Raw genomic sequence first — 56,709 nt, 5'->3', positions numbered from 1 at the left:
TTCATGTCTATTCCCTCCAATATACTGAAGTACCTTTTCTTATTATACCCATACAACATCTGGGGGAAACATGAGTTGTCGTGAACGTTCGTTCACAAAAACAGAGGATGGCCCGGTTCGGACCACCCTCTGTTTGCCACATTACTCCGTGAACGGCTTATCTCGATGGCGACGTTTCGCCAAAATCAAGTAGTAAGCTGGAACGAGCACGAGCGTCAATACGGTCGAGAAGAGAATTCCTGACACGATTCCGATAGCAAGCGGTCGGAACAGTGGGTCTTCTCCAAGCGCCACCGGCAAGAGTGCCACGACAGCGGTCAACGCCGTCAACAGAATCGGACGAATCCGGGCGCGTCCCGCCTCATAGACGGCGGTCGTGACGGCCATGCCGTCGCGAATTCCTTGCTCGATGAACTCGAACAAGACGACGGCGTTCCGAACGACGATCCCGGCTAGTGAGACGATCCCCATCGAGGCCATGAAACTAAATGGTGTCTGGGTGACGAACAGTCCGACCACAGCACCGGCGATCGCCAAGTAAATCGTGAACAAGACGAGGAGCGGAAGTGACAGTGAATTGAACTGGAACGCGATGATCAAGAAGATCAAGAACAAGACGACGACGAACAACGTAGCAAGTTCAAGGAAGAACTCGTTCTGTGTGTCGCTCGCGCCGGATTGGTCGAACGCGATTCCTTCATCGGTCAATGACGCCTCGGCGTCAGCAAGCACGCGGTCGACATCTTGTTTGAACGCCTCTTCGTCCATGCCTTCGCTCGCATAAATTTGGAGCGTCACGATCCGTTCCCCGTTCTCACGCGGAATCTGTTGAATCTGTTCTGTCGTCGTCTCAGTGACGAACGTACTGAGCGGTGCGACCGGAGGACCTGCCTCCGTCTGAACTGGGACGAGGATATCGTCTAAGGCGAGCGCCTCACGGTTCGCTTCCGCATCGACGACGATTTTCACATCGCGTTGTTCGACTCCGTCATCAAACGTGCCGATCGGGATGCCGTCCGTGACGAGGCGAATCTGGTCACTGATTGATTTCGCGGTCACACCAGCGGCCGCCATCGCGTCACGATCAAGTTCATACGTGAGCGTCTGGAACGGCTCTTTAATGTTGTCGAGCACGAGTGCACCGTCGATGGCTTCAAGGTCCGCTTTCACGGTATCCCGGGCCGTGACGAGTTGCTCAATCGTTTCACCGCGCATCGTGAACTCGACTGGTGCCGAAGTCGGCGGCCCTTGTTGCTGCGTATCCAAGAAGATTTCAGCATCCGGGTTGTTTTCCCGGATTTGTATCGTATATTCGTCGATCAATTGAATCGCATCAATCGTCTCGTTGTCGACACGAACGACGATTTGACCCGTGTTTTCACCGGTCTGATCGAGCCCTCCCGTGAAGAGGCTCGGTAGGCCGCCACCCGCAAAGACAGATGTCTCGACGACACCATCAATACTTTGGAACTCTTCCTCGATCGCTCGAAGTCTCTGTTCCGTCTCCTCAAGGTCGGTTTGGACCGGCAAGGTGACACTCGTCACGACTTCTGGGCGGTTCGCAGCCGGGAAGAATTCGAACGGCGTCAACAAGATCAAGCCGTACAATGCGGTCGTGATGACGAAACCGACGAGACCGAACGTCCATGGACGCTTCGCGACTTTGGGTAGTAACGTGTCTGCATAGAAATTACTGAGACGGTTCAGTGGCCCACCCAACCACCCCGGCTCGCGTTTCGATACTTTCACTTGCTTCCGATTCAACCAGTACTGGGCAATCGGCACGAGCGTCAAACTGATGAGCATCGAAGCGAGCACCGACAAGGCCAAGACGGTCGGCAAGGCACGGATAAAGTTCCCGTTCGCTCCCGAGAGGAGTGTCAACGGCAAGAAGGCGAAGACGACGGCGAGCGTCGATGTGACGATCGAGCCCCACACTTCTTTCGTCCCGCGTACGGCACCGCCCATCGCCGTGTCACCTTTTCGGTAACGGCGCAGGATATTGTCATTGACGACGATGGCGTCATCGACGAGAATCCCGAGCGCAATGATAGCCCCGATGATTGAGATTTGGTTCAAGTCGACTCCAGTGAAACGAAGTGGAATCAACGCGAGCAAGAACGACAATGGAATCGCTAAGCTGACAATCAGCGAGCCTGAGAACGTGAGCCCGATCGTCGTGACGACGATGACCGCAATCATGGCAATGATGAATTCACGAGTGAGGGATGAGAAAATATCATCGACCGCTTTGGCCTGCTCGTAATATGGAACAAGTTCAACACCATTCACGTCCCCGACTTCATCCGCAACGACTTCGTCGACGCGTTCTTGAAGAGTCGGAATATCTTGACCCGATTCAATCGTGACCGTCAAGGAAACGGCAGGTTGTCCGTCGAGTGAAACGAGGTCCGTGACCGCTTTCTCCGTCTCTTCGACCGTGCCGACGTCTTCAAGGAGGACAGGCGTCCCATCCACTGAGCCGACGACGACTTGGCCCATGTCATTGACGTTCGTCAAACTATCGATCGCCAATTGGTAAATCCCATCTTCAGTCGACTGGCGACCGAGCGGGGTCGTCTTATATTCTTCATTGATTGCCGTCAAGACGTCCGGAAAAGCAAGTTGACGCTCCCCGAGTTCCGCCGAGTCGAGCGAGACGACGAATTCCGTTTCCGGTAGTCCTTTGATCGTCACACCGGTAACCCCATCTGTCCGCAACAGACGTTCCTCCAACCGCTCGATATCTTCACGCACTGTCTGGAGTGTCTGGCGATCATCTGCCGTCAACAAGTAAGAAGCGACCGGCAACTGCCCGATCGAGTCATTGACGGTCGGAGCCAGCGCATTTTCTGGCAAGCGAGGCGCAGCGTCTGAGATCGCTTGGCGTACATTCGACTGTAGCTCACTTCGATCGAAGCCGTCTTCATACTCGACGGTGATATTCGAGAACTCGGATGCGGATAATGATGACACATTCTCGATACCATCGAGTCCTCTCAATTCAGTCTCCAAAATATTCGTAACGTTCCGCTCGACCGTCTCTGCGGTCGCGCCCGGATATGGCGTTTGAATCAAGATGATATTGACACTCGTCTCTGGAATTTCACGCTTCGGAAGTTGGAAGAACGTGAGCACTCCGACGACGACTGCGACGAGCAAAAACACGATGACCAGTTTTCCTCGTTCAATCATTTTTTGAAAAAACATGTTGACCCCTCACTTTCAGATAATGTGCAAATACACATATAACTATTCTTCTTTATCATAGAGGGGTTCACCATTCATTTCAATCTTTAAACACAGTTGAATGTGCTTCAGTGAAAGCGTTTTTGAAACGAATACGATAACTCGATGGACCGTTGTTTTTGCTTATAGACGGTATGATTCGAGACCGGGACCTCGACCGATTCACCCGAATGAAAGATAATCCGACTTCCTTTACCACTCTTCTTAGCATCGAGGACTTGAGAAAAATTGATCCAGGCACAGTCCGGACTCTCTTTTGCAATCGTCGGGAAAAAGATCGCATCTGCATGCCAATCCATGATGACAGGTGTCTTCCGGTGCGGGCCGAGTACGTTACGAGCCGCCTCGATCCGTCCTTGAATGCTTGAACCGTAATACAGACAGGCCGATTCGAGCAAATACAGGGGCGATCCCTTCATTCGCGATACACCGTCGGATTGATAGACGAGCGTCTCCGCCTCCCCATACTCATTGAAAACTGGAATCAAAGCTCTTGTTTCATTCGTCAACTGAGTCATCTGATTTGCCTCCATCATGGATATAGTGACTTACATGTCATTCATACCAAGAAATGAAGACTTAAACAAATCGCGTTCATATATTTCCCACTAAAAAAACCAACCGATTATCGGCTGGTTTTTTAATTTCAGTGATCTAATTTCTTATTCTGTAACGATTTCGATTGAGGAAAGTGAAAATGTACACGTACTCCGTCTTTTGTATTTCCCAAGGCGACCGTCCCCTCATGGAGTGTCACGATTCGTTGAACGATGAACAGGCCAAGACCGAACTTCCCTTGCTTCCCTCGCGAAAACTGATGGAACAAGTCGAGGTTCGCGTCGACCGGGGGACCGTCATTCTCAATGGTGATGTCGACACCCGCCCCGGAGCGTGTCAGTTCGATTCGAATCGTCGACTCGGCATAGCGCAAGGCATTATCGAGCACGTTCTCGAAGGCGACACGGATTTGTTCTCCGTCCCCGAGCATCTCGCCGGCATGTCCTGTCACCGACCAGTCCAAGTTGCCGCGCAGTTTGAATCGGCTAACGAGCAGTTCCATCAACTTATCGAGATTGATCGGTTCAAGCCGCATCTCCTGGCCTTTAAAGTATTCGAGCTTCGTGACATATAACAAATCGACGACTTTCTTCTCGAGCCGGGACGCCTCTTCATCGATGACTTCGGCCGACCCTTTCAAATCCCCGGTCGGATAAATCCCGTCCCCGATGGATTGGGCGTAACCGCGAATTACCATGATTGGCGTCTTCAAGTCGTGCGAGATGTTTTGGAGCAGCGCCTGTTGGGCCACGTCTTGCTCTTGCAACTCTTGCCGCATCGCGTCAATCGAGCGGGCCAACTGCCCTAGCTCATCTTGACGAGCGAGCGGGAGCACCGTCTCCCATTGTCGGTTCGAGATTTTCTCGACCGCCCGCTCCATCTCGACGATCGGTTTCGTCAACTCTCGCGACATCCATAAAGCCGGGATTAACGACAACAGGCTGATGACGCCGATTAAAATCGAGATGCGCCAGTAGAGCGTCGAGACAAGTTCACGCCGGTAAGCGTCCCAGGCATAGGAAGCTTGGTAAATCAGAGCCCCATCGTACTCGTTCTGGCGGATGATATAGTAGACGTCCTCTCCATCAATCGTCGTCTGGTATTTGGCGACCTCGCTCGTCTGTGTGAGCGCCTCTTGATACATCCGGTTCGTCAATTCGAGCGGGGCCGAACCATAAATGATGCGTCCGTTCGGCAAAAAGATGAGCTGGTTGACCGATCGGGATTCTTGTTGGCGACGGTCATACTCAATCGGATTTTGCGGAATGTTTTCTAGCTCATTCGTATTCCCCAGGTAATAATCCACATCTTGCAACGTCTCGTACACTTGTTCATCGATAAACTGCGTGATCGAGGAACGAATCGTCAACAAAATCATCAAGGCGAGCGTCACGATGATCAGAAGGATCAATACCCAAATCTTCCACATGAGCCGTTTCGGCTGGAGACGATCGAGCTTCATGGCTTAACGAGTCGGTAACCGACGCCATAGAGTGTTTCGAGCTCAAGGCGATGCAGTTTCTTCCGGAGACGGCGTACCAAGTCATCGACGACGCGGTCCGAGCCGAAATAGTCATGGCCCCATACCCCTTCTAAAATCTGTTCGCGTGATAAGGCAGAGCCCGGATGTTCGAGGAAGAGCAGCAGCAAGTCGAACTCTTTTGATGTCAAATCGATCTCATCTTGTTCATGCTTGATGAGACGTTTCTCAGGATAAATCGTATATTCCCCATATTCGATATGCTCATTCGATTTCGAACCGTAGACACGGTCGATCAATTTTTTGACGCGGATGACCAGTTCCCGTGGCAAGAACGGTTTCGCGATGTAATCGTCCGATCCCATCTCGAGTCCGATAATTTTATCGATATCCTCATCTCGCGCCGAAATGAAAATCGTCGGCGTGAACGCGTTTTTCGCTTTGATCTGTTTCAGTAATTGGAACCCATCGAGGTCCGGGAGCATGATATCGAGCACCCATAAGTCTGGTTCGTCTTTGATTGCGGCCTGGGCCGAGGTCCCGTCGGTGAACGAACGGACCTGATACCCTTCTTGCTCTAAATACGTGACGAGCATCTTATTTAAATTGATTTCATCATCGACTAAATAGATTGTGTACATTCCAGTCACCTCTGCAACGTTTTTTATTTATCATATCAAACAATTGTGGATGAATGATGGGAATGCAGCCGTTTCCTCCGCGCTCAATGTGTTCACGACACGCAAACAAGCCCACAAAAAAAGAAGGGTTCCCCCTTCCTTACCGCGTCGGCCGAGTGCGCATCTGTTGTGCGAGGAATACCGTGCCGCCACTAAGGAGGGCCAGTACACCGCTGATCATCATGAGTTCCATCATGTTCCACCTTCCTACTGATAGCGATTCTCATTATCACCTATAATATAGCATACTTTTCTTAGCATGAACATGACAAAAAAACTCCCGCCATGCTAGGCGGGAGCTCTCGATTATGCGTTGACGTCGTAACCCTGTTCTTCGATGGCTTCGATCATCGTTTTCACTGAAATTTTATCGTTGTGGATGACATCGACCCGATGGTCCTGTAACGAGACGATCGCTGACTCGACGCCTTCAAGTTCTGTCAAGGCGCCTTCGACCGCCGCCTTGCAGTGATTACATGTCATACCTTCTACTTTTAATGTCGTTTCATTCATTTGGATGTTCCTCCTTGTGTTTTCAATCGTAACGCGTTCAAGACGACCGAGACCGAACTGAACGCCATGGCCGCCCCGGCAATCCATGGGGCAAGCAAACCGGCCGCTGCGACCGGGATACCGAGACTGTTATAGGCAAGCGCCCAGAACAAATTTTGACGAATGTTACGCATCGTCAACGCACTCATCTCGATGGCACGGTTCACCCCATCGATATCTTGCCCCATCACGGTGACATCGGCCGCCTCAAGAGCGATATCCGTCCCGCTTCCGAAGGCGATGCCGACGTCAGCGACAGCAAGCGCCGGCGCGTCATTCATCCCGTCCCCGACCATGGCCACACGGCCCTGGCGTTTCAGCGCCTCGACATGATCCGCCTTCTCGACGGGCAATACCTCGGCGATGACGTTCGTTTCCGGAATCCCGAGTTGACGGGCGACGTCGAATGCGACTTCTTTCCGATCACCGGTCAAGACGTAGACTTGTCTCGTCTTGGCAAGTTGTTGGACGACGGCACGGCTTTGGTCTTTCAACCGATCTTGCAGACCAAACGCCGCAACGACCCCAGACTCGTCGGCCACATAGACCGGCGTCATCGCCTGCATGTCCCACTCCGGTAATGCAAATCCGGCTTCTTGCATCATACGGACCGAGCCGATAAGAAGAGGTTTCCCATCTACGACCGCTTTCAATCCTCGACCGGCCAACTCTTCAACGCGTTCGACCTGACCGTCCCCTTCGCCCCGACCGATTGCCTCGGCGAGCGGGTGCGTCGACTGACGTTCGGCCATGACGGCTTGTTTCAAGAACGACGTCTCTCCGAACGTCGCCACGACTTCCGGTGTACCTTTCGTGAGCGTCCCCGTCTTATCGAAGACGACGATATCGACCCCATTCAATGATTCGAGCTGACCGCCACCTTTGAACAAGACACCACGTTCGGCGGCACGGCCCGTCCCGACCATGATCGATGTCGGTGTCGCGAGACCGAGCGCACACGGACAAGCGATAACGAGAACGGCGATCGAGGCCCGGATCGCCATGTCCAAATCATTGAAGCCAAGCGTCCAGACGGCGAACGTCAAGGCGCTGATGGCGACGACGATTGGAACGAACACACCGGAAATCCGGTCCGCTTGCCGTTGGATCGGGGCTTTGTCCGTCTGCGCCTGTTCAACAACACGAACAATTTGAGCGAGCATCGTCTCGCTGCCAACACGTTCGGCGACCATCAAGACCCGGTGCGAGCGGTTAATCGTTCCGCCGACAACATCGGCGCCGACACTTTTCTCAGATGGGATTGATTCCCCGGTCAACATCGACTCATCGATGACCGTCTCACCTTCGACGATTTTTCCATCGACCGGCACTTTTTCGCCAGGGCGGACGACGATGACGTCACCGGCTTTGACCAAGTCGATCGCGACTGGCCGTTCCACACCGTCAACAAGTAAAATCGCTTCTTTCGCCTGTAACGATAAAAGTGACTTGAGCGCGTCCGTCGTTTTTTCTTTCGCTCGGGCCTCTAACCATTTCCCGAGCAATACGAGCGTAATCAAAACGGCACTCGTCTCAAAATAGAGCGACGGATGCATCGGATGCACGAGCATCTCGAAGACGGAATAAAAGTAAGCCGCCGATGTCCCTGTCGCCACGAGCACGTCCATGTTGGCCGCGCCGCTCTTCAGGCTCTTATACGCCCCTTTATAAAACTGGGCCCCGATCCAGAACTGGACCGGTGTGGCGAGCGCGAATTGCCACCACGGATTCATGAGCCAATCGGCATGGAACGTCACACCCGGGATGTGCGTAATCATGACGAGCAGAAGCGGTGCTGACAATAGCGCCGAGATGAGCACTTTTCGTTCGAGCGGGCGGAGGTCGTGTTTCGGGGTCAATTCCGCTTTCCGTTCTGCGCCGTAGCCGATCTTCTCGATTCGGGCGATCAACTCTTCTTCAGTGATACCTTCCTCGACGCGAATCGTCGCCGTTTCAAGCGGCAAGTTAACGGTCGCTTCGACGCCGTCCATTTTATTCAACACTTTTTCGATTCGGGCCGAACATGCGGCGCATGTCATCCCTTGAATCGACAGTTCGACGGTTTTCATCGGTCCACCTCCTTACTTTTTGATGCGGCTGACGATTGTCATCAATTCGTCAATGTATGGGTCCATGTCTTCCGTTTCGCTGGCATGGACTAGACATTTGCGCATGTGGCGTTCGAGCAGTTGCATCTCGACTTGTTTGAGCGCAGCTTGAATGGCTGACGTCTGAGTCAAAATATCGACACAATAACGGTCGCTCTCGACCATCTTTTGAATCCCTCGTACTTGTCCTTCAATCCGGCGCAGCCGTTTGCTGAGCGCTTCACGCTCCGCGTCTTCGCGCGGAACGATCGGTTCGTCATGCATGAATTCTTCCATGGTTATCACCTCACCTTCAATATACCCCTACCCCGTAATGGTGTCAAATCATTTAATCAAAAAAAGAGCGACTGATTTGTCGCTCTTCCCCCTAATCAATTGCGTTGGAACGCCTCGCTCTTCAAGACGGTCCGTAAAATTTTCCCGGTCGTGTTCCGAGGCAGTTCATCAATGATTTCAATCTGTGTCGGCTGTTTATACTTCGCCAGTTTCGTCGCCGCGAACGCTCGGATCTCGTCGAGCGTCACCTGCTCGTCACGAGTGACGATGAACGCTTTGACCGCTTCCCCTTGTTCTGCGTCTGGCACCCCGATGACGGCCGCCTCGACGATCCCCGGATGCTGATACAACACTTCTTCGACTTCGCGCGGATAGACGTTATAGCCACCGACGATGACCATATCCTTCTTCCGATCGACGATATAAAAGTAACCGTCCTTGTCACGTTTCGCCAAGTCGCCTGTATAGAGCCACCCGTCGCGAAGTGTCATCGATGTCTCTTCTGGGAGCTTGTAATACCCTTTCATCACGTTCGGCCCACGGACGATCAGTTCACCGACCTCGTCGATCCCGACTTCTTCCCCGAGCTCGTCGACGACTTTGTTCTCGACGTGGACGATCGACGGACCAATCGAACCTGCCTTCCGCTCCCCATGGAGCGGGTTGAAGCAGGTGACCGGTGACGCTTCCGAGAGGCCATACCCTTCAAGGATCTTACACTCGAACTTCTGCTCGAACGATTCGAGCAGTTGCACCGGCAGACTCGCCCCACCGGAGACGAAGACGCGGACGTGCTTGAGTGCCGAGGCGTAGGCCGGGACTTTCATCGCCGTCTGCAACAAGAAGTTGTACATCGTCGGCACCCCGGCGAAAATGCTGACGCGATGTCTCGGGATGAGGTCGAACACGTCCTGCGGCGAGAATTTCGGCAAGATGACAATCGTCGCCCCGCGAAGGAGTGGGGCATTGACGATGACAGTCAGACAGAAGACGTGGAACATCGGCAGCGCCGCGAGCGCTTTATCTTCCGGCGTGATCTCCAAATATTCGCCGATCGAATGGGCGTTCGAGAACAAGTTGAGATGCGTCAACAACGCTCCCTTCGGTTTCCCGGTCGTCCCGCTCGTATAGAGGATGACGGCGACGTCTTCCTCATCGACCGTGACGAGTTCCCCTTTCGTCGTCGCGAACGCCTCCTCGAACGGCAAGAACTCGATGTCCCCGTCCCGTTTCAACGCCGGTACGTCCGCGTACGGGACCGAGATGACGAGGCGGAGTTGCGGTAACTTCGTGAGCGCGGCTTCTGCTTGCGCGACGAGCGGTGACAAGGCGACGATTGCCTTCACATCCCCATCGACTAAAATATAGGCCATCTCATCTGGCGTGTATGTAGGGTTGATCGGAATGACGACCCCACCTCGTGCGAGCACCGCAAAATAGGAAATCAAGAATGCCGGGCTATTCCCGAGGACGAGTGCGACGTGGTCGCCTTGTCCGATCCCTTTTTGCTCAAGTGTCGCCGCCATCGCCTCGATTTGACCGAAAAACTGTCCGTAGCTGACCGTGTCTTCCCCAAACACGTAGGCCGCCTTATTCGGATGCGCGGCCACAACGCCCTGTAGTGCCGTGACTAAGTTTGCCATGGTAATCCCCCTTTGAAAATGAATGACTATTCACTTTTGAGCCGTAAAAAAGAGCACGGCATCCGCGCTCTTTTTCAGTTATCTTCATTGTACATGAAACGGCTCAATAAGAAAACGCTTTCAAGTCCATCGTCTTCAAATGATACAAACCGGTCCGGCTCTGTACGTGGACGAGCGCCTGCAGTGTCTCGTCATCCATGAGCAAATCGTCCATCAATTTGTGGAGCGCCGACTTCTTCGCTTCGGTTGTTGCCGTGATGAAGAAAATCGCCTCGGCCCGAATGGTTTCAGCAGCAATCGTCTGCATCGCAAACGGGTGATTAAGATGTAACAACGTGATTCCATCTTGTTTCGAAACGTGGAGCGGTACATCGACGACAGCGACCGGTACGGCGACATCTGTCACGCCAGACGGGATCGTCCGCTCTTGTTCGATGACGACGCGCGCGAATGACTCATCGACAATCCCTCTTCCTTCTAACTCAAGACCGATCGCGCGGACAGCGAGGTCAAACGTCGGTTGCTCCGTCACCCACATCCAATTCGCGTCCATCCACTCTGTGATAAATCGGTACATATTGTTTCCTCCTATTGGTTGAACCCAATTTACGAAAGCGCTTGCATTGATTATGATACGCCTCGTCGAAACGACGCGCAACGGTCCACACAAGATGTCACGAAAACGCCAAAAAGAAGGGACCATGTTCAGAGCCCCTTCTTCCCTCAAACCCGCTTCAGCTAATGAGATCGACGAGTTCTTCGAGCTCGACGTTGCCAAAGTAATGTTTGACGTCAAGCTGTGACAATTGTTCCCGAATCGCGCCGCGTTCGAATCGCGTCCCGACGAGTACTTGTTCGACATCATGGATATCCCCGACGCCGAAGAAGTCGCCGTAGATTTTTGCTTCCGTGATCGTCCCTTTGTTGACGTTCAAGCGGACATCAATCGTGCCGATCGGGAAACGACGTTTCGACTCGACATCAAACTTCGGCGATTTCCCAAAGTTCCAATCCCAGTTCGCGTAGCGTTCTTTCGAGATGTCCTGAACAATCTCCCAGTCCTCATCGCGAAGCACGTAACGCTCGGGTTCTTGTCCGTCATAGATTGAGTGAAGGAGTGCCTCGACGAAGTGCTCCATCGCCATCTCTTCTTCTAAAAACTCGGTGATGTTGGCGACACGGCTCCGGACCGACTTGATTCCTTTCGAGCGCATCTTCTCTTCTGAGACGTTGAGCGAGTTGACGACTTCCTCGATGTTCGAGTTGAACATGAGCGTCCCGTGGCTGAACATGCGGCCGCGCGTCGTGAACTGGGCGTTACCGCTGATTTTGCGTTCGCCGACTTGGATATCGTTACGTCCCGTCAACTCCGCCTCGACGCCGAGCTGTTTCAAGGCATCCACGATCGGTTGCGTGAACTTCTTATAGTTATTGAACGAGTTGCCGTCATCTTTTGTGATGAAGCTGAAGTTCAAGTTCCCTTCGTCGTGATAGACGGCCCCGCCGCCCGAGAGGCGACGGACGACGTCGATTCCGTTCTCTTCGATATACTTCAAGTTGACTTCTTCTGACGTGTTTTGGTTCTTACCGATGATGATCGACGGGCCGTTAATATAGAACAAGAAATAGTCCTCATGCTCGACGTTCAAATGTTTGAGGATGTACTCCTCGACCGCCAAGTTGAGTTTTGGGTCCCGGATGTCCGGGTTGAAAATAAATTTCACAGTAAGTTCCTCCTAAGGATGTTCGTTAGTTGTATTATACGAGACGTCGGCCCGGCGCTACAACTCGTTTACTTCCATTCCCCTGTCATGACGCGTTTCAATGCGTTCGCGACACCATATTCGTCGTGACGCTCGGTGACGTGATGGCTGATGGCGATCAAGTCTTCATGACTATTGCCCATCGCGATGGCTTTGCCGGCGACCTCAAACATCGGAATGTCGTTCAAGTTGTCGCCGATGACGACGACTTCTGACAAATCGACACCGAAATGCTCGGCCAGTTTTTTGATGCCGTGCCCTTTGTCGGCCCCGTTCGCCATGACCTCGATGTTATCGTTGCCTGAAGACGTAACGTAAACGCCTTCGACGCGCTCATCGATTTCCGTCCACAGCGATGACATTTTCTCAAAGTGGCTCGAGAAAGCGATGAATTTATAGACGCGTCCGGCCTCGTTCTTAATGAAGTCTTCGATATCCTCGACGAGACGGACATCTTCGTTGACATAATAACGTTTGCGGAAGAACTCATACATCTCGAGCGACCGCTCGTCCCCGTTCTGTTTCAAGTTTTCCATCGTCGCATCGATCAAGTCGAGTCGGCTCGCGACGAGTCCCGCCTCCGAATACATTTCATAGAAGACGTCCGAATATTTATGGTCTTGATGCAACACCGATACGACCTCGAGCGCTTCTTCCGTCGTCAAATCGATTTCATGTAGCACGTCGCCGGTTTCTGTCAACACTCGTCCGCCGTTTGATGAGACGATCGGGCACGTGAGGCCGACCTCATCGAGGATTTCTTTCGCGTTGAAGTAATTGCGTCCCGTCGCAATCGCAAAGCGAATCCCTTGTTCTTCTGCCGCGCGAACGATTTCTGCCGTCTCGGGCGCGATTTTCGTGTGGTTGTGCAGGATCGTGCCATCCATATCGGATACGAACAATTTGTACGTTGTCATCAACATCCACTCCTCTTTTTCTGTTTCGCTTATAACTATAACAAAAAGAGAGGCCATCGGAATAATCCGACACCTCCCTTCATGAATCTTTAACGTTCTTCCGCGAGCGCTTTGATCTGTTCATGGACGCTCTTGATGCAGTCCGGCATGCCAATCCCGTCGTAGGCGATGCCCGCGAGCAGGATGCCCGGATAGACGCGGCCCATCTCGGCGCGTAGCGCGCGGACCCGGTCGGAATGGAAGACGGCGTATGGCGGCAGCCCGTCCCGGAGCCGGCTGACGACCGTCTCGAGCGGGGCTGCTTTAATCGTCATCAAGCCGCCAAGGTCCCGAAGTGCGGTCGTCACAATCTCGTCGTCAGACGCATCGACGATGTCATCGGCGCCCGGTCGTCCGAGAAAGACGCGTAGCACGTGATACCCTTCCGGCACGGCGTGCGGCCATTTTTGGTCGATGAACGTGCACGCGGTGATCGTCACGTCCGCCTCCTGGCTCGTGACGAAACCTGTACCGACGAACGGCAGCTCGATATCGTCTTGTTTAAACACGAGCGAGCACGTCGCCGTCGCGTGCGGCTTCATGTCCGCGAGGAAATCGCTGTCGACTTTCGGCAAGAACTGACGGATGAGCCGAGGCGGGACCGTCAAGATGAGATGATCGGACTCGATATCGCCACGGTTCGTCAGCAGGCGATAGCCGCCCTCAATCTCCTCGACTTGTTCGACCGAACAGTTCAAGACGATTTCGGTGCGCTCTAGCCGTTCGGCCAGACGGTCGGTGAGCGACTTCAACCCTCGTTTGAGTGAAGCGAACTGTCCGACTTTCTTCGCCCCGACTTCAGCGACCCGCTGCTCGGGACGAAGGTGACGCATCCCTTCATACAAGTTGCCGTATTTCTTCTCGCCTTCGATGAATTGCGGGAACGTCGACAACGCACTCATCTGATCGATATCTCCCGCATAAATCCCGGAAAGAAGCGGCTCGATCAACCGGTCGACGATTGGGTCCCCGACGCGCTCGCGTAAATAAAGCCCGAGCGAGACGTCCGTCTTCGGCGCTTCGACGTCCGGGGGCGACAACAGCATCTTCCGAAGCGTGGCGTGTTCTTCGTCGGACAAGAGTGTCGTATCCTTGAACGCATCGACGTCGAGCGGAATGCCCATGACCGTCTGCTTCGGAATCGGATGTAATCCGTCATGATGGAGCACGTACGCTTGGCCGACGCCGTTCCGGACGATCTCATCGCCGAGCCCGACCTCATGAATCAAGTCGGTCATCGCCGTTTTCCGGAACACATACGAATCCGGCCCTCGTTCGACCGCAAATTCCCCGGTCTCGAACGTATCGATTTTTCCACCTAAACGGCCGCTCGCTTCGACGAGCTTGATGGTGACGTCTTCCGGCAAATAACGCTCGGCATAAAAAGCGGCGGTGAGACCTGTGATCCCACCACCGACAATCGTTACATTACGCATGATGCACAATCACGCTTTCCATTCGATCGGCGATGGCTTCAATGAAGCTACGCTCCGCGTTTGGCATGTTTGGACGTGCATAGTGGACGCCTAGGCGGTCACAAACGACTTTACATTCCACGTCGTTATCGAAGAGCACCTCGAGATGATCCGCGACGAATCCGACCGGCGTGTAGACGAACGCCTCATAACCATGCTTTTCATAAAGTTCAGCCGTCAAATCTTGGACGTCCGGTCCGATCCACGGGTCAGGCGTGTTGCCCTCTGACTGCCAACCGACCTCGTAGTTCGGTACGCCCGCCGCTTGGGCGATTTTATCCGCCGTCTCTTTCAATTGATCCGGATACGGGTCGCCGCCTGCCAAAATCTTCTCTGGGAGACTGTGTGCCGAGACGATCAAGCATGCCTTCTCGGCCGGCACCGGCAAGTTCGCAAACGTCGCCTTGATTGCTTCCGCCCACCAGTTGATGAATTTCGGCTCATCGTACCACGATTCGACCGAACGGATCTCGATGCCGTATTTCGCGGCTTCTTCATGCGCCCGCCCGTTGTACGACTTGACGCTGTATGACGAGTAGTGCGGAGCCAATACGACCGACACCGCTTCTTTGATACCGTCGTTGGCCATTTGCGCGACCGCATCTTCTACGAACGGTTCGATGTGCTTGAGCCCGATGTAGAGTTTGAAGTCGATCTCACCGGCGTGACGCTCGTTCAAGATGTCACGGAGCGTCTCCGCTTGGTCGATGGTAATCTTCGCGAGCGGTGACACGCCTCCGATGGCCTCATAGCGCTCCGTCAAGTCTTGGAGTGCTTCCGGTGATGGTTTGCGGCCATAGCGGATGTGTGTGTAGTAACGCTCGATATCTTCAGGTTTGTATGGTGTCCCATAAGCCATTACGAGTAATCCGACGGTTTTCATAATGATTTGCCTCCCATTTTTTCACGTGAGTAGTCATGGATAAATGCTGTCAATTTGACGAGAACGGACGGATCGACTTCCGGGAATACCCCATGTCCCAAGTTGAAGACGTATCCAGGTTGTTTCATCCCCTCGTCGAGGATTTCTTTCACTTTCGCTTCGATGACCGGCCACGGGGCCAGCAAGAATGACGGGTCAAGGTTACCTTGGACCGCTTTCGTGATGCCGCGGTCGCGCGCCTCTTGAATCGATAGGCGCCAGTCGAGTCCGACGACGTCGAGCGGCTGGTCTTGCCACTCTTCGACGAGATGGCTCGCTCCGACACCGTGCATGATGAGCGGGATGTCGAGCTTGCGCAACTCGGTGAAGATTCGTTCTGTCGTCGGTTTGATATAACGGACATAATCCTTACGGCTGAGCGTCCCGACCCATGAGTCGAACAATTGGAACGCCTGGATCCCGGCTTCTGCCTGCGCCGTCGCATACGTGATGACCATGTCGCCCAATTTCTCCATGAGCGCGTTCCACACGTCCGGCTCGGCGTACATGAGTGCTTTCGTTCGGTGGTAGCTCTTCGAAGGACCACCTTCAATCATGTAGCTCGCGAGCGTGAACGGTGCGCCCGAGAATCCGATGAGCGGAACTTCCAAACGTTCCCGAAGCAAACGGATCGTCTCGAACACGTACGAGATGTCTTCCGGATTGAGCGGTTTCAAACGTTCCACATCTTCCATCGTCCGGTATGGGTTATCAATGACCGGACCGATGCCGCTCTTGATTTCCACATCGACGCCCATCGACGGGAGTGGCGTCATGATGTCTTTATACAGAATGGCCGCGTCGACTCCAAGTTGTTTCACCGGGAGCTCTGTCACGTAGGCACACAGCTCGGCATCATGCGTGATCTCGAATAGTGTCCTCGTTTTTTTGATCTCACGATATTCTGGTTGGTAGCGTCCGGCTTGGCGCATGTACCAGACGGGCACATAGTCTGTCGCCTCTCCTCGAAACGCCTTCAAAATAGTATCGTTCATACGTCGCGTCATTCCCCTCTATAATTCTCCTACACTCTTCTTCTATAGGTATGTGAACTCAAAAACATTATACAGAAATTAATTAGAATAATGCTAATGTGAAGCATTTTCATTGTGTTTTCTTTGTGTCATTTCTTTGTCGGATACGTGCGGAAGGCTGAATTGAGCTGACCTCGGATCAAATCGTCACGCTGTTTCGACGACAGACGCTTCTCGCGCTCTTTGATGTCTTGAATTCGCCAGCCATCCTCAAGTTTCGACGCTACATCGACCAATCGCTCGACGTCATGGAAGGAATATTTACGTGACCCACCTTTTGTCCGATCCGGAAAGACGAGCCCTTTCGCTTCATAATAACGGACTTGTCGCTCCGAAAGTCCTGTCAGCTCAGTGATGACGCCCATCCCGATTACTTTCTTCGACTTATAGTCCATCGCTCGTCCTCCTCCTTCATAAAAAAACTATGTCAGATAATCTGACAAATTGCAATCCAAGTCGAATTTTTCGTCTTACACTGAAAACAACTTTTGAATCATCAATCGCAAAAAGGAGGAATCGCAACATGGAAGACATCTTATATTATATGGACACGCTGTTCGTACTCATCGCTGCACTGCTCGTCTTAACGATGCAACTTGGTTTTGGCTTGCTCGAGACGGGGACGCTCCGGGCTAAAAACGCCGGGCACGTCGCAGTCAAACAAATCATCAGCCTCTCTGTGGCGGCACTCGCCTTTTGGGCCGTCGGCTTCGGCCTCTCCTTCGGGGACGGGACCCGCTGGTTCGGGACGGAAGGATTCTTCATGAACGGATCGTTCACGAGCCTTGATTGGGCCAACGTCTCGATCGACATCAAATTCTTGTTCCAGTTGTCGTTCGTCGCTGTCGCACTCGCCATCGCCTGGGGCGGTTTCGCAGAGCGGGCCAAACTTTCCGCGTACATCTTGTTCGGTATTTTCTTCGTCGCCATCCTCTATCCGATCGTCGCCCGCTCCGTATGGGCCGGTGGACTCCTCGGCTCGATGGGGATGCAAGACTTCGCCGGTTCGGCCGTCGTCCACCTTCAAGGCGGAATGGCCGCCCTCATGGCCACCATCATCTTGAAACCACGTCGTAAAACCGAATCACTCGCCGGTCACAACCACGTCTTGACGGTCGTCGGTGGACTCGTGCTCTGGCTCTGCTGGTTCGGATTCAATGCCGGGTCGACGATGTCGGTCGCAGATGGATTCTTCGGTTACGTCGCTCTTACGACGATGCTCGCCACGGCTGCCGGTGCCCTCGGCGCCCTCGCTATCGTCATGATGCATAAGAAGACAGCGGACATCCCGACGATCGTCAACGGTGTGCTCGGGGCGCTCGTCGCGATCACTGCTGCCTGTGCCTTCGTCGAACCATGGGCCGCCGTCGTCATCGGTGCCGTCGCTTCGATCGCCACATACGGTACGAGCATCCTCATGGCAAAATATGTCGATGACCCGCTCTGTGCTTTCTCGGTACACGGGGTCGCCGGAATCATCGGGACGCTCGCGCTCGGATTCTTCGCCTCGCCTCGTTTGGTCGAAATCACGGGCATCGGTTCGGCCGGCCTCTTCTACGGCGGCGGCTTGGGTCAACTCGGTGTTCAAGCACTCGGCGTCTTGATTGCAATGGTCATCGCTGGTGGCGGTAGCTACGCCTTCTTGAAATTGCTCGACGTCACGATCGGTCTTCGTGTCACGGAAGAACAAGAAGATATCGGCCTCGACATCGCCGAGCACGGTGTATCCGCATACGGTGAAGTCGAGCCAGAAGCAGAGACACCGGCACGCCTCCCGAAAATTCTCGGGTCGAGTGTATCGGTCATGTCACCGAAGAAATAACGACATCAGTCAGGGACACCCAAAGCGGGTGTCCCTGTTTCATGTCAGTCGGCTCAAATAGTACCGGACGACCATATATGCGAGCACGAGACCGACGAGTGTATCCCACGTCGCCCCGAACATGAGCGAAGCCGCGCCAAGGGCGAGCATTTGCGCGAACAACAGCCGTGTCGCCCACCATTTATAGGCGACGAGCCGCTCGGCACGTGTGATCGGCAACCACGACGCCATCGACACCGTGTCGAGTCGTTTAAACAACGGGACGAGTTGCAAGGCAGTCAACCCGACGAAAAGCGGGACGACCAACCCAACGTACCACCCGCCCGAGAGCCACATGACGACGAGCGCGACGGCGGAAAGACGCAACACGAGATCGAGCGAATCGTTCGAGCGCATGACCCGGAGGCCATAGACGTACCGTGCCGCATCGGCCCGTTTCAAGACCGAGCGCTCGAGCAGGTTCACGATGAGCGATCGTTCCCGCACATCTTCCCGCATCGCCGGGACATCGACGAACCAACTGACGACCCGGTTGAACTGGGCTTTGCTCTTCTCTTCAAGCAAGAGCCAATCGAACAGCGGGATGCGTCGATTTCGTCGCACGTGGAGCAAGATGAATGGGACGAGCGCCGGCACAGGTGTCAACATCGGCACACCAAACAGGATGAGAAAGCCGCTCGCGAGCGCGCTCGGCAAGACGACATATTTGACCCCCTCCAACTTGGCGAGCCGTCCCGCCACCGAGATCAGGACACTCGTCGCGATGATGGCCCCGACTTCGACCGAGGTGAGCGCTTGCGTCCGGACGAGCAACGGCAACACGACGAGCATGATGAGGACGGCACGGACGGCAGCGAAGACGACGTTGAATAGTCGAACGCCGTTCATGAACGTTTGCATCTCACCGAGTCGCGGCAATAAGAAGACTTGGTCCGCTTCTTGAATCAATGTGCGGGGGCGATGCCCGAGCGGCAGAAGCAACCAGAGGAGCGCCACAATCCATTCACTCGGGAATGTCGGGTCCAAGTCCGTCAAGAACTGGTTGTAAACGAACGCTCCGTAAATGAGCGTGAAATAAAGTGTGAACAACAAACCGCCGTTCGCCACGTACCGGCTGTATTTCACGACGTCCTCCACCCAGACGCCAAATCGTTGTTTGAACACGTTCATTGCTTCCGCTCCTCGGCATCAATCGCCTCAACATAAATGTCATCGAGCGTGGCGTCCGGACGAAGACCATATGTCTCGCGCAACTGCGCCGCCGTACCGGTCGCGATGACCGACCCCTGGTGCAAGAAAACGAAGCGGTCGCAGTGACGTTCCGCCGTCTCCAAGATGTGGGTCGACATCAAGATGGCGCAATCTTCCTTATACTCATCAAACAATCGCAGCAGTTGGCGAATCGCGAGCGGGTCGAGCCCGACGAACGGTTCATCGACGATGAGGAGCGGCGTCTTTGTCACGAGTGCACAGAGGATCATCGCTTTTTGCCGCATTCCTTTTGAAAAAACGGACGGAAACCAGTCCAATTGCTTCTCCATCCGCATATCTCGGGACAATCTTTCGGTCCGGATTTTCAGGTCGGCCTCGTCGATGTCATACGCTTTCCCGATTAACGTCAAATGTTCACGCAACGTCAATGTGTCGTATAAAATAGGGGTCTCGGGTATATAACTTATTTTCTTACGATAGTTATTTTCCGAAGAAGCGAGTGTCTCACTATCGACTTCGACCGATCCCGAAATCGGATCAAGCAATCCTAAAATATGTTTGATCGTCGTCGATTTCCCGGCGCCGTTTAGCCCTATGAGCCCGACGAGCTCACCTTTTTTCACTTCAAACGAAACATCGTGTAACACTTGTTTACCTATATAACCGCCGTTCAACTGGTCGACGTGCAACATGAAAACTCCACCCCTCATTTTCAACTTTTTTTTGTGATATATGTTTTAAAAGCTGTCACATGGGAATAATCTGAACTGTAAGGCATTTTAAAACTTATTCATTACTTCCATTGTTCCATAAAATTGTTAGGAAGAACAATGGACAAAACAGAAAGGAGAATGTTTTTATGGGTTGGATTATCACTTTAATCGTCGGGGGTATTATCGGTTGGTTAGCAGGTCTTATTTTAGGTAAGGATGTACCAGGTGGCGTCATCGGGAACATCATTGCCGGTATCATCGGTGCTTGGCTCGGTGGCCTCATCTTCGGAGACTTCGGTCCTGCAGTTGGCGGCATCGCGATTATCCCAGCACTTCTCGGTGCGATTATCTTGATCTTGATCGTATCGTTCGTTATGAAGTCAATGAACAAAAAGCGCTAATCCAGTGCTAGAAAAACGGGACCCTCGCCGAGGGTCCCGTTTTTTGTCATGTGAGGATGAGATAGAGGGCCTCATCCCGCTCGATGAATCGTTTCTCGCTCTCCAAGCGCAAAAACGTGAAAATCGACTCGAGCAGCGTCCGGTCGTAGCGCCATTCGACACCGAGGTCCGTTTCGACTCGCTCGTTCGGTTCACCTAAAAGCGCAATGAGGTCATCCGGCCGCTTCTGTAAATCGATGTCGATGCGTTCGACGCGCCCGTCAACAAACCGGAGCTCCATCCCGTCATAGCGCCAGACGTCCCCTCGCTCCATCGGTTCACCAATCTCGTCGAGGACGGTTTGTTCACGTTTGTTCATCAGCCCTTCAATCGTCTCAATCGAGTGACCTGTCTGAGCTTCGACTTCGATTTCAATCAACTCGGCCCGATCAAGATCGAACTGCCCGGCGACGGTCTCAGCTTGTTCCGGCAACAAGGCAAACGCCAAGTCATCGTCTTCCGTCAGCGTCACGACCTCAGTCTCGGTCACCGTCGACCCATCGATGACAGCGACGGCTTTCACGTCATAACGACCGGGCATACGCTCGAGTGCCACCTCACCGCCCCCCTCATCAATTCGACCGACTTGTGCACCGTCCACCCACACGTTCGTCAACGGTACGTCCGATGTCACAACGAGCGTCTTCGGCAACAATTCAATCCGATAGTCCGAGAAACCAAACCGTCCTGCCCCCGTATCGACGAGCCGGAACAACCCATCCGTCTCCATACCTTGCTCCCGGTCGGCGCGGTCCTGCGCTACTTCCGAGATGGCCTCGCCCCGAATCGTCTTCTCTTCATTCAACCAGCCCATGAAGCGGAGCGCCTCGGCTCGTGTCAGCGGTTCTGATTCATACTCGACGTTCTCCTGGAAGAAGCTGACGTCCTCGTTCAACAGCGCCTCTTTGAACCGGACATGAATCTTGTCATTGGCTGCCGCCGGTTGATATCCCCAGCGATAGACGGCCCCGGCGATCAGCCCGAGCACGATTGTCGCAAGGAGGACATAATAGATTCGCCTCCGCCGTACCGTTTTTTTCGATCGTACATACGCCATCCGTTTACTTCCTCTCTTGATTGCTGTTGTTTCTAGTCTAAGACGATTCATCCTCCCGGACAATCATTCTTCCGCCTGAATTTCCATGTTATGATGAAGTGGAATAGTCATTTACGAATGGAGGAACCCACATGCACACTGAAGCCAACTGTATTTTTTGTAAAATCGTCCAGAACGAGATTCCTTCTTATAAGGTATACGAGGACGACGCCGTCGTCGCGTTCCTCGATATCTCGCAGGTCACGAAAGGCCATACGCTCGTCATCCCAAAACATCACGCCCGAAACATTTATGAACTGCCAGCCGATGTCGCCCGGGACGTCTTCCAAGCCGTGCCTTCTATCGCAAACGCCATCCAGCGCGAGACGGGCGCGATCGGCATGAACATCCTATCGAACGCCGAAGCAATCGCCGGACAAACGGTTTACCATTTCCATATGCATCTGTTGCCACGCTATGGCGAGACAGATGGATTTGACGCAAAATGGGAGACGCACCAAGACGATTACTCCACTGAAGACATGCAAGCCATCGCTGCCGGCATCAAAGCGAAGCTATGAAAAAATGGACCGCCGCTCCTGGAGCGACCGGTCCATTGTCTTATGTGCCCTTATGACGAATTGATCGAATCGAGATGACGTTTCCGCTCTTCCTCGATTTGGGCCCGTTCGACTTGTAATTTAATCGCTTGCTCGTACAACTGTTGCCGCGATTTGACAGATTCCGCTTGTTCGAATTCTTTTCTTAACAAATTTAGACGGGCGTCTATTTCAACGAGTCGCTTTTCAAGCAAAGTTTGTTTACGCGTCTGTTCATTCTGTTCCGACGCTTCATATCCCGCCTCGAGTGCTTCCATTATTGTCTGTGCCCAAGGGTCATCTCCCAGTCGCTTGGCCGCGTTATACAGGTCTAGCATGTCATCAACCCAACGCTTTTGCATGTTCACTGGAGGTCACCTTCCTTTACCCATAGTTTAAAATAAAATGATTTTTCGGTCAAAATTGAATGTTCTGAAAAATTTTATTTAAGATATAGGTTTTTAATCACTCTTTTTTGGTAAAATAATATGAAAAGAATGTATTGTAGCATCAGTGTGCTTGAGGAGGGGAATGTATTGTCGAGTCACAATCGTCGAGAGTGGGTTGCATTTGGCTTCGTCGTAGCGTTTTTAGGGGTTGCGACCGTGAAGAAAATCGCCCGTGGAACGGCAAATGACGCCGCGGCCAATCAACACCGGGCGTCCACAATCACTACGTTGAAAGAACAATTCCAAAAAGTTGCCAAGGACGCGTCGCAAGTGGCCGCGGCCGGTAAATTGCAAGGGAAAGAATTGACGGATCAAGTGAAAGCCGAAGTCGAACGTTATCAACAAGACATTCAGCCTTCAATCGAGCGGATCCAAGGAAACCTAGACGAGCTTTCGAACGTACAGTCAGACATGACCGAAGCGAAAGCGGAAAAGACCAACTGACCGGTCTGTTGTCATCGCCCGTCGTTTTAGTCACATTGTATCCGGAAAGGATGGATCGACATGGAACATGAAAAAGAATTCACTGGCCCTGAGGCCATGCTCTATAGTCATAAAATCATTCAACTTAGTAAGGCATTGTGGAAGACGGTCGAGAAAGACTGGCAAAATTGGATCAAGCCGTTCGATTTGAACATTAACGAACACCATATTTTATGGATCGCTCACGCCCTCGGCGGCGCCTCGATCTCAGAGATCGCCAAATATGGGGTCATGCACGTATCGACGGCGTTCAACTTCTCGAAGAAGTTAGAAGACCGCGGTTTGCTCACGTTCTCGAAAAAGGAGACGGACAAACGAAACACGTACGTCCAATTGACGCCTGAAGGTGAAGCGCTCTTGCTCGAGACGATTCATGCGTTCGATCCGGAAGAGAACGGCGTCTTCCGCGCTTCGCTCCCGCTCCAAGAATTGTACGGGAAATTCCCGGACTTGACGGACATCACCGCGATCGTTCGCCGCTTGTATGGCGACAACTTCATGGACATCTTCGCTGAAACATCGAAGATGATCACAGAAGAAGCCGGACGTCGCCCTGAGGACGACGAGATCAGTAAAGAAGCTTGACCTGCCGATACAGCGGTTCCGTGACGTCTAGCGCCATTCCTTGGCGCACGCACGCCGCGAGAATCGTCTCGGCCTCTAAATGAGGATGAAGCATGCCGACGAAATGAACGAGCAAAGGCTCTACGGACGACAGACCGTAGCGCGCTTGCTCGTTTTGTCGTTCTCGGATATCATCAAGCAGCGCGAAAAACGCGACGACTTCTTGCCGTGTCAGATTCGCCTTGAGCACCTCATGTTCAAAGGGCCGCTCCGACCAATCGACCGCCCCGAGCAACAGTTCCATTTGAAACGATAATTGATTGATTTTCTCTTCTAACGACACGTTCTCCACCCCATCATTTCACATTCTCTTTCATCATTATACGACACGTTTCTGTGCTATGATACTACACAGGCAAGAGAACAGCTGTTATCATTAACAAAATGTGGTATAGTCGGATTTAGAAACTTATAGATTTTTAGGGGTGGAATATATGTCAAACGGAATGACGAACGAACCGAACAAACAAAACAAGAAGTTTTCAACAGGCGCCCTCGTCGGCGCATCAGCGATTGCACTTCTCATCGGTGTCGGCGGCACATATGCGGCGACAAACGGCGGGTCTTCGGACAACTCAGCAGTTGTTTCCTTTGAAGGCGGCGAAGTGACACGCGGCGAGATCGCGGACATGAGCTACGACCGTATGGTCCCACAACTAGCTTTCCAAGAAACGATGAACGAGTTGCTTGAAAAAGAATACGGCGACAAAGTCGAACAAGACAAAGTTGACGAAGAGTTCAGCAAGACTGAAGAGCAGTTCAACTCGAAAGAAGAGTTCGAGCAAGCGATTCAACAAGCTGGCATGACTGACACGGACGAGTTCAAAGAAGCGCTCCGCGGACAAATGCTCGTCGATGCAGCGAAGTCAGAACTCGTCGAAGTGACGGACGAAGACATCGAGGCACAATTCGCGAAAGAGAACGTCGAAGTCAAAGCGAGCCACATCCTCGTTGAGACAGAAGAAGAAGCCCAAGCGATCATCAAAGAATTGAACGATGGCGCTGACTTCGCAGACGTCGCGAAAGAGAAATCGACAGACACAGGTTCTGGTGAAAAAGGTGGCGACCTCGGTTACTTCTCAGCCGGCGCCATGGTCCCAGAGTTTGAAGAATACGCGTTCCAAGAAGACGTGGTCGGCAAAGTATCTGAGCCGGTCCAATCACAATTCGGTTTCCACGTCATCAAAGTCATGGATCGTAAAGAAAAAGATCTTAAACTCGAAGACGAGAAAGATCGCATCCGTGAAGAATTGGCAACTGAAAAAGCAGCCTCTGTCGACGCGAACAAGATCTACGCCGAGTTGATCGAGAAATATAACGTCGACGTGAAAGATGCGAAAGCTTCAACACAGTTCGACGCTGTGAAAGACGCCATCAAAGCGTCAGAAGAAGGTACAGAAGAAGCACCGGCCGAAGAATCGACCGAGCAATAAGCAAAAGACGTCCCGCGGGACGTCTTTTTTGTATGCCTTCATAGCTTCGGTTTATAAAACGCACGGTTATCGAGTGCCATGACCCGCTCAGTGAACGCTCCGGGTTCGATCCCCTCGAACGCCTTCTCGAACATGTTCATCCGGGCATCGATGTTGTCGATGAAGAACAACATCTCAGCTTCCGGGAGCTGTGGCGCGTTCGCCGATCCCCACTCCGGTTTCCCGTGATGACTGAGGACGAGATGTTGGAGCAACGTCACGACTTCGCGTTCGGTCCCGAGTTCTCGGGCCACGACCTCGATTTCAGACGCCATGAGCGACAAGTGGCCGAGCAGTTTGCCTTCAAGCGTATACTCCGGCGTGATCGCATCCGACAACTCGATCACTTTCGCCAAGTCGTGGAGCACGACACCCGAGACGAGCAAATCACGATTCAATTGCGGGTACAGGTCACACATCGTTTCAGCGAGTTTCAGCATCGACAAGACATGGAACGCAAGGCCCGAATAGACCGCATGGTGGTGTCGCACCGCGGCCGGATACGTGAAGTAAGCCTCTTCGTTCCGGTCGACGAGCGCCGTCACGAGTTGTTTCATCCCTACGTGCTCCATCGCCTCGATATAGCCGCGGATTCCCGTCTCGAGTTCCGACTTCGGTACAGGTGCCGAACGGACGTATGGCGCGATGTCCGTCTCCCCTTCGATGATGGAGATTTGTTTGAGCTTCAGTTGGGTCCGCCCGCGGTAATCCATCACTTCTCCGGAAGCGTGGACGATTTTCTTCGTCGCATATTTATCCGTGTCGGCGCTATCCCATACTTTCGTCTCAATCTCTCCGCTCTCATCGCAAAGAATGAGCGTCAAATATGGTTTGCCATTTCCGGCGAGTCCTCGATAGGATTGTTTGATCATGACATATTGGTTTAACGTGTCGCCCACTTTGAGCTGACCGATTTTAGTAGTCGTCAAAAAAAGCACCTCTCTTCTTGTCAGTACCTTCATCTTAACGAAAGTTCACGTGAGATGCCAACTTTCTTAGGAAAGCGGGAATACTTGAGGGAGAAGGAAATTGGGGGAATGGAAGATGAGTTGGAAATGGTATACACGACCCGAAGAAATCGTACAGGTCGACAATCATTATGAAGAAGCGTACACGTATTGGCTCGAGCAGTTGACGACGGCGAAAGTCACAAAAATCATTGTCGAGCAAGACTATATGTATGGCTCGCTCACGCTCGACTATGAACAGCTCGAGCGTGAACCGCAAAAGATCGGGCACTACTTCGTGACCCGGGATTTCTTATGGACGATCGGCTTTGACGACGTCTATTGCCAGTCAGTGGCGGCCAAGCAATACGATACACCAATCGAGGCGTTCTATGATTTGCTCGCTGAAAAGATGGACTATTACTTTCATGGCATCGATGAATATGAAGAACGGTTGATGGTCGCCCAGCGCGAGATGAGCGGGCAAGTGCCGCCCCAGTTCATGAATGAGATTTTCGGGCTCCGCAGCGAGATCGAACGATGGTCCGATACCGTCGTCCCGTACCGCGAACTGCTCATGGCCGGGCGCGAGGCGTTTCTCGACATGGACTTAAACGAATTGAAAGCGTATCGTCTCGCCAAATATCGCGTCAATCGGCTCCTGACGTTGATCGAACATTACCAAGAAGACGTCATCGCGATGACCGATTTGGCCGCGACGTTGTCAAACTTCCGTGGCAACGAGATCATGAAGGCGCTCACCGTTTTCACGGCCTTGACGACGCCCGTCGTCGCGTTCGGTGCGGTCTGGGGCATGAACTTCAAACAAATGCCCGAGCTCGAGTGGCCGCTCGGTTATTTGTTCGCCTGGCTTATGATCATCGGCTTCACGGTTTTGATTTATTTCTGGTTGAAGCAAAAAAATTGGATTGGGTCGCTTCTGCAATTCCCGAATCAAATCCGCAGCCAAGAGAAGTTGGATAAACAGCGCAGCAAACGAAATAAGCAAAACTAGCAAAAAACGAACAAAAGTTCGGTATACTGAAAGGAGCAGATGATACAGAAAGGTGATGTTCATGGAACGATTGATCATCCATGTCGATATGGACGCATTTTACGCCTCGGTCGAACAACGCGACCGCCCTGACTTACGCGATAAACCGGTCATCGTCGGTGGCGCCCCTCACAGCCGTGGGGTGGTCGCCACTTGTTCGTATGAGGCGCGAAAATACGGCGTGCACAGCGCCATGTCGTCACGGCGGGCGTTCGCGCTCTGTCCTCAGGCGACGTTCGTCAAACCGCGCTTTCACGTCTATCGACACGTCAGCCAACAGGTGATGGCCATTTTCAAATCGATCACGCCGCTCGTCGAACCGCTCTCGCTCGACGAGGCGTACTTGGACGTGACAGAAAACACGCTCATGAGCACGTCGGGCCCTTATATCGCGCGCTACATCCTCGGGGAAATCAAACGGCGGACCGGGCTGACCGCTTCGGCCGGGGTCGCCCCGTCGAAGTTCGTCGCCAAGATCGCCTCAGGATTCAACAAACCGAACGGACTGACGGTCGTCGAGGCGGCTGACGTCGAGGCGTTCCTCGCCCCGCTCCCGATCACGACGATGCACGGGGTCGGCAAAGTGACCGCCCAGACGTTGTTCAAGCACGACTACCATACGATCGCCGATTTGCAGGGCACCCGCCCCGAGCAGTTGAAGGCCATCTTCGGCCACGACCGGGGAAATCAGTTATATGAGCTCGCCCACGGCCGGGACAGCCGCCCCGTCGTGCCGACCCGGGAACGAAAATCGATCGGCTCCGAGACGACGTTCGCGTTTGACCTCGATGACCCGGAAGAAGTGTACGAACGTGTCATCCCGGAAATCGAAGACGTGCTCCATCAGCTCGACCGCCGCGAGCTCAGCTGTCAGACGGTGACAATCAAAATTAAGACGAGCGAGTTCCAAGCCCGGAGCCATCAAATCAAATTGAACCATCCGACGCACGACCATGACGAGATTAAACGGCTCGCTCGCCGTCTGTTCGACGAGATGGCGATCACCGAACCGGTCCGCTTGATCGGGATGACGGTCTCGGAGTTGATTCCGCGTACTGAAACAGCACGTCAACTCACATTTGAAGAGCTGACGAAACCTTCGCTTGAAGAATGAATGACCATTCAGTACAATGGAAGCAAAGGGGGCGAACGGATGGAACAGTATACGATCACAGCGTTCGAGAACGACGGCACGGTCGTCTTGAACGATTCATTTACCGCGGCAAGCGATGACGAGGCGAAAGCGAAAGGGCTCGCGATGCTCGAGGAAGCCGGGCACCTCCATAAAGGGGCCCGCATCGCACGTCGCGGCCAACTCATCTACTTCGAGCGCTGTAAACTGCCAGGAAAACTGAAAGGCACGGCCTCATAATAGAAGCGCCTCGGGAATCCCGAGGCGCTTGCTCATTCGCTATATTTGGCTTCCCACTCGCTGCGCCACTCCATGTAATCGGGATGCAGCTCTTCCGCCGTCTTCCCATCGAGTGAATAGCTCGCTCCGGTAAGCGGCTCGGCCGAATCCGGATATGACGTCCCCCCGATGATCTCGCCGGCCACCATCATGACCGAGACGTTCGTCTGGCCGAGTTCTGCGACTTCATCGAGCGGATGGTTGCGGACGATGAAGTTCTCATGTCGAATGTCACGTCCGATATAGGCATCCGGCGGCGTCATCTGGACTTGCCACGTACTTTGCGTTGGCAACTCAAGCAGATCTGCCTTTTCAAAGCTCGACGTTCTATTCCCTTTATAAGAGACGACGTCATAGCCTTGCTCCTCTAAGTACGCCTTGGCCACTTTGGCGTCCGCCCCGAGCGTCGGTGCCGGCTGTTCGCTCTCATTCGAGCAGGCCGCAAGCAAGAACACAGCCAAAATCATCCCAACTCGTTTCCACATCGTCTCTCACCTCATCGTTTAGCATTTTTTTACACATTCGGCAGAGCAAACAACATTTCCTTCAAAACGGGAAGATGAACAAAATCGTGAAGATGGCGATGACCGCCGTCACGACCTGAAGCGGCAAGCCGACTTTGACAAAATCGAAGAAGCGATAGCCGCCGATGCCGAACACCATCGCGTTCGTCGGTGACCCGAATGGTGTCATGAACGCGAGCGAGGCCGCGATCGCGACGGCGACGACAAGCGGGACGGGACTGACTTGGAGTGCCGAGGCGAGCGACAGTGCGAGCGGAGCGAATAAGACGGCCGTCGCCGTGTTCGAGATGATTTGACTCAGCACCATCGTCGCGACGAAGAGCGCAACGAGCACCCAGACCGGACCAGCCTGCCCGAACGACTCACTGATCCATGTGACGAGCCACGCCATGATTCCAGCATTGTCGAGCGCTTGGCCGACCGGGATCATCGCTGCGATCAAAAGAAGCGAGGACCATTGAATCGATTGATACGCGACGTCCATTTGGCGGACGGCTCCGGTGAGCACCATGGCAAGCGCCGCGAGCCATACCGCTACCGTCGGGTCGACCCACTCGAACACGAGGAGCGTGACCATTCCGAGCATGATCAATCCCGCTGCTAGTTGATGACGTTCGGATACGGCCCGATTGGCCACGTCGGTCACGTGCTCATTGGCAAGCAAGAGATGCGTCTCGTTTCCGACCCGCTCTAAGTCGGCCCACTCCCCTTGGGCGACAAGCATGTCGCCTCGTTCGAGCGGCACATCTTTCAATCGGGTGATGGCGATTTCCTCGTTCGGGCGTACGACTTGAAGCACGTTCAATCGATACTCATTGCGCAACCGACTCTCGGACAAACAGCGACCGACGAGCGGGCTGTCGGTCGGAATCGTGAAAACGGCGACGCCCGACTCTTTGCCGTACACATCTTTGACGTTAACCGGCTCGACGACCAATCCTTCTTGTCGGGCGATGCGGTGGACATCCGTCTCATCGCCACTGACGAGGACACGCCCTTCCGTAAGCACCGTGTCGGCTCGGGCCGTGATAAACCGATGGACCACTCCTTTTCGGTGTTCGCCGACGACGACCAGGCCGTCTCGTGACCACTTGACGTCACTAAGCGTCTGACCGACGAGGCGGTGTCCTTTCGTGATGGACAGCGCGTAGACGGCTACTTGCGGTATCATCAACGGATGGGCCGCCGACGAACGAACATCCCCCGCCCCGAGCAGACGGTTCCCAATGACATAGAAATATAACAGTCCGACCACAGCCACGACGAGACCAATCGGCAAGAGCGCAAAAAATCCAAGCGTTTCCCCCGCCCCTCGGAGCGTCTCCGCGGCGACTAGGTTCGGCGGCGTTCCGATAAGTGTCATCGTCCCACCGATGCTTGAGAAAAAGGCGAGCGGCATGAGCAATTTCGCCGGGCTCGTCCCCATCTGCCTTGACATGGCGAGCACGACCGGAATCAACAAAGCGACCGTTCCCGTGTTCGACATCAGGCTCGACAGAAACGTCACGGTGACCATGAGGACGAGAAAGAGACGTACTTCACTCCCTTTCGCGTACGGGATGAGAGCGGCCCCTAACCGTTCGGCGAGTCCGGTGTGAAACAACCCGGCACCGACAATGAACAGTCCGGCGATCATGAGCACGACCGAATTCGAAAAACCGGCCATCGCTTCGACCGGTGTCAGTTGATTTGTCAAAACGAGCAAGAGGAGACCAATCAGCGCGACCAAGTCGGCCCGGAGCCAACCTCCGATAAAACCGATGATCATGACGGCTAAAATCACCAAGGTGACCATGACGTCCACCCTTTCTTGTGAAATGACCTACAAATAGAGTATACCACGCTTTATGTAAGCGCTATCATGAATTGGGTGACAATCTAGGCAACAAAAAAGCGGATGGCTCGATTGCCATCCGCTTCACTGTTATTGAACTTCGTTATCATTCACCATCGGAGCGTAGAGCTCTTCAAGTGGCTTCATGATAATTTTCGTCACTTCTGTGACCAGTTGATGCATGCGTTGCTCTTCTTGCATGAGCTCCATGATCAATTCGTTTTGTTGAACGCCCATCATTTTTGTCTGCGCATCCATCATCTCTTGTTCAGAGATTTCTTCGCCTTGCATTTGCTTCTGTTGAAGCGTCATTTGGATATCACGGAAGTCAGCGAATAACTGGTTCGCTTCTGCATCCGCATTGACACGGTCGTATAGTGAAGAGAGATTTGTGAACTCCTCAGAATCGCGAAGTGCTTTTTCCAATTGGTAAGCATGATCGTACAAGTTTGATTGTGACATGTGACGTCCTCCTAAAAACTATTAGGGCGTGCCGATCAAACGATGGCAATCAACCCTTGAATCAATCCAATCATACCACCTAATAAGGCGCCAAGCCATGTTATTGCCCGGAACTCTCGTTTTGAGATCGAAAGGACGATCTCTTCGAGGTACGAGGTATCGAGCGAGCTCACTTGCTCTTGAACGATTTGATCGATTTTCAGGCGATCCATGACCGTCTCCATTTGATCCGTGAAACGCGTGATGACGAGCCTCACGCCGTTCGGCACGAGTTCTTCGATGACACGGTCTTCGACGTCCCGCGTATAGGAGTGGACGGTCCGATCGAGCAGTTCCCCAACCGGGAGACGCGAGACGACTTCCGTCGTCACACCGTCAATCAACCGTTCCTCTAATCGGTCGTCGAGCAGTGTATCGACCGAGCGTTCACTGAACCGCTCGAATTCGCGCGTGATCATCGTCGCCATGCCAGACCGAGTCGAGCCACCTCGCAAGATATTGATAATCTCCGGACGAATCATTTCGACGAAATTCAAGTTTTGAACGAACCCGGCGATGAAACCGAGCCGACGTTGGACGAACGAGTCGACCATGTGCCGAAGTTGCGCCTCGCCTTCAGCCGAATAAAAGTATTCTTCTGACTTGACGAGCAGGGCGTCCACGATTTCGGGGATGATGCCGCGGACACGGTCCATCCCGTCTTCACCGAGAAGCTCATATAGTTGACGCGACTTCACATCCGCAAGGACAAGTCGGAGCTCTTGACGGAGCTTCGTATCCGCTTCTGCCAACACACGTGTCTCCGCATCGGGATAGAGCGGTTCGATGAGCGAACGAATCGTCTTGTCTGAACGAAGCATCGTCCGAACCTCACCTTGCACGAAGTGGGTAATATGACTACCGACTTGTTCATCGAGCAGGCGCTTACGCATCCCTTCAGGCGTCAACAAGTGCTTGACGACCGTCTTCCCGAGGCTCGTTGCCAATTCGTCGCGACGTTTCGGGATCAACCCCGGGGTGAACGGAACTCTCATCTTCCCGATGTATTTAGGATGATGGGGCCGAAACAACATTTTGATAGCGAGAAAGTTCGTGACTCCCCCGATTGTCGCCCCGATGGCGATCATGATGAATATTTTTAGTAGACTGTCCAAACTGCCTGCCTCCGTTCTGAAATATGATACATTGTTTGAAGAGGTGATTGTATTGACTACGTATGATCGTATTAAATCGATTTTCCCGACCGTTGTCCATCGGTCGGAAGATGCATCCGGAGACTACATCTGGTACCAAGCACACGATGGGACCGTGTTTGGACTACCCAAAATGGAATTGAGCGAGCGTGAACGACAGCTCCTTGAATGGTCGGCGACACCGTTTGTGACGACGCGTGATCCGCGTCAAGAGAAATGGCAAGACCGCTTGCTCACAGATTCGTATCGAATCGCCCAACCATTTCGGTTGTTGTCGCTGTCGCTCCATTATCAAGAGCCGGAATCGCTCGAGCAATTTTTAGAGATATTGCACGATTTCATGCCTGAAGCGGAAATCGTCGTCATGACGCGACATCACGTGGAAATCATCGAGATGAATCAACTCATCGATTTGTCCGAGTTCGAGGACGTGTTACGGGCCGTGGCGAGCGATTGCTACGTTGAGGCCCATGTCATCTATAGCGAGCGACCGCTCGGTGTGTTAGGGACACTGTACCAACAACATCAAACGCTGCGCCCGTTCGCGAGACTCTCTACTAAAGCTTACCCTGCTAGTCAACTATTATACCATTACTTGCTAGAAGACCATGAGACTTTTGCCGAACGTCTCCAATTGACTGAGGCCGTATATACGACGCTCGACAAGACGAACATCGAGCTGTTAGAGGCATTATTCGCCTACTCTTTAAATGTATCCCATACGGCTAAAGCATTGTTCATGCATCGAAATACGCTCAATTATCGGCTCGATCGGCTGTATGAACTGACGGGATACGATGCCCGCCAATTCTATGATGCGAGTTTGCTTCAACTCATTGTCACGTTGCACAAATCTGAGTAAGCGTTTTTGTGCAACGTGTACATATCCAATGCAAGCGGTTTCACCGTATAATCAATCTTGTAAGCGCTATTATACAAGAACAGATTCCCAGGAGGCTAACGACATGGCAGAAATTCAATTGAACCACATTGATAAAATATACGAAGGTGGCGACTCAAAGGCAGTCAGCGATTTTAACTTGCACATCAAGGACCGCGAGTTCATCGTCTTCGTCGGACCTTCAGGTTGCGGTAAATCGACGACACTCCGTATGATCGCCGGACTCGAAGAAATCTCGAGCGGGGACTTCATCATCGATGGCAAGCGCATGAACGACGTCGCACCGAAAGACCGCGACATCGCGATGGTCTTCCAAAACTATGCCCTTTACCCGCACATGAGTGTGTATGACAACATGGCGTTCGGTTTGAAACTTCGCAAGTTCCCGAAAGATGAAATCGATCGTCGCGTCCAAGATGCGGCCCGTATCCTCGGACTTGAAGAATACCTTCAACGTAAGCCGAAAGCACTCTCAGGTGGTCAGCGTCAACGTGTCGCCATCGGCCGTGCCATCGTTCGTGATGCCAAAGTGTTCTTGATGGATGAGCCGCTCTCAAACTTGGATGCCAAGCTTCGCGTTCAAATGCGTAAAGAAATCATCCAATTGCACAACCGTCTCGACACGACGACGATTTACGTTACCCATGACCAAACGGAAGCGATGACACTCGCGACTCGCATCGTTATCATGAAAGACGGAATCATCCAACAAGTCGGTTCGCCGAAAGAAGTATATGAAAACCCGGACAACATCTTCGTAGCCGGCTTCATCGGATCACCTTCAATGAACTTCTTCCGCGGTAAATTGGCTGATGGGAAGTTCCTCGTCGGTGGTGAAGAAATCAACGTCCCTGAAGGCAAAATGAAAGGTCTTCGTGACCGCGGTTACGTCGGTAAAGAGCTCGTTCTCGGAATCCGTCCAGAATCGATTCACGATGAGCCGATCTACATCGACTCACCAACGACGCACACGTTCCGCACACATATCGACGTCGCCGAGCTCATGGGCGCTGAGTCATACTTGTACGCCGAACTTGGTGGCCACCAGTTCACGGCTCGCATCGATGGACGTTCGAACATCCACATGGGTGATGACGTCACACTCGCACTCGATATGACGAAAGCTCACTTCTTCGACACGGAAACAGAACAAGTCATCCGTTAATACAAAAATCCCTTCGATTGGTTGCAATCGAAGGGATTTTTCAGGCTATTGACGAATCAAATCGTATATTGCGATTTGATTCGTCTTTTTTTGTGCGCGAAGAGCTCAAAGACTCGAAAAAACACAAACGGCAACCAGATGGTGACCGTTTGTGTTGCTCGTCCGATGGCGCCCCAACTCCTGCAGGAAAGCAATCCAACGGAGACCCAGCAGCGACGCGCGTCGCGATGCGGCTCCGGGATTGCCTGCGGAAAGCGTGGGCGCCGGAAGGACGAGCGATTTAATTAATGCTGGTTAGGAAGCTGAAATCCCTTCGATTTTAGAATCGAAGGGATTTCTTTGTGTCAGCGAATCGCATACCGACGTTCGAGACGATGCTGCCCCGCCTGGATGAGCGTCGACAAGATCCAATAGATCGATGCCGAGAACAAGAGGAGCGGCATGACGAGATACGTCGTCGCGGCGATTTGGTCCGACACGTACGTCAACTCTTGGACGGCGATGACCGAACCGAGTGACGTCGATTTGATAATATCGATGACCGAGTTGGACACCGGTGGGATCGCACGCGATAGCGCCTGGGGGAAGATGATATCCTTGAAGCGCTTCGCACGCGGGATGCCGAGGGCGACACTCGCCTCGACTTGTCCTTGGTCGACCGAATTGATTGCCGCGCGGAACGCTTCCGAGATGTAGGCCGCGAAGTGAAGGCCTAGACCGAAGATGAGCGCCTGCATCCCGCTCAACTGAACGAATCCGGTCAAACCGACGTACAGGATGAGAAGTTGCAACAAGAGCGGTGTCCCGCGGAAGAACGAGATATACGTGCGCGTGAACAAACGGACGATTTTGATTGGACTGCTATGAAGTAATGCGATGATCAGACCGAGCACCAAGGCGAGGAGAATCGACAGGATACTGGCGATCATCGTCAATTGTACGGCTTCTACATAGGCCGAACGGTTCTCGATGACGGTCGTGATCAGCTCACTCATTGACTGATATCCTCACCGAAGTACTGCTCACCGATTTCAGCCATCGTACCGTCTTCTTGCATCTCAGCGAGCGCGTCGTTCAACTTATCGAGCACGTCCGAGTCTTGGCGTGTCATGTAGCCCGCTTCGCTCTTGTTGAAGACGTCACCGACCGCTTTCACGTCGTAACCTGTCTTCTCAAGCTCCGTCAAGATGAAGAGACGGTCGTTGAGCGCTGCGTCAAGACGTCCGACTTGAAGATCTTGCAACACTTGGTTCGCGCCTTTGTAGAACTTGACTTCAGCTCCAGCTTCTTCAGCGAGCTTGGCGTAGACCGATCCTTGTGTCGAGCCAACGACTTTGCCGTCGAGGTCGTCGATGCCTTGGATGTCCTCATTGTCTGATGCGACGATGACTTGTGCGCCTGAGACGGCGTATGGGTCTGAGAACGCATATTTCTCTTCACGTTCTGGCGTGATGCTCATCTGGTTGGCGATCATGTCGATGCGTTCCGCGTCGAGTGCTGGAACGAGTCCTTTGAAGTCCATCGGCTCGTATTCGACCGTGTAACCGGCACGCTCGGCCGCTTCATTCAACACATCGATGTCATACCCTGTGATTTCACCTTTATCTTTATACGTGAATGGCGGGTATGTCGCTTCTGTTCCGACTGTGATGACGGCTTCTTCTGAACCGCTGTCTGTCTCTGTGCCGCATGCTGCGAGCACCCCGAACGATGCGCCGATAGCGAGTACTGCTGTTAACGATTTTTTCATGTGAATTCCGCCTTCCTGATAATCCTTATATGATTACATGGTTTTGAACAATAACCTCATCATACTGACGGGGGCATTCAATGTCAAACAAAAACCACTGCCCTCGTCAGGGCAGTGGTCCTCGCTTAATCGATTGCTTTCGCTTGTTTCATGACATCTCGTTCAATCGCCTCTCGTTTGACCGTCGTCTTCTCAGCGCTATCGGCGTGGACGCTGAAGTAGAACTTGATTTTTGGCTCCGTTCCAGACGGACGCAGGCAGAACCATGAGCCATCCTCGAAGATGAACTTGAGTACGTTCGACGACGGCAACTCGATTGCTTCCGTCTCTCCTTGACGCAAGTTCGTCGCGACTTGTTGCTTATAGTCTTCAAAGCGGACGACTTCGTATCCTCCGACTTCCTGCGGCGGATTGGCACGGAACGCCTCCATCATCCGACCGATCTGTTCGAGACCGGCTTTCCCTTTCAGTGTCATCGATTGGAGCGACTCTTCATAGAAGCCATACTTCTCATAGACAGCTTGGAGCGCATCGTATAACGTGCGTCCTTGTTGTTTATGGAAGGCCGCCATCTCAGCGCCGAGCAAGCACGCCTGGACGGCATCCTTGTCACGACAGAAGTCGCCAATCAAATACCCGTAGCTCTCTTCGTAGCCGAACAAGAACGTATATTCACCAGATTCTTCATATTGTTTGATCTTCTCACCGATGAACTTGAAGCCGGTGAGCGTATTCTCGAGGTGAACCCCATACGCCTTAGCGATGGCCGCCCCAAGTTCAGACGTGACAATCGTCTTCGCGACGAAACCGTTCGTCGGAAGCGTGCCCGTCTCCACTTTTTGAGACAGAATGTAATCCATGAGGAGCGCCCCGGTCTGGTTCCCCGTCAAGACGAACCATTCGCCGTTGCGGTCACGGACCGTGAAACCGACACGGTCGGCGTCCGGATCCGTCGCCATGAGCAAGTCGGCCCCGACACGATCGCCGTATTGCATCGCGAGCTCAAAGGCGGCCCGTTCTTCCGGGTTCGGATAACTGACCGTCGGGAACGACCCGTCTGGCTCGGCCTGCTCCTCGACGATGGTGACATGTTCAAATCCATACGCCTTCAACCCTTCCATGACCGGACGGCGTCCTGTACCGTGGAGTGGCGAGTAGACGATTTTAAGCGGGTCTCCTTGCACATCCGTATGAATGCGAATCGATTGAAGAGCCTCCATATAAGCGGCATCGACCGACGCATCGACGGTGACGAGCGTGCCATCGGCGCGGAGTGGGGCTTCATCTTGGACTTCGATCTTTAATTCGTCTTCGATCGCGTTGACGTATGAGACGAGCTCATCGGCCTCAGCCGGCGGTAACTGTCCGCCGTCGGCGCCGTACACTTTGAAGCCGTTATATTCTGGCGGGTTGTGGCTCGCCGTGATGACGATGCCTCCAAATGCGTTTAAATGTCTGACGGCGAACGACAACTCTGGTGTGGCCCGCAGGCTTGGGAACAAGTATGTCTTAATCCCATTCGAAGCGAGCGTACGCGCCGCTTCGAGCGCGAACTCCGGCGAGAAGTGACGTGAGTCGTGGGCGATGACAACGCCGTGACGTTTCGCTTCTTCGCCTGAGGCAGCGATAAAGTCCGCGAATCCTTGCGATGCCTTACGAATCGTATACATGTTCATCCGGTTCGCACCTGGTCCGATTTCCCCGCGCATACCGCCCGTCCCGAATTCGAGCGTCTTATAAAAGGCGTCTTCGAGCGACGTCTCGTCTTGCTCCATTTCCTCAAGCTCGGCGCGCAAGTGCGGTTCGAGCGCCTCGTGTTGTTTCCATCGGTCATATGTCTGTTGCCATGTCATGGTCAGTTCCCCTTTCGACATTCAAAAATTCAATCGAAGTACTCGCCAATTTGTTCCATCTTGTATACGATGGGAGTAACGAAACTTCGAGGTGATACTATGTTTCCAACTATGCGTGCCCAAGAATTGAAACACATCGTCCATACGGACTCGATTCGCTTTATTGATTGTCGTTATTCATTAAACGACGCCTCATACGGAAAATATGTGTATCGACAGGGGCATCTCCCGAACGCCGTCTTCCTCGATTTGATGGAAGATTTATCTGGTCCCGTGTCCGAACACGGTGGGCGCCATCCACTGCCGTCAAAAGAAGCATGGACCGAGACGCTTCGCCGGATCGGGATTCAAAAAGATGATTTGATCATCATTTACGATGACGGATTCCCTTATGCCGCCCGTGCTTGGTGGTTATTCAAATGGGCCGGCCATGAGCGTGTCATCGTGCTCGAGGGCGGGATTCAGTCCGGAATCACTTACTGCGGCGAGACGACGACGGACGTTCCGTCCTACCCCGCCTCAGATTACGTCCCAGCGTTCCAAGACGAGATGATTGCGACGATCGAAGACGTCCGTGCCGCCACGGTCACGGGCGGGCTCTATGATTCACGGACGGCCGACCGGTACGACGGCAGCCATGAACCAATCGACCGCAAGCCCGGGCATATCCCGAACGCCGTCCTTTGTCCGTATACCGAAGCCGTCACCGACCTCGGCACGCTTCAAGATTTTCATGATTTGAGAGAGCTGTACGCCAACGTCCTCGACGTCCCCAACCCCATCTTCTATTGCGGGAGCGGAGTCACCGCCTGCGTGAACATTTTGGCGTTACACGCCCTCGGTAAAGATGACGTCCGGCTGTACCCAGGGTCTTACTCTGATTGGATCAGTTATCCAGAAAACACGGTCCACCCGTAACGGGTGGATCGCTTTTTTATTTCACGCTCGTCGGTTTGATGTTCCAGACGGCGTTCGCGTATTCCGTGATCGTCCGGTCACTCGAGAAGATTCCCGATTTGGCCGTGTTGACGATTGAACTCTCGGCCCAGCGTGCCTTGTCCGAGAACACCTCGTCGACGCGTCGTTGCGCCTGCATGTAAGACGCGAAATCTTTCAACACGAGGAAATCGTCATTATAGACGAGAAGCGAGTCGAAGATGGCTTGGAATTGGTATTCTCCGACTTTGTCGAACGTTCCGTTGACGAGGGCATCGACGACGTTACGCACTTCCGTGTTCGCATGATAGATGTCGGCCGCGTGATAGCCACCGAACTTCTTGTAGTTCATGACTTCTTGTGGTGTCAATCCGAAGATGAAGATATGATCGTCCCCGACCGCATCGCGAATCTCGATATTGGCCCCGTCGAGCGTCCCGATTGTGAGCGCACCGTTCATCATGAACTTCATGTTGCCGGTACCTGACGCCTCGTAGCTCGCCGTCGAAATCTGTTCACTCAAATCCGAACCTGGGAAGATTCGCTCCGCCATCGAGACGCGGTAGTTCTCGAGGAAGACGATCTTGATGAAGCGGCTCGCCCGCTTATCGTTGTTGATCATGGCCGCGAGCGCGTTGATATAGCGAATGACTTCTTTCGCGTAATAGTAGCCCGGCGCCGCCTTCGCACCGAAGATGAATGTCCGTGGCACCATCGTGAACGTCGGGTCCGCTTGAATCTTCTGATAGAGCGCGTGGATATGCATCGCGTCCATCAATTGACGTTTATAAGCGTGGAGCCGCTTGACTTGAACATCAAAAATCGACTCCGGGTCGACGGCGATGCCCGTCTCTGCTTGAATGTAGCCGGCGAGGTCAAGTTTGTTCTGTTGCTTCACGTTCATGACCTGTTCTTGGAAGCTCGCATCTTTTGACACGCCCATCAACTTCTCAAGATCGTTCGGGTGTTCGATCCATGACGAACCGATCGCATCGGTGATCAAGTTCGAGAGTCGCGGATTTGACTTGAGGAGCCAGCGGCGATGCGTGATCCCGTTCGTCTTGTTGTTGAAGCGCAGCGGGAACATCTCATACAAATGACGCATCTCACGTTGTTTCAAGATATCGGTATGGATGCGGGCGACCCCGTTCGTCGAGTGCGAGCCGACGACGGCAAGGTTCGCCATATTGATGTGTTGGTTCGACACGATCGCAATCTCGCCCATGTGCGGCTCGAGATGTGGATAGTTGACGAGCACATCTTTACAGAAGCGACGATTGATTTCCGTGATAATTTGATAGATGCGCGGCAATAACCGTTCATACATCTCGACCGGCCACTTCTCGAGCGCCTCGGCGAGAAGCGTATGGTTCGTGAATGACATGACGCTCTTCGTCACACGCCACGCCTCATCCCATCCGTAACCGTGGTCGTCCATTAAAATCCGCATGAGTTCGGGGATGGCCACGACCGGATGCGTGTCATTGATGTGAACGGCGTAATGGTCGCCTAAGTGCTTCAACGATTTATTATGACGTAAGTAAGACGCGATCATTGACTGAACGCCCGCCGAAACGAAGAAGTACTGTTGCTTCAAGCGCAACACTTTTCCTTCATATGTCGTGTCGTCCGGGTAGAGGAACTCAGAGATGGTCGCAATCGACTGCTTGTATTTGAGCAAGTCTTTGTACGAACCTTTCGTCCGTTCCATGTACTCCTCGTCATCAAACGGTGACTCGGCGTTCCAAAGACGGAGCGTATTGACGACATCGTTTTTGTAGCCGATGATCGGCATGTCGTAAGGCACGGCTCGGACGACTTCATCCGGATGGTGGACGACGCGAAGCCGGTCCCCGATTTGTCGCATCTCGATCCAACCGCCGAAATTGACGTCGACAGCCCGGTCAGCCCGGCGTGTCTCCCACATGTTGCCATCACGGAGCCAGTTGTCCGGCAACTCGACTTGATAGCCGTCGACGATCTTTTGTTTGAACAAGCCGTAACGGTAACGAATCCCGTTCCCGTGCCCAGGCAGGCTGAGCGCGGCGAGTGAATCGAGGAAACATGCCGCTAAACGACCGAGCCCCCCATTCCCGAGACCCGGTTCCGGTTCATATTCCGTGATGTCGGTGAAGTTGAAACCAAGTTCGTCTAACCCCTCTTGCACGACTTCTAAGACGTCCATGCTGAGCAGGTTGTTATACAGAAAACGGCCGAGTAAAAATTCAAGTGAGAAATAAATGACTTGTTTACTCTGTTTTTCTTCGTGCTTGTCGCGGGTGTTGATCCATTTCGGGATCGCCTGTTCGCGCACCATCGTTGCCAACGTTTGATACACTTCCTGCTCGGTCCCTTCATCAAACGACTTCCCGTTTAATGCGACGAATCTCTCTTGAAATGAAGTGACGAAGCTCTGTTTATCTGTAAACATATGTGTGTAAAACTCCTTCCGGTCATGCGAATAGGTGATACAACTCACGGTATTGCTTCGCGGATTGTTTCCAGCTGAAGTCCGCAGTCATCGCTTGATGGACGAGGGCGTTCCAATTGTTGTCGTCGTAGAAGACACGAATCGATTTCTCAATCGTCGCGAGCATCTCGTGGGCGTTGTAATTCAAGAAACCAAATCCCGTCCCCTCTTGTGTGTACTCATTATACGGCTTGACCGTGTCGCGTAACCCACCCGTCTCGCGGACGATCGGGAGCGTCCCATAGCGCATCGAGATAAGTTGGCTCAGACCGCACGGCTCAAAGCGCGACGGCATGAGGAATGCATCCGATCCCGCGTAAATCAAGTGTGCGAGTTCAATGTCGAAGCCGATATACGACCCGACCTTGCCTGGATGCGTCGCCGTCATCTCGTGAACGATGCCCTCGTATTCGGGTTGACCCGATCCGAGGAAGACGAACTGACAGTCCAAGTTTCCGAGCTCTTCACTCACGGCTTCGATCAAATCGAGCCCTTTTTGCTCGACGAGTCGACTGACAAAGCCAATCAACATGATGTCGTCACGTACTTCGAGACCAAACCGCTCTTGCAGGACGCGCTTGTTGACGAGCTTCCCTTCCTTCACCGTATCGAGGTCATACGTTTGCGCGATGCGCTTGTCCGTGCTCGGGTCGTTCGTCGCCAAATCAAGGCCGTTCAAAATGCCCCGGACGTCAACTGACCGGTACCGAAGCGCCGCGTCGAGTCCTTCCCCGTAGTACGGTTCCATAATCTCGTCGCGATACGACGGACTGACCGTCGTGATTTGATCGGAATGAACGATTCCGGCCTTCATGTAGTTGACGAGACCGTTATGTTGAATCCCTTCTGCTGTGAAGTGTTCCGGACCGAACTGTAACAGCTCGCCGAGGACCGCTTCCGGGAAGATGCCTTGATATTGCAGGTTATGGATGGTGAACACCGTACGGATGCGTTGATACGCCTCGAGGTGTTGATAATGAATCCGTAAAAAGGCCGGGACGACGCCCGTTTGCCAGTCGTGACAATGGAGCACGTCCGGGATCTCCTCTGCTTCGAGTTTCCCGATCATCTCAAGGACGGCCCGAGAGAAGAATGCGAACCGCTCGGCATCATCGTAATGGCCGTAGAGCACGCCTTCCCGTTTGAAATAGTACTCGTTATCGATAAAGTAGAACGTGACCCCATCGCGCACAAGTTTCAGGACGGCACCAAACTGCTTGCGCCATCCGACCGGTACGATCAAGTCGAATAGATACTCCATCTCGTCCACATATTCCTGAGCAATCGAGCCATACTTCGGCATAACGACACTCACATCTTCACCGAGGCCAGACACCGCTTGAGGGAGCGAGCCGATGACATCGGCAAGCCCCCCCGTTTTCATGAACGGTGCCGCTTCTGAAGCGACATACCATATTTTCATAATATCCCCCTTTAAACCGTTGTCCGTTTTCCGATGACGATCGGTTCGTCGACCGTACCTCGAATGACTTGTCCTCGTTTGACGACCACTTCTTTATCTAAAATGGCGTTCTCGACGACAGCGCCTTCTTCGATGATCGACTTGGATAAAATGATTGAGTTTTTGACACGGGCGTGCTCACTGACGACGACACCGCGGAAGAGAATACTGTTTTGAACTTCTCCGCTGATTTTACAGCCGTTTGCAACGAGCGCTTCATTCACTTTCGACCCTTTCAAATAACGGGTCGGCGGCTCATGTTTAATCTTCGTATAGATATGCGGGAAGTCATAGATAATCCCTTCCTGACGAAGTAAGCGCATACTTTCATTATAGTATGAAAGGACAGAATGAATCACCTGCATTTTTCCAGTATAGTGATAGCCGTGTACGTGCAGACGATGAAGCTGCGGACGGATGACACCGTCGAGCAAATCGTACTCGCCTCTTGACGTCGCTTCGTCGACGAGACGAAGGAACAAGTTTTTCGACATGATGATCGTCTCGGTATACGTATACTCATCGTCCGGGGTGTATCCGCGCTCACCGATGCCGACGACACGGTCGTTTTCGCCGAGACGAATCGGGCGGCAATAGCCGCATTTTTGTTCGTGTCCGGTATAAGCGAGTGTAATGTCCGCACCCATTGATTTATGATGCTCGAGCATGTCTTGGAAGTCGATCGTCGTCAACACGTTCGATCCGGTGATCACGACGTACGGCTGTTTGCTGCGTACGAAGTGTTCGCGGTGCATCGAGAAGTTGGCCAAGTCGCCGAGGTACGCTTCCCCGTCAGGCTTGAGCGCCGGCGGGAAGATGTGTAGCCCGCCTTGCGAACGGTCCAAATCCCATTCTTTCCCTGAACCCAAGTGATCCATGAGCGAGCGATACTTATCGAGCGTGAAAATACCCACTTGGTTGATGCCTTGGGTAATCATATTCGTCAATGTAAAATCAATCAGGCGATAACGCCCAGAGAACGGGACAGCCGCTAAATTGCGATGCCCCGTAAATTCTGGAAACAAGCCCTCTTCGGTCCCTAAGTTGATGACCCCTAACAAATCATTCGTCAACAGTAACGCCTCCTTGCGTCGGTCTTTTTTTAAATTAAGCACGTTGTTTGAAGACTGTGCCGCTCTCGATATTTTCATGTGGTTCAATGACAACGATCTCACCACCCGGCTCACCGACCGTCGCACCGTCCTCAATGACGGCACAGCTCGCGACGATGGCTCTATGAATCGTTACATCTTTTCCGATTCGTGCTCCCGGCATAATGACCGAGTCTTTGACGAGCGAGCCTTCACCGACACGCACATCATAGAACAAGACTGAATGTTGGACTTCGCCTTCAATCCGGCAACCTTCATTGATGACCGACTGTTCGACGCAGGCATCTTTGCCGATGAACTGTGGCGTCTGGTTCGGGTTGACCGAGTAGATTTTAAAGTCCGGATCATATAGATCGAACGGTGGATCTTCTTCGAGTAAGTCCATGTTGGCTTCCCAAAGCGATTGAATCGTCCCGACGTCTTTCCAGTAACCTTTGAACTTATACGCAAACACGTCTAAACCGTCGAGGAGCGTGTTCGGAATGATGTTTTTGCCGAAGTCGAAGCTTGATGTCTCGTCTTCTGCATCTTGAATCAAGTGCTCCCGTAGCACTTTCCAGTTGAAGATATAAATCCCCATCGAAGCCAAGTTGCTCTTCGGTTTCTCCGGCTTCTCTTCGAACTCTTTAATGCGAAGGTCGTCGCCCGTATTCAAAATCCCGAAACGTGGTGCTTCATCCCAAGGGACTTCCATAACTGAAATCGTGACGTCCGCTTGCTTCTCTTTATGGAAGTCGAGCATCTTCTCGTAATCCATCTTGTAAATGTGGTCCCCCGATAGGATCAACACGTACTCCGGATCGTAATCGTCGATATAGCTCAAGTTCCGATAAATCGCATTGGCCGTACCTTCGTACCAGTTTTTCCCCGACTGCGCTTGGTATGGCGGTAAGATGGCCAAGCCTCCATTGCGGCGGTCCAAGTCCCAGGCCGACCCGATGCCTAGGTAACGGTTCAACTCAAGCGGTTCATATTGTGTTAACACGCCCACCGTCGTGATTCCCGAATTGGTACAGTTCGATAATGGAAAATCGATGATCCGGTACTTCCCTCCAAAGTTGACAGCAGGCTTCGCTGTCTTCCGTGTGAGAGGCCCGAGTCGTTTCCCTTCTCCTCCTGCGAGGAGCATCGCAACCATTTCTTGCTTCATAGTACAGCCTCCTAAATTCATAATATAAACATCTATTACCCTCTTTCTCTATTTCCTAATGTATTCCTGCTCAAATTATTATATGATAACGTTTACATTTTGAATTTTATCGAAAGATTGACGATATAATGAATAAAGAGAGAGGTGAGACGATGCGAGCGTGGATTGGGACACTATTTTTTGCCGGTTTGCTAGCCGCCGGTCTGACAATCAGCGGGGCGTTGAAAGAGGAGATTGAACAGACGAAGCAGATTTTGACGTGGGGCGAAAAGACGGTCGATGCGGCCCCGCTCGCTTCGAAGCATGCCGTCACATTGACGTATAAAGGCGGGACAGAACAGCTCTATTTGAGCGGCCGACGTGATGACGTCTCCGTCGCCCGCTTGCCGGCCCATATCCGGGAGGCGATCATGGTCATCGAAGATCGTAAGTTCAACGCCCACCCCGGGTACGACCTCGGCGGGATTGCCCGGGCGTTCATTCACAACGCCAATGAATCGTCATTACAGGGCGGAAGTACGATCACGCAGCAGTTGGCTCGTAACGTGTATTTGACGCACGAGCGGACATATGAACGTAAAGTGAAAGAACTTTTACTCGCTCGAGCACTGGAAAAACAATATAGTAAGAAAGAAATTATGACCGCCTACAGTAACGTCATCTTCTTTGGACATAACGTTTATGGTATCCAAGCAGCTGCCGATACGTACTTCGCTCGTCCGCTCGAAGATTTAAATTGGAATCAAATCGCTTTCCTGTTGACCGTACCAAACAATCCATCCCTCTATGATCCGCTCCAACCTTCATCCGGATTTTATGAGCGTAAGGACCGCATCCTCACTCAACTGCGGGATGCCGGCGTGCTATCGAAGCAAGCTTACGAGACGCACCACGGTGTGAAGCTGAAGGCGACCTATCGCCAGCACGTCGTCCGCTATCCCGATTATATGGATACGGTCATGAAAGAAGCGATTCGACTCGTCCGCTCACGCTATGACCTCGATGAAGACGCGGCCAGAGACTACTTGGCGACGAATCAAGCGACGATCGACACGTATCTGTCTGTCGCCCGACAGCAACAAGCAAAACAAGTGATGACGAAACTGCCGAACGGTTTAAACGGTGGCTATGCTGAATTGACGCCGAAAGGCCGGATCGTCGCCCTCGTTGATTCAGAAATGACTCAGAGCGGTGAATTCAACCGGGCCACGCAAGCGTTCCGTCAACCCGGTTCGGCCATCAAGCCGGTCCTCGTCTTCGCGCCTTTCATCGAAGAGACCGGTGCGAAACTCGATACGATCCTTGACGGCCGGCCGGTCTGTTACGGAACATATTGTCCGACGAACAGCGGCAATCGCGTCCTCGGCGATGTATCGTTCCGTGATACGGTCGCGTATTCTTACAACACGCCGGCGCTCGCTGCCTTCACCGCGATTGACCAGGAAACGGCGTTCGCCACGGCCGACCTAATGTTCAGCCAATGGGACGCTAAAACGGATAACAGCCTGGCCAGTGCGCTCGGCGGATTGACCCAAGGTGTGTCACCGAAAGAACTCGCCGCCGCCTATACGCCGTTCTTAAATCAAGGGGTTTATGTGTCAGGTCAAACCATCAAACAGATTCGTTTCGAGTCGGGAGCCCCAACGCTCACGCCAAGTGTGACGCAACAAGCCGTCTGGTCGAAATCGACCGTCGCGACGATGCGCGAGGCGTTGTCTTCCGTCACGACGTACGGGACCGGACGGTATGCCGGTCAAATCAAACGTCCTTATGTCGGCGGCAAGACCGGTACGACGAACTCGCATAAGGACATGTGGTACGTCGGCTTGACCGATGAGACAATCACGGCTATCTGGCTCGGTGCCGATACCCCGCGGCCGTTCCCGGAACTCGCCAATCGGGCCTATCCTGCCATCATTTGGACAGAAGCCCATCGCTAAAATAAGGTCAGGGACAGTTGTCCCTGACCTTATTGCTGTTTTCGATAAGTATGGCATCCGTAACTTCCCCATGACTCAAACAGTTCATCCTCATGAATCAGCTTCCACGGATTGAACATCGTCTGCCCGTTCTTGTTGAAGAAGAGTCCGTTTCCGAGCGAATATGTCGCGTGTTGGATTCGACCCGCATCATCGACGAACGTGAGCACGTCCCCTCGTTCGGTCAGTTCCGACTCGATTCTCATGTAACCGGCCTGACCGAGCGTCTGGAGGAACGTGCCGGGATGGACCCATTGCGAAGCGATCCAATCCTCTCCCGTCACAGCGAACAGCGTCGCCGCCAGACAGTTGCTACCCGATGTGACCGGGAAGGTGTTGGCAAGGCGTCTCATGTGATCCGGACAGACCGGCGGGACGGGATGCACCGTCCAAACGTCCCACGCACTTGCATAAGTCAACGTGAGTCGGCGACGGGTGTCATCCGTCATCGCTTGCCAGACGGCTTGATGCAACACGAGATGAGGTGTGTTATCCCACATCACGACTGAAGACAAGTGATCGGTCAACATGTCGTCACTGACGGGAAAGACGAGACCGCGACCGGCTTGAACTTGATACGTGAGCACATCTCGTCTCACCTCTGGCGGCAATGTCTCGATCCAACCAGGCGGCGCATGCAAGACGTACGGCACTTCCCGGTCAATCGTCCAATACGTATAGGCGTTGGCGACTCGGACGTCCCGGTAAGACGGGTGTGTGTCAAATTCTGCTTTCGGGATGATCAACACTGACGCCCGTGCGCCTAATTGCGTCACGAGATGCTCGTCCGCCATAAACAAGTCCATCGGTGGCACCATCGAGGACATCCACTCCTGGACGACTTCTTCGGCCGGGATGAGGGAAATCGTCGTGTTCACCGTCATAGAATGATATCCCCGACCGAGTTAAACAAGCGGAGCATGGCCCAAGCGAGGCCGCTCAAAAGAATCGCCCACATCATCGCTTGAATTAACAGTAGACCGATGGCACGAAACGTCGACATCAACTGGCTGACTTGCCATATGTAATAGAACAAATAGAGAACGAACGTGCCGAGCAGCACCGCAATGACCGCAAGCAGCGAATTTAAAAACAAGAAGCTAATCCCTGAGCCGACGAGAAAAATCGTCGCGCCTGGCTTCAACCGATGCAACGAGCTACCGTTCGTCTCACGCGCAAAGAATGCGAACCCGAGTTGGTTGAACGTGTCGGCCACGAGCTTGAAGGCGCTGAACAGCATAAAGTAAATGGTAAAGAACACGACGAGCACGAGCACTTTCGACTCTTGGACGGACAACAAGGCGATGATTTCGCTGTACACGCCGACACGCGTCAGCCATTGAATCACATACTCACTCGTGGCAATGGCGAGCGACATCGAGAATAGAATGATCCCAATCAACGGGGCATAGCTTAACAAGTACACGTTTGTTTTCATATCGGCTCCAATTTCACAAGAATTTCTCATATTCAGTGCAAATCTATTATCAAGTATATTATAATATTCGTAGTCACGGAGAACAAAAGGGGGATTTTTAGATGGGTTTGTTACTAATGGTCGGAATCAGCGTCGTCTTCCTCGCAGCTATCTTCACAGCTGGATACAACAGAAAACCTGAAGGTAATCAATAAGAGCCGAGATTCTCACGAATCCGGCTCTTTTTTTATTTCAATCCAGCATATCCTTGTTGACGGAGCGCCTCATAAACGATGATGGCCGCCGTGTTTGAGACGTTGAGCGACCGAACGAGGTTCGATTGGGGTAAACGGATGCAGCGATCGAGGTTGTCCTCGATCACTTCCATCGGCAACCCTTTCGTCTCGCGTCCGAAGACAAAGAAATAATCTTTATCAACCGCAGACACATCGAGGTCACTTGGGTACTGTTCCCCATACTTGGTAATGTAGAAGAACTCTCCGTCCGGGTGTTTGGCCCACAGTTTATCGAGCGAGTCGTGATAACGAACGTCGACGAATTGCCAATAGTCGAGCCCGGCCCGTTTGAGCATTTTGTCGTCCGTCGAGAAACCTAACGGACGAATCAAATGGAGCACGGAATTCGTCGCCGCACATGTGCGCGAGACGTTACCCGTATTTGCCGGGATTTCTGGTTGGAACATTACTACATGGATTGCCATAATCTACTCCTCACTTCACTTGTTCGAGATCAAGTAATCGTTGTTTTTGATGAAGGCCGCCTCCGAACCCGGTCAGTTGCCCTCCGCTGCCGACGACGCGATGGCATGGGAAAATGACGGGCAACGGATTGCGGTTCAACGCCTGGCCGACCGCCCGAACCGCTTTCGGGCGGCCGATCTGTTCAGCGATTTGTTTATACGAACGCGTTTCCCCGAATGGGATCGTCAATAACGCATCCCATACTTCTTGTTGGAAGACGGTCCCCTTCATCTCGATCCACTCGCAGTCAGACGGTTGAAGCCCATTTTGCTCCACGCGTTCAATCAGGTCGGTCAGCCAACTCGGCGCCGATCCGTCATCTGCTTCCGTCTCCGCAAAGTCTAACGCGCATAGCTTCCCTTGCGCGTTCAATTCATACGCCAATGTACCCCATTTAGATGACACGGTCTTCACGGTCCCACTCCTCTCGGAACAATCGAATCTCTTCATGTACGAGCTCAGACGTCTCCGTCGACTCGATTTGTCGATAAATCGTCTCGGCTTCGGCTCCGAGAATCGCACCAATCGCCCAGACGGCCGTCGCCCGCATGTCTTCGCGCTCATCTTGTCGAATAAAGTCTTCGAGCACCGGCACGGCCGATGGTTCCCGATAATGGGCCAACGCTAAAATCGCATTTCGCTGAATCGGCTTTTTGCCGCGCCATGCGCCAGACAGATGGCCAAACTTCGCTTTGAACTCCCGATTGCTCAAGTTCAGTAACGGGACGAGCAACGGTTTGACGATTTCAGCTTCAGGAAGCAGTTCCTCATGATGGCGCCAATCTTTTTTCCGATTATACGGACAGACTTGTTGGCACGTGTCGCAACCGTAAAGCCGCCCACCGAGCTTCGAACGAAACTCGCGTGGCATAAGTGTCTTCATTTGCGTCAAATAGGCGATACAACGTTTGGCATCGAGAACACCTGGTTCGATGAGTGCCGTCGTCGGACAAGCCGTCATACATTTCGTACACTCGCCACAGCCGTCCTCAATCATCTCGTCCGGTGGTAAGTATGTGTCCAGGATCATCTCCCCTAAATAAAGGTACGACCCCTTCTCGGGCGAAATGATGGAACAGTTCTTGCCGCTGAAGCCGATTCCGGCCCGTTCGGCGACGGCACGGTCAACGAGTTCTCCCGTGTCGACCATCGAGCGTGTCCGGACGCCCGGGACGAGCTGTTCAATATACGCTTGCAGCTGCTCGAGCCTTGAGCCGACGGCGCGATGGTAGTCGAGCCCCCACGATGCCCGGGCGAACAAGCCCCGCCGTTCATCGGCAACACTTCGCGGCGCATCTTTCAATTTGCTCGGATACGCGATGGCGATGGCGATGATCGACTGCGCTTCGTCGAGCAACAGCGTCGGCGTCGTCCGTTTGTCCAAGTCAGGCTCCTCGAACCCCGAGGCGAATCCCTTCTCTTGCTGCTTCACGAGACGTTGCTTCATGACGATGAACGGGTCGGCGGTCGTCACTTTCAACTCGTCAATCCCGATCGTCGTCGCATATGCTACAATCTTCTGTTTGAGTGTCTCCGGGTCCATCCCGTTCATCGAATCACCTCTTTCGTGTCTATTTTCGCATACAAAAAATCTCCCCGCCAGTCGGCAGAGAGATGATGAAGCGGGTGAAGAGAATCGAACTCTCGTCATCAGCTTGGAAGGCTGAGGTTTTACCATTAAACTACACCCGCATGGTTCAAATGAGTCGTCTGTAAAAGCGACTACAATCAATATACATCTATACCTTTAGGAAGTCAATACTTTTGAAGAAATTTATTTGATAGCTTATGAAATCTATACTTATGGTGTATGAATACATATAATTCCCTTATCTCTCTTCTTCAAACCATATCTCACTATAAGATAAACGTCGCGGTATAAAAATATCCTGCCGACTCTGTCGGCAGGAAGTTCTATTACAATGACGATGTTTTTGGTTCCCGAAGCAAATGTTTAATATCTCGGAACGTGACGAACGTCTTGTTTTTAGCATCATATAGCTTATAGCGCAGCGATTTCAAACTAGAGAACAGACCGATTGTCGTCGCTTTCTGGAGCGGCGGTGTCGCCGTATGGGCTTGTTCAAGGTTATAGTTCGGTACGCGTGGGCTCAAATGATGCACGTGATGGAAACCAATGTTTCCCGTCACCCACTGCAACACTTTAGGCAACTCATAATACGAGCTCCCTTCAATTGCTGCTTTCACATAATCCCATTCGCTCTCGTCCTCAAAATACGAGTCTTCGAACGTATGTTGGACATAGAACAACCAAATCCCGAGGACGCCTGCCGTGAACATCGTCGTTCCTTGAACGATCAAGAATGCTTTCCATCCGACGAGCGCGATGACGAGTGCGTAGAGCACGACGAGAGACAGGTTGATGAGATACGTGTTGTTGCGCTCTTTCTTACGTGCGTCTTTCCGGTTGAAGCGGCTCGTGATAAGGATCAGGAACAAAGGTCCAAGGCCGAACATGACGAGCGGGTTACGATAGAGACGATATTGGAGACGAGTCCACTTCGAAGCTTCGACGTACTCTTCGATTGTCATGACCCAAATGTCACCGACTCCCCGCTTATCTAAATTCCCACTCGAGGCATGATGAATCGAATGCTCTCGTTTCCACTTCTCATACGGGAATAACGTCAAGATACCCATGATCGTCCCGACGATGGCGTTCGCTTTCTTATTTTTGAAAAACGAACCATGCGTGCAGTCGTGGAAAATGATGAACATCCGGACGACGAAGCCTGCTGCCACGATGGCGAGCGGAATGGTCAAGAAGACCGAAATTTGGAGCGCCTGATAGGCAAGAATCCAGGCGGCAAGAAACGGCAAGATCGTGTTGATCATCTGCCGGACGCTCTTCTTCACATCGGCCTTTTCAAACGGCGAGACGTGTTTCCGGAGCTGGGCGATTTTTTCTTTACTCATGTACAACTTCCTCCTCAATTGCATACAGCGTTGACGACAACAAAAATGAAATATGAAACCAACTACACTATGATAGTGACGACGGCATCCATCGCCATAAGAATCAATTTGTCATAAAGATATTATTACCAGGTAATTATATCACATCATATAGAATAAATCGTTCATTCCGTACCAGTAATTGAATCAATTATTATTTCTGTCTCAATAATTTCCATTAAAATTCCTTATATGGAATTATTAATACATAAAGTGTGTTAGACTCCAATTATGTAGAGATAGGAGGAAATGTTATTGTTTCAGAAATTAAAAAATTTGATCACACCTAAGCGATTAATCATCATGGCGAGCGTCTTTATCTTGCTTATCCCAGTCTTCTTTGTCAGCTATACGTTCTATAAAAATTTGAGTCAAGGCGTCGAAAATAAAGACCTTGATGACAAATATGCAAAGCGAGTCAAAGAGTTACAAATCGAAGTTTCTAAAGAAGACCCATTAGATCGGAGAGGCAACTCCACCGCAAAGACGCGTGTTGAATTGGAGGTCTCCTTCAATGAAGAGAAACCGAGCCGAACTGGATTGATTAAAAACATGCACTTGATGACACATCAAAAAATATCGGCCCGTTCCAAATGGGGAGCGATTCCGATGACCCCAGACAATATACAACAGTCCGCTGACTATTTGGAGCTCCTAAAAACTAAATTCAAAATTGGTGACAGTATGTACTCGGAATTGAAAACGATGCTCGATCACTGGTCGCAAGGTGACTTCTCTCAAGCAGACAAGGAACAAGATCGTTTGTTGCACTTCCTCCAAGCGAGTAGAGGGTTCTCGAATGGATTAGCTACCAAGAATGAAGAAGAACTCTTTATTTTGAACAACTTCGGACCTGAATACTTGAACACGTTGGAAGAAACGACGTACACGTCATATAAAGAATCATCTCAATGATGATTCTTTTTTGATTGATGCAAAAAGCTCTGACACGAGTGTACCTTTCATAGTTCAGCTTCTTAACACTTCTGCCCTATTCTTTATGCGTCGCTTCCCTTTCTCCATTCTTCTTGGTTTTAGATACACAAAAAAGACCCTAGCCTCAGCTAGGATCTACGGATACCGGTGGTCGGAGTCGAACCGACACTCCAGAGGAACACGATTTTGAGTCGTGCGCGTCTACCAATTCCGCCACACCGGCATATTATGTTGGAGGCGCCAGTCGGAATCGAACCGACGATAGAGGAGTTGCAGTCCTCTGCCTTACCACTTGGCTATGGCGCCAAATTGAATGGAGCGGAAGACGGGATTCGAACCCGCGACCCCGACCTTGGCAAGGTCGTATTCTACCACTGAACTACTTCCGCATAATGGCTGGGCTGGAAGGGATCGAACCTACGCATGTCGGAATCAAAATCCGATGCCTTACCACTTGGCTACAGCCCAATAAAATGGGGCGACTGAAGGGAATTGAACCCTCGAATGCCGGAATCACAATCCGGTGCGTTAACCACTTCGCCACAATCGCCATAATGATATTAAGAAGCAGGGGCAGCAGGAATCGAACCCGCGCTGACGGTTTTGGAGACCGTAGTTCTACCGCTAAACTATGCCCCTAAGTGGTGGGGGGGGGCGGATTCGAACCGCCGAACCCGAGGGAGCGGATTTACAGTCCGCCGCGTTTAGCCACTTCGCTACCCCCCCACATGGTGGCTTTGGACGGAATCGAACCGCCGACACAAGGATTTTCAGTCCTTTGCTCTACCAACTGAGCTACAAAGCCATGTATGTAGTAATTTAATCAAAAAATGGCGGTCCTGACGGGATTCGAACCCGCGATCTCCTGCGTGACAGGCAGGCATGTTAACCACTACACCACAGGACCACTGATAATTGCGGGGGCTGGATTTGAACCAACGACCTTCGGGTTATGAGCCCGACGAGCTACCAGACTGCTCCACCCCGCGACGATATAAAACTTTAAATGGTGACCCGTACGGGATTCGAACCCGTGTTACCGCCGTGAAAGGGCGGTGTCTTAACCGCTTGACCAACGGGCCATATCTTGGATTGAAAAACTGGCGGAGAGCAAGGGATTCGAACCCTTGAGACGGTTTTGCCGCCTACACGAATTCCAATCGTGCTCCTTCGGCCACTCGGACAGCTCTCCAAAAAGAGAAAAGTGGCTCCGCAAGTAGGATTTGAACCTACGACCTACCGGTTAACAGCCGGTTGCTCTACCACTGAGCTATTGCGGAACGATCTTGCCTGGCAGCGTCCTATCCTCACAGGGGGAGACCCCCAACTACTTTCGGCGCTGAAGCGCTTAACTTCCGTGTTCGGCATGGGAACGGGTGTGGCCGCTTCGCTATCGCCACCAGACAAGTATTATATTAACATTATTTAGTCATAACGTCAATATTTTTTAAGAGATTGTTCTCTCAAAACTGAAGACTCATCAATTCACTCAAACCGTTAGACTAGATCAAAGCCTCGACCGATTAGTATCATTCAGCTCCACACGTCGCCGTGCTTCCACCCATGACCTATCTACCTCATCGTCTCTGAGGGGTCTTTCTTGATTGCTCAAAGGGAAATCTCATCTCGGAGGGGGCTTCATGCTTAGATGCTTTCAGCACTTATCCCGTCCGCACGTAGCTACCCAGCGATGCTCCTGGCGGAACAACTGGTACACCAGCGGTGCGTCCATCCCGGTCCTCTCGTACTAAGGACAGCTCTCCTCAAATTTCCTGCGCCCACGACGGATAGGGACCGAACTGTCTCACGACGTTCTGAACCCAGCTCGCGTACCGCTTTAATGGGCGAACAGCCCAACCCTTGGGACCTACTCCAGCCCCAGGATGCGATGAGCCGACATCGAGGTGCCAAACCTCCCCGTCGATGTGGACTCTTGGGGGAGATCAGCCTGTTATCCCCAGGGTAGCTTTTATCCGTTGAGCGATGGCCCTTCCATGCGGAACCACCGGATCACTAAGCCCGACTTTCGTCCCTGCTCGACTTGTAGGTCTCGCAGTCAAGCTCCCTTCTGCCTTTGCACTCTTCGAATGATTTCCAACCATTCTGAGGGAACCTTTGGGCGCCTCCGTTACTGTTTAGGAGGCGACCGCCCCAGTCAAACTACCCACCTGACACGGTCCTCCAGCCGGATCACGGCTGCGAGTTAGAGACTCTATACGCAAAGGGTGGTATCCCAAGGGTGTCTCCACCGAAGCTGGCGCTCCGGCTTCACAAACTCCCACCTATCCTGTACATCGCGTACAAAGCCTCAATATCAGGCTGTAGTAAAGCTCCATGGGGTCTTTCCGTCCTGTCGCGGGTAACCTGCATCTTCACAGGTACTATGATTTCACCGGGTCTCTCGTTGAGACAGTGCCCAAATCGTTACGCCTTTCGTGCGGGTCGGAACTTACCCGACAAGGAATTTCGCTACCTTAGGACCGTTATAGTTACGGCCGCCGTTTACTGGGGCTTCGGTTCAGTGCTTCTCTTGCGATGACACATCCCCTTAACCTTCCAGCACCGGGCAGGCGTCAGCCCCTATACTTCATCTTGCGATTTAGCAGAGACCTGTGTTTTTGCTAAACAGTCGTTTGGGCCTATTCACTGCGGCTTATGTTGCCATAAGCGTCCCTTCTCCCGAAGTTACGGGACCATTTTGCCGAGTTCCTTAACGAGAGTTATCCCGCGCGTCTTAGAATTCTCATCTCGCCTACCTGTGTCGGTTTACGGTACTGGCGCCGACCTCCTTACTAGAGGCTTTTCTTGGCAGCGTGAAATCCGGTACTTCGCCCTACGGGCTCCACATCACAGCTCAGCCTTGTGTGTCG

53 protein-coding genes, 14 tRNA genes and 2 rRNA genes (2 of these 69 cut by a window edge) are annotated in these 56,709 nt (G+C 52.6%); 14 read left to right on the top strand and 55 right to left on the bottom strand.

What is annotated here, in order from left to right; translation table 11 throughout:
* The 16 genes from AC13H5_RS04115 to AC13H5_RS04040 all read right to left on the bottom strand — a co-directional run.
* Window positions 1-5, bottom strand: partial view of a hypothetical protein gene (locus tag AC13H5_RS04115; RefSeq protein WP_034776560.1) — the 5' end (the start) only. 412 nt of this gene lie to the left of the window's left edge; the window shows 5 of its 417 coding nt (coding positions 1-5); the start codon lies at window positions 3-5; its stop codon lies beyond the left edge, outside the window.
* 136 nt (window positions 6-141) lie between these two features.
* A complete protein-coding gene (locus AC13H5_RS04110) occupies window positions 142-3,210 on the bottom strand; it encodes an efflux RND transporter permease subunit (protein ID WP_483546345.1) in 3,069 nt (1,022 codons plus the stop codon).
* A 107-nt stretch (window positions 3,211-3,317) separates the two neighbouring features.
* On the bottom strand, window positions 3,318-3,767 hold the full coding sequence (locus tag AC13H5_RS04105) for a competence protein ComK (RefSeq protein WP_034776556.1): 450 nt from the start codon (window positions 3,765-3,767) through the stop codon (window positions 3,318-3,320).
* Between the two features lie 128 nt (window positions 3,768-3,895).
* Window positions 3,896-5,269: a sensor histidine kinase gene (locus AC13H5_RS04100; protein ID WP_214752389.1), complete on the bottom strand. Its 1,374-nt coding sequence runs from the start codon at window positions 5,267-5,269 to the stop codon at window positions 3,896-3,898.
* Entirely contained in the window at window positions 5,266-5,928 is a 663-nt protein-coding gene (locus tag AC13H5_RS04095) for a response regulator transcription factor (RefSeq protein WP_034776554.1), read from the bottom strand. Before AC13H5_RS04095 ends, AC13H5_RS04100 begins: the two co-directional genes overlap by 4 nt.
* A 345-nt stretch (window positions 5,929-6,273) precedes the next feature.
* On the bottom strand, window positions 6,274-6,480 hold the full coding sequence (gene copZ / locus AC13H5_RS04090) for a copper chaperone CopZ (RefSeq protein ID WP_029595964.1): 207 nt from the start codon (window positions 6,478-6,480) through the stop codon (window positions 6,274-6,276).
* Complete coding sequence (locus tag AC13H5_RS04085) at window positions 6,477-8,588, bottom strand: heavy metal translocating P-type ATPase (RefSeq protein WP_034776553.1); 2,112 nt, start codon at window positions 8,586-8,588, stop codon at window positions 6,477-6,479. The genes copZ and AC13H5_RS04085 overlap by 4 nt, the downstream gene beginning before the upstream one ends.
* 12 nt (window positions 8,589-8,600) lie before the next feature.
* Window positions 8,601-8,903 (bottom strand): metal-sensitive transcriptional regulator, encoded by a 303-nt coding sequence (locus AC13H5_RS04080; RefSeq protein WP_034776552.1) that lies wholly within the window; start codon window positions 8,901-8,903, stop codon window positions 8,601-8,603.
* Between the two features lie 95 nt (window positions 8,904-8,998).
* The gene (locus AC13H5_RS04075; RefSeq protein ID WP_483546344.1) at window positions 8,999-10,546 is read right to left on the bottom strand and encodes a fatty acid--CoA ligase family protein; all 1,548 of its coding nucleotides are present in this window, start codon (window positions 10,544-10,546) and stop codon (window positions 8,999-9,001) included.
* A gap of 103 nt (window positions 10,547-10,649) precedes the next feature.
* Window positions 10,650-11,123: a PTS sugar transporter subunit IIA gene (locus tag AC13H5_RS04070; protein WP_034776548.1), complete on the bottom strand. Its 474-nt coding sequence runs from the start codon at window positions 11,121-11,123 to the stop codon at window positions 10,650-10,652.
* Window positions 11,124-11,280: 157 nt separating this feature from the next.
* Complete coding sequence (gene lplA / locus AC13H5_RS04065; protein ID WP_034776545.1) at window positions 11,281-12,270, bottom strand: lipoate--protein ligase; 990 nt, start codon at window positions 12,268-12,270, stop codon at window positions 11,281-11,283.
* 68 nt (window positions 12,271-12,338) lie between these two features.
* Complete coding sequence (locus AC13H5_RS04060; protein WP_232939005.1) at window positions 12,339-13,226, bottom strand: Cof-type HAD-IIB family hydrolase; 888 nt, start codon at window positions 13,224-13,226, stop codon at window positions 12,339-12,341.
* Window positions 13,227-13,315: 89 nt separating this feature from the next.
* The gene (hemG, locus tag AC13H5_RS04055) at window positions 13,316-14,701 is read right to left on the bottom strand and encodes a protoporphyrinogen oxidase (RefSeq protein ID WP_034776541.1); all 1,386 of its coding nucleotides are present in this window, start codon (window positions 14,699-14,701) and stop codon (window positions 13,316-13,318) included.
* The gene (gene hemH, locus AC13H5_RS04050) at window positions 14,694-15,623 is read right to left on the bottom strand and encodes a ferrochelatase (protein ID WP_034776539.1); all 930 of its coding nucleotides are present in this window, start codon (window positions 15,621-15,623) and stop codon (window positions 14,694-14,696) included. Before hemH ends, hemG begins: the two co-directional genes overlap by 8 nt.
* Window positions 15,620-16,669 (bottom strand): uroporphyrinogen decarboxylase, encoded by a 1,050-nt coding sequence (hemE, locus tag AC13H5_RS04045; protein ID WP_034776536.1) that lies wholly within the window; start codon window positions 16,667-16,669, stop codon window positions 15,620-15,622. The genes hemH and hemE overlap by 4 nt, the downstream gene beginning before the upstream one ends.
* Before the next feature lie 116 nt (window positions 16,670-16,785).
* Window positions 16,786-17,091 carry a MerR family transcriptional regulator gene (locus AC13H5_RS04040; protein ID WP_034776533.1) on the bottom strand — a complete coding sequence of 102 codons (306 nt, stop codon included), beginning with the start codon at window positions 17,089-17,091 and terminating at the stop codon, window positions 16,786-16,788.
* A 128-nt stretch (window positions 17,092-17,219) separates the two neighbouring features.
* Here AC13H5_RS04040 and AC13H5_RS04035 point away from each other — a divergent pair, with 128 nt between their 5' ends.
* Window positions 17,220-18,518, top strand: coding sequence for an ammonium transporter (locus AC13H5_RS04035; RefSeq protein ID WP_483546343.1), 1,299 nt, complete (start codon window positions 17,220-17,222; stop codon window positions 18,516-18,518).
* A 39-nt stretch (window positions 18,519-18,557) separates the two neighbouring features.
* On the opposite strand, the gene AC13H5_RS04030 is transcribed toward AC13H5_RS04035, so the two are convergent.
* Both AC13H5_RS04030 and AC13H5_RS04025 read right to left on the bottom strand, forming a co-directional pair.
* A complete protein-coding gene (locus AC13H5_RS04030) occupies window positions 18,558-19,688 on the bottom strand; it encodes an ABC transporter permease (RefSeq protein WP_483546342.1) in 1,131 nt (376 codons plus the stop codon).
* Window positions 19,685-20,422: an ABC transporter ATP-binding protein gene (locus tag AC13H5_RS04025; RefSeq protein WP_138859881.1), complete on the bottom strand. Its 738-nt coding sequence runs from the start codon at window positions 20,420-20,422 to the stop codon at window positions 19,685-19,687. Before AC13H5_RS04025 ends, AC13H5_RS04030 begins: the two co-directional genes overlap by 4 nt.
* A gap of 167 nt (window positions 20,423-20,589) precedes the next feature.
* Between AC13H5_RS04025 and AC13H5_RS04020 the strand changes: the two genes are divergently transcribed.
* A complete protein-coding gene (locus AC13H5_RS04020; RefSeq protein WP_034776523.1) occupies window positions 20,590-20,844 on the top strand; it encodes a GlsB/YeaQ/YmgE family stress response membrane protein in 255 nt (84 codons plus the stop codon).
* 46 nt (window positions 20,845-20,890) lie between these two features.
* Here AC13H5_RS04020 and AC13H5_RS04015 read toward each other — a convergent pair whose 3' ends face one another.
* The gene (locus AC13H5_RS04015) at window positions 20,891-21,940 is read right to left on the bottom strand and encodes a hypothetical protein (protein WP_483546341.1); all 1,050 of its coding nucleotides are present in this window, start codon (window positions 21,938-21,940) and stop codon (window positions 20,891-20,893) included.
* A gap of 131 nt (window positions 21,941-22,071) precedes the next feature.
* Here AC13H5_RS04015 and AC13H5_RS04010 point away from each other — a divergent pair, with 131 nt between their 5' ends.
* A complete protein-coding gene (locus AC13H5_RS04010; RefSeq protein WP_034776521.1) occupies window positions 22,072-22,500 on the top strand; it encodes an HIT family protein in 429 nt (142 codons plus the stop codon).
* A 50-nt stretch (window positions 22,501-22,550) separates the two neighbouring features.
* Here AC13H5_RS04010 and AC13H5_RS04005 read toward each other — a convergent pair whose 3' ends face one another.
* Window positions 22,551-22,880 carry a hypothetical protein gene (locus AC13H5_RS04005; RefSeq protein WP_232938993.1) on the bottom strand — a complete coding sequence of 110 codons (330 nt, stop codon included), beginning with the start codon at window positions 22,878-22,880 and terminating at the stop codon, window positions 22,551-22,553.
* Window positions 22,881-23,054: 174 nt separating this feature from the next.
* Between AC13H5_RS04005 and AC13H5_RS04000 the strand changes: the two genes are divergently transcribed.
* Together AC13H5_RS04000 and AC13H5_RS03995 are read left to right on the top strand one after the other, a co-directional pair.
* A complete protein-coding gene (locus tag AC13H5_RS04000) occupies window positions 23,055-23,411 on the top strand; it encodes a hypothetical protein (protein WP_235420126.1) in 357 nt (118 codons plus the stop codon).
* A gap of 60 nt (window positions 23,412-23,471) precedes the next feature.
* Window positions 23,472-24,035, top strand: coding sequence for an HTH-type transcriptional regulator Hpr (locus tag AC13H5_RS03995; protein ID WP_021066715.1), 564 nt, complete (start codon window positions 23,472-23,474; stop codon window positions 24,033-24,035).
* Here the strand turns inward: AC13H5_RS03995 and AC13H5_RS03990 are convergent.
* Window positions 24,019-24,357 carry a DUF1878 family protein gene (locus AC13H5_RS03990; protein ID WP_353049027.1) on the bottom strand — a complete coding sequence of 113 codons (339 nt, stop codon included), beginning with the start codon at window positions 24,355-24,357 and terminating at the stop codon, window positions 24,019-24,021. The genes AC13H5_RS03995 and AC13H5_RS03990 overlap by 17 nt on opposite strands.
* Before the next feature lie 151 nt (window positions 24,358-24,508).
* Here AC13H5_RS03990 and AC13H5_RS03985 point away from each other — a divergent pair, with 151 nt between their 5' ends.
* Window positions 24,509-25,507: a peptidylprolyl isomerase gene (locus tag AC13H5_RS03985; protein ID WP_034776518.1), complete on the top strand. Its 999-nt coding sequence runs from the start codon at window positions 24,509-24,511 to the stop codon at window positions 25,505-25,507.
* 38 nt (window positions 25,508-25,545) lie between these two features.
* On the opposite strand, the gene AC13H5_RS03980 is transcribed toward AC13H5_RS03985, so the two are convergent.
* Window positions 25,546-26,418: an HD domain-containing protein gene (locus AC13H5_RS03980; protein WP_483546545.1), complete on the bottom strand. Its 873-nt coding sequence runs from the start codon at window positions 26,416-26,418 to the stop codon at window positions 25,546-25,548.
* A 172-nt stretch (window positions 26,419-26,590) separates the two neighbouring features.
* Between AC13H5_RS03980 and AC13H5_RS03975 the strand changes: the two genes are divergently transcribed.
* From AC13H5_RS03975 to AC13H5_RS03965, 3 genes are all read left to right on the top strand, one after another.
* On the top strand, window positions 26,591-27,508 hold the full coding sequence (locus AC13H5_RS03975) for a magnesium transporter CorA family protein (protein WP_052090080.1): 918 nt from the start codon (window positions 26,591-26,593) through the stop codon (window positions 27,506-27,508).
* A gap of 61 nt (window positions 27,509-27,569) precedes the next feature.
* Window positions 27,570-28,661 (top strand): DNA polymerase IV, encoded by a 1,092-nt coding sequence (dinB, locus tag AC13H5_RS03970; RefSeq protein ID WP_483546340.1) that lies wholly within the window; start codon window positions 27,570-27,572, stop codon window positions 28,659-28,661.
* A gap of 39 nt (window positions 28,662-28,700) precedes the next feature.
* Window positions 28,701-28,919, top strand: a complete 219-nt coding sequence (locus AC13H5_RS03965) for a YhzD family protein (protein WP_029595983.1) — start codon at window positions 28,701-28,703, stop codon at window positions 28,917-28,919.
* Window positions 28,920-28,951: 32 nt separating this feature from the next.
* Here AC13H5_RS03965 and AC13H5_RS03960 read toward each other — a convergent pair whose 3' ends face one another.
* From AC13H5_RS03960 to AC13H5_RS03945, 4 genes are all read right to left on the bottom strand, one after another.
* Window positions 28,952-29,443: a hypothetical protein gene (locus tag AC13H5_RS03960; protein WP_483546339.1), complete on the bottom strand. Its 492-nt coding sequence runs from the start codon at window positions 29,441-29,443 to the stop codon at window positions 28,952-28,954.
* A gap of 61 nt (window positions 29,444-29,504) precedes the next feature.
* A complete protein-coding gene (locus tag AC13H5_RS03955; RefSeq protein WP_483546338.1) occupies window positions 29,505-31,277 on the bottom strand; it encodes an SLC13 family permease in 1,773 nt (590 codons plus the stop codon).
* A gap of 129 nt (window positions 31,278-31,406) precedes the next feature.
* The gene (locus tag AC13H5_RS03950; protein ID WP_034776512.1) at window positions 31,407-31,778 is read right to left on the bottom strand and encodes a YlbF/YmcA family competence regulator; all 372 of its coding nucleotides are present in this window, start codon (window positions 31,776-31,778) and stop codon (window positions 31,407-31,409) included.
* Window positions 31,779-31,813: 35 nt separating this feature from the next.
* The gene (locus tag AC13H5_RS03945; protein ID WP_483546544.1) at window positions 31,814-32,905 is read right to left on the bottom strand and encodes a DUF445 domain-containing protein; all 1,092 of its coding nucleotides are present in this window, start codon (window positions 32,903-32,905) and stop codon (window positions 31,814-31,816) included.
* 70 nt (window positions 32,906-32,975) lie between these two features.
* On the opposite strand from AC13H5_RS03945, the gene AC13H5_RS03940 reads away from it, so the two are divergent.
* Entirely contained in the window at window positions 32,976-33,833 is an 858-nt protein-coding gene (locus AC13H5_RS03940; protein WP_483546337.1) for a PucR family transcriptional regulator, read from the top strand.
* A gap of 103 nt (window positions 33,834-33,936) precedes the next feature.
* Window positions 33,937-35,037: an ABC transporter ATP-binding protein gene (locus AC13H5_RS03935; RefSeq protein ID WP_034776508.1), complete on the top strand. Its 1,101-nt coding sequence runs from the start codon at window positions 33,937-33,939 to the stop codon at window positions 35,035-35,037.
* Window positions 35,038-35,381: 344 nt separating this feature from the next.
* On the opposite strand, the gene AC13H5_RS03930 is transcribed toward AC13H5_RS03935, so the two are convergent.
* From AC13H5_RS03930 to AC13H5_RS03920, 3 genes are all read right to left on the bottom strand, one after another.
* Complete coding sequence (locus AC13H5_RS03930) at window positions 35,382-36,032, bottom strand: amino acid ABC transporter permease (RefSeq protein ID WP_034776506.1); 651 nt, start codon at window positions 36,030-36,032, stop codon at window positions 35,382-35,384.
* Complete coding sequence (locus AC13H5_RS03925) at window positions 36,029-36,787, bottom strand: transporter substrate-binding domain-containing protein (protein ID WP_034776504.1); 759 nt, start codon at window positions 36,785-36,787, stop codon at window positions 36,029-36,031. Before AC13H5_RS03925 ends, AC13H5_RS03930 begins: the two co-directional genes overlap by 4 nt.
* Before the next feature lie 125 nt (window positions 36,788-36,912).
* Window positions 36,913-38,640, bottom strand: coding sequence for a phospho-sugar mutase (locus tag AC13H5_RS03920; protein WP_214752367.1), 1,728 nt, complete (start codon window positions 38,638-38,640; stop codon window positions 36,913-36,915).
* A gap of 99 nt (window positions 38,641-38,739) precedes the next feature.
* Between AC13H5_RS03920 and AC13H5_RS03915 the strand changes: the two genes are divergently transcribed.
* Window positions 38,740-39,558, top strand: coding sequence for a sulfurtransferase (locus tag AC13H5_RS03915; protein ID WP_052090077.1), 819 nt, complete (start codon window positions 38,740-38,742; stop codon window positions 39,556-39,558).
* A gap of 16 nt (window positions 39,559-39,574) precedes the next feature.
* On the opposite strand, the gene AC13H5_RS03910 is transcribed toward AC13H5_RS03915, so the two are convergent.
* The 4 genes from AC13H5_RS03910 to AC13H5_RS03895 are packed head-to-tail and all read right to left on the bottom strand — an operon-like array spanning window position 39,575 to window position 45,770.
* Window positions 39,575-42,007 (bottom strand): glycogen/starch/alpha-glucan phosphorylase, encoded by a 2,433-nt coding sequence (locus AC13H5_RS03910; protein ID WP_034776498.1) that lies wholly within the window; start codon window positions 42,005-42,007, stop codon window positions 39,575-39,577.
* A 22-nt stretch (window positions 42,008-42,029) separates the two neighbouring features.
* Window positions 42,030-43,469 (bottom strand): glycogen synthase GlgA, encoded by a 1,440-nt coding sequence (gene glgA, locus AC13H5_RS03905; protein WP_214752365.1) that lies wholly within the window; start codon window positions 43,467-43,469, stop codon window positions 42,030-42,032.
* Between the two features lie 11 nt (window positions 43,470-43,480).
* Window positions 43,481-44,581 carry a glucose-1-phosphate adenylyltransferase subunit GlgD gene (gene glgD / locus AC13H5_RS03900; RefSeq protein ID WP_214752363.1) on the bottom strand — a complete coding sequence of 367 codons (1,101 nt, stop codon included), beginning with the start codon at window positions 44,579-44,581 and terminating at the stop codon, window positions 43,481-43,483.
* 34 nt (window positions 44,582-44,615) lie between these two features.
* Window positions 44,616-45,770, bottom strand: a complete 1,155-nt coding sequence (locus tag AC13H5_RS03895) for a glucose-1-phosphate adenylyltransferase (protein WP_483546336.1) — start codon at window positions 45,768-45,770, stop codon at window positions 44,616-44,618.
* A gap of 152 nt (window positions 45,771-45,922) precedes the next feature.
* Here AC13H5_RS03895 and AC13H5_RS03890 point away from each other — a divergent pair, with 152 nt between their 5' ends.
* Window positions 45,923-47,710, top strand: coding sequence for a transglycosylase domain-containing protein (locus tag AC13H5_RS03890; RefSeq protein WP_483546335.1), 1,788 nt, complete (start codon window positions 45,923-45,925; stop codon window positions 47,708-47,710).
* A 29-nt stretch (window positions 47,711-47,739) separates the two neighbouring features.
* On the opposite strand, the gene AC13H5_RS03885 is transcribed toward AC13H5_RS03890, so the two are convergent.
* From AC13H5_RS03885 to desA, 7 genes are all read right to left on the bottom strand, one after another.
* Window positions 47,740-48,633: a hypothetical protein gene (locus AC13H5_RS03885; RefSeq protein ID WP_483546334.1), complete on the bottom strand. Its 894-nt coding sequence runs from the start codon at window positions 48,631-48,633 to the stop codon at window positions 47,740-47,742.
* Window positions 48,630-49,187, bottom strand: coding sequence for a DUF5366 family protein (locus AC13H5_RS03880; protein WP_021066738.1), 558 nt, complete (start codon window positions 49,185-49,187; stop codon window positions 48,630-48,632). Before AC13H5_RS03880 ends, AC13H5_RS03885 begins: the two co-directional genes overlap by 4 nt.
* Window positions 49,188-49,413: 226 nt before the next feature.
* A complete protein-coding gene (gene trmL, locus AC13H5_RS03875; protein WP_483546333.1) occupies window positions 49,414-49,887 on the bottom strand; it encodes a tRNA (uridine(34)/cytosine(34)/5-carboxymethylaminomethyluridine(34)-2'-O)-methyltransferase TrmL in 474 nt (157 codons plus the stop codon).
* A gap of 10 nt (window positions 49,888-49,897) precedes the next feature.
* On the bottom strand, window positions 49,898-50,332 hold the full coding sequence (locus AC13H5_RS03870) for a methylated-DNA--[protein]-cysteine S-methyltransferase (RefSeq protein WP_214797212.1): 435 nt from the start codon (window positions 50,330-50,332) through the stop codon (window positions 49,898-49,900).
* The gene (queG, locus tag AC13H5_RS03865) at window positions 50,322-51,470 is read right to left on the bottom strand and encodes a tRNA epoxyqueuosine(34) reductase QueG (RefSeq protein WP_138860337.1); all 1,149 of its coding nucleotides are present in this window, start codon (window positions 51,468-51,470) and stop codon (window positions 50,322-50,324) included. The genes AC13H5_RS03870 and queG overlap by 11 nt, the downstream gene beginning before the upstream one ends.
* Before the next feature lie 78 nt (window positions 51,471-51,548).
* Window positions 51,549-51,619: transfer RNA gene (locus AC13H5_RS03860), tRNA-Gly, on the bottom strand.
* Window positions 51,620-51,844: 225 nt separating this feature from the next.
* Complete coding sequence (desA, locus tag AC13H5_RS03855) at window positions 51,845-52,864, bottom strand: Delta(5) desaturase DesA (RefSeq protein ID WP_034776483.1); 1,020 nt, start codon at window positions 52,862-52,864, stop codon at window positions 51,845-51,847.
* A 294-nt stretch (window positions 52,865-53,158) separates the two neighbouring features.
* Here desA and AC13H5_RS03850 point away from each other — a divergent pair, with 294 nt between their 5' ends.
* Window positions 53,159-53,818 (top strand): DUF6241 domain-containing protein, encoded by a 660-nt coding sequence (locus tag AC13H5_RS03850; RefSeq protein ID WP_215190367.1) that lies wholly within the window; start codon window positions 53,159-53,161, stop codon window positions 53,816-53,818.
* Window positions 53,819-53,981: 163 nt separating this feature from the next.
* On the opposite strand, the gene AC13H5_RS03845 is transcribed toward AC13H5_RS03850, so the two are convergent.
* The 15 genes from AC13H5_RS03845 to AC13H5_RS03775 all read right to left on the bottom strand — a co-directional run.
* Window positions 53,982-54,062: transfer RNA gene (locus tag AC13H5_RS03845), tRNA-Leu, on the bottom strand.
* A gap of 9 nt (window positions 54,063-54,071) precedes the next feature.
* A tRNA-Cys gene (locus tag AC13H5_RS03840) sits at window positions 54,072-54,145 on the bottom strand.
* Window positions 54,146-54,153: 8 nt separating this feature from the next.
* Window positions 54,154-54,228, bottom strand: a tRNA-Gly gene (locus AC13H5_RS03835).
* Window positions 54,229-54,232: 4 nt separating this feature from the next.
* Window positions 54,233-54,307, bottom strand: a tRNA-Gln gene (locus tag AC13H5_RS03830).
* A gap of 6 nt (window positions 54,308-54,313) precedes the next feature.
* Window positions 54,314-54,389 (bottom strand) — tRNA-His (locus AC13H5_RS03825).
* 18 nt (window positions 54,390-54,407) lie between these two features.
* Window positions 54,408-54,478: transfer RNA gene (locus AC13H5_RS03820), tRNA-Trp, on the bottom strand.
* Window positions 54,479-54,481: 3 nt separating this feature from the next.
* Window positions 54,482-54,565, bottom strand: a tRNA-Tyr gene (locus AC13H5_RS03815).
* A gap of 3 nt (window positions 54,566-54,568) precedes the next feature.
* A tRNA-Phe gene (locus AC13H5_RS03810) sits at window positions 54,569-54,644 on the bottom strand.
* A gap of 26 nt (window positions 54,645-54,670) precedes the next feature.
* Window positions 54,671-54,746 (bottom strand) — tRNA-Asp (locus tag AC13H5_RS03805).
* A gap of 8 nt (window positions 54,747-54,754) precedes the next feature.
* A tRNA-Met gene (locus AC13H5_RS03800) sits at window positions 54,755-54,828 on the bottom strand.
* Between the two features lie 18 nt (window positions 54,829-54,846).
* Window positions 54,847-54,921, bottom strand: a tRNA-Glu gene (locus AC13H5_RS03795).
* Between the two features lie 19 nt (window positions 54,922-54,940).
* Window positions 54,941-55,031 (bottom strand) — tRNA-Ser (locus tag AC13H5_RS03790).
* 13 nt (window positions 55,032-55,044) lie between these two features.
* Window positions 55,045-55,119 (bottom strand) — tRNA-Asn (locus AC13H5_RS03785).
* An 8-nt stretch (window positions 55,120-55,127) separates the two neighbouring features.
* Window positions 55,128-55,243 (bottom strand): 5S ribosomal RNA (gene rrf, locus AC13H5_RS03780).
* A 99-nt stretch (window positions 55,244-55,342) separates the two neighbouring features.
* Window positions 55,343-56,709 (bottom strand): 23S ribosomal RNA (locus AC13H5_RS03775); it runs 1,547 nt beyond the window's last position.

It is taken from the genome of Exiguobacterium sp. FD-YE-25-4 (assembly GCF_057004685.1).
Note: the sequence above shows the minus strand (reverse complement) of the source record. Positions and strands in the feature narration are given on the sequence as shown.

What these genes read in the sequence shown, in the direction of transcription:
- AC13H5_RS03955 (WP_483546338.1), bottom strand. Translation starts at nt 31,277, where the DNA reads ATGGTCACCTTGGTGATTTTAGCCGTCATGATCATCGGTTTTATCGGA.
- AC13H5_RS04020 (WP_034776523.1), top strand. Translation starts at nt 20,590, where the DNA reads ATGGGTTGGATTATCACTTTAATCGTCGGGGGTATTATCGGTTGGTTA.
- AC13H5_RS04100 (WP_214752389.1), bottom strand. Translation starts at nt 5,269, where the DNA reads ATGAAGCTCGATCGTCTCCAGCCGAAACGGCTCATGTGGAAGATTTGG.
- AC13H5_RS04030 (WP_483546342.1), bottom strand. Translation starts at nt 19,688, where the DNA reads ATGAACGTGTTCAAACAACGATTTGGCGTCTGGGTGGAGGACGTCGTG.
- AC13H5_RS03950 (WP_034776512.1), bottom strand. Translation starts at nt 31,778, where the DNA reads ATGTCACAATCAAACTTGTACGATCATGCTTACCAATTGGAAAAAGCA.
- AC13H5_RS04080 (WP_034776552.1), bottom strand. Translation starts at nt 8,903, where the DNA reads ATGGAAGAATTCATGCATGACGAACCGATCGTTCCGCGCGAAGACGCG.
- AC13H5_RS03975 (WP_052090080.1), top strand. Translation starts at nt 26,591, where the DNA reads ATGAGTTGGAAATGGTATACACGACCCGAAGAAATCGTACAGGTCGAC.
- AC13H5_RS04075 (WP_483546344.1), bottom strand. Translation starts at nt 10,546, where the DNA reads ATGGCAAACTTAGTCACGGCACTACAGGGCGTTGTGGCCGCGCATCCG.
- AC13H5_RS03980 (WP_483546545.1), bottom strand. Translation starts at nt 26,418, where the DNA reads ATGATCAAACAATCCTATCGAGGACTCGCCGGAAATGGCAAACCATAT.
- AC13H5_RS03960 (WP_483546339.1), bottom strand. Translation starts at nt 29,443, where the DNA reads ATGTGGAAACGAGTTGGGATGATTTTGGCTGTGTTCTTGCTTGCGGCC.
- AC13H5_RS03915 (WP_052090077.1), top strand. Translation starts at nt 38,740, where the DNA reads ATGTTTCCAACTATGCGTGCCCAAGAATTGAAACACATCGTCCATACG.
- desA (WP_034776483.1), bottom strand. Translation starts at nt 52,864, where the DNA reads ATGAGTAAAGAAAAAATCGCCCAGCTCCGGAAACACGTCTCGCCGTTT.
- hemG (WP_034776541.1), bottom strand. Translation starts at nt 14,701, where the DNA reads ATGCGTAATGTAACGATTGTCGGTGGTGGGATCACAGGTCTCACCGCC.
- AC13H5_RS04105 (WP_034776556.1), bottom strand. Translation starts at nt 3,767, where the DNA reads ATGACTCAGTTGACGAATGAAACAAGAGCTTTGATTCCAGTTTTCAAT.
- AC13H5_RS04070 (WP_034776548.1), bottom strand. Translation starts at nt 11,123, where the DNA reads ATGTACCGATTTATCACAGAGTGGATGGACGCGAATTGGATGTGGGTG.
- copZ (WP_029595964.1), bottom strand. Translation starts at nt 6,480, where the DNA reads ATGAATGAAACGACATTAAAAGTAGAAGGTATGACATGTAATCACTGC.
- AC13H5_RS03965 (WP_029595983.1), top strand. Translation starts at nt 28,701, where the DNA reads ATGGAACAGTATACGATCACAGCGTTCGAGAACGACGGCACGGTCGTC.
- glgA (WP_214752365.1), bottom strand. Translation starts at nt 43,469, where the DNA reads ATGAAAATATGGTATGTCGCTTCAGAAGCGGCACCGTTCATGAAAACG.
- AC13H5_RS04040 (WP_034776533.1), bottom strand. Translation starts at nt 17,091, where the DNA reads ATGGACTATAAGTCGAAGAAAGTAATCGGGATGGGCGTCATCACTGAG.
- hemE (WP_034776536.1), bottom strand. Translation starts at nt 16,669, where the DNA reads ATGACGCGACGTATGAACGATACTATTTTGAAGGCGTTTCGAGGAGAG.
- AC13H5_RS03930 (WP_034776506.1), bottom strand. Translation starts at nt 36,032, where the DNA reads ATGAGTGAGCTGATCACGACCGTCATCGAGAACCGTTCGGCCTATGTA.
- AC13H5_RS03945 (WP_483546544.1), bottom strand. Translation starts at nt 32,905, where the DNA reads ATGATCGCCATCGGGGCGACAATCGGGGGAGTCACGAACTTTCTCGCT.
- AC13H5_RS04015 (WP_483546341.1), bottom strand. Translation starts at nt 21,940, where the DNA reads ATGGCGTATGTACGATCGAAAAAAACGGTACGGCGGAGGCGAATCTAT.
- AC13H5_RS03910 (WP_034776498.1), bottom strand. Translation starts at nt 42,007, where the DNA reads ATGTTTACAGATAAACAGAGCTTCGTCACTTCATTTCAAGAGAGATTC.
- AC13H5_RS04025 (WP_138859881.1), bottom strand. Translation starts at nt 20,422, where the DNA reads ATGTTGCACGTCGACCAGTTGAACGGCGGTTATATAGGTAAACAAGTG.
- AC13H5_RS03935 (WP_034776508.1), top strand. Translation starts at nt 33,937, where the DNA reads ATGGCAGAAATTCAATTGAACCACATTGATAAAATATACGAAGGTGGC.
- AC13H5_RS03985 (WP_034776518.1), top strand. Translation starts at nt 24,509, where the DNA reads ATGTCAAACGGAATGACGAACGAACCGAACAAACAAAACAAGAAGTTT.
- AC13H5_RS03920 (WP_214752367.1), bottom strand. Translation starts at nt 38,640, where the DNA reads ATGACATGGCAACAGACATATGACCGATGGAAACAACACGAGGCGCTC.
- AC13H5_RS03995 (WP_021066715.1), top strand. Translation starts at nt 23,472, where the DNA reads ATGGAACATGAAAAAGAATTCACTGGCCCTGAGGCCATGCTCTATAGT.
- AC13H5_RS04010 (WP_034776521.1), top strand. Translation starts at nt 22,072, where the DNA reads ATGCACACTGAAGCCAACTGTATTTTTTGTAAAATCGTCCAGAACGAG.
- AC13H5_RS04110 (WP_483546345.1), bottom strand. Translation starts at nt 3,210, where the DNA reads ATGTTTTTTCAAAAAATGATTGAACGAGGAAAACTGGTCATCGTGTTT.
- AC13H5_RS03885 (WP_483546334.1), bottom strand. Translation starts at nt 48,633, where the DNA reads ATGACGGTGAACACGACGATTTCCCTCATCCCGGCCGAAGAAGTCGTC.
- AC13H5_RS04035 (WP_483546343.1), top strand. Translation starts at nt 17,220, where the DNA reads ATGGAAGACATCTTATATTATATGGACACGCTGTTCGTACTCATCGCT.
- AC13H5_RS03890 (WP_483546335.1), top strand. Translation starts at nt 45,923, where the DNA reads ATGCGAGCGTGGATTGGGACACTATTTTTTGCCGGTTTGCTAGCCGCC.
- dinB (WP_483546340.1), top strand. Translation starts at nt 27,570, where the DNA reads ATGGAACGATTGATCATCCATGTCGATATGGACGCATTTTACGCCTCG.
- AC13H5_RS03895 (WP_483546336.1), bottom strand. Translation starts at nt 45,770, where the DNA reads ATGAAGCAAGAAATGGTTGCGATGCTCCTCGCAGGAGGAGAAGGGAAA.
- queG (WP_138860337.1), bottom strand. Translation starts at nt 51,470, where the DNA reads ATGGACCCGGAGACACTCAAACAGAAGATTGTAGCATATGCGACGACG.
- trmL (WP_483546333.1), bottom strand. Translation starts at nt 49,887, where the DNA reads ATGGCAATCCATGTAGTAATGTTCCAACCAGAAATCCCGGCAAATACG.
- AC13H5_RS04095 (WP_034776554.1), bottom strand. Translation starts at nt 5,928, where the DNA reads ATGTACACAATCTATTTAGTCGATGATGAAATCAATTTAAATAAGATG.
- AC13H5_RS04005 (WP_232938993.1), bottom strand. Translation starts at nt 22,880, where the DNA reads ATGCAAAAGCGTTGGGTTGATGACATGCTAGACCTGTATAACGCGGCC.
- AC13H5_RS04085 (WP_034776553.1), bottom strand. Translation starts at nt 8,588, where the DNA reads ATGAAAACCGTCGAACTGTCGATTCAAGGGATGACATGCGCCGCATGT.
- AC13H5_RS03925 (WP_034776504.1), bottom strand. Translation starts at nt 36,787, where the DNA reads ATGAAAAAATCGTTAACAGCAGTACTCGCTATCGGCGCATCGTTCGGG.
- AC13H5_RS04060 (WP_232939005.1), bottom strand. Translation starts at nt 13,226, where the DNA reads ATGACAACGTACAAATTGTTCGTATCCGATATGGATGGCACGATCCTG.
- AC13H5_RS03880 (WP_021066738.1), bottom strand. Translation starts at nt 49,187, where the DNA reads ATGAAAACAAACGTGTACTTGTTAAGCTATGCCCCGTTGATTGGGATC.
- hemH (WP_034776539.1), bottom strand. Translation starts at nt 15,623, where the DNA reads ATGAAAACCGTCGGATTACTCGTAATGGCTTATGGGACACCATACAAA.